The organism is Limnovirga soli (assembly GCF_013106755.1).
Lineage (GTDB): Bacteria > Bacteroidota > Bacteroidia > Chitinophagales > Chitinophagaceae > Limnovirga > Limnovirga soli.
On the sequence record NZ_WHPF01000006.1, the window covers coordinates 346,028 to 395,071 of the forward strand.

At 36.7% G+C, this 49,044-nt stretch carries 40 protein-coding genes (1 of these 40 running past the window's edge); 30 read left to right on the forward strand and 10 right to left on the reverse strand.

Translation table 11 applies throughout. The features are described from left to right. Both GD597_RS10430 and GD597_RS10435 read left to right on the forward strand, forming a co-directional pair. Nucleotides 1–1,467: the 3' portion of a hybrid sensor histidine kinase/response regulator gene (locus GD597_RS10430; protein WP_171607787.1), read on the forward strand. The gene continues 444 nt to the left of window position 1, outside the view; the window shows 1,467 of its 1,911 coding nt (coding positions 445–1,911); the start codon falls outside the window, past its left edge; the stop codon is at nt 1,465–1,467. Nucleotides 1,468–1,558: 91 nt separating this feature from the next. Further along, entirely contained in the window at nt 1,559–3,610 is a 2,052-nt protein-coding gene (locus GD597_RS10435; protein ID WP_171607788.1) for an LTA synthase family protein, read from the forward strand. 240 nt (nt 3,611–3,850) lie between these two features. On the opposite strand, the gene GD597_RS10440 is transcribed toward GD597_RS10435, so the two are convergent. Next, entirely contained in the window at nt 3,851–5,104 is a 1,254-nt protein-coding gene (locus GD597_RS10440) for a YaiO family outer membrane beta-barrel protein (protein ID WP_216368561.1), read from the reverse strand. 570 nt (nt 5,105–5,674) lie between these two features. Here GD597_RS10440 and GD597_RS10445 point away from each other — a divergent pair. The 8 genes from GD597_RS10445 to GD597_RS10480 all read left to right on the forward strand — a co-directional run bounded on the left by GD597_RS10445 (nt 5,675) and on the right by GD597_RS10480 (nt 19,749). Next, nucleotides 5,675–6,046, forward strand: a complete 372-nt coding sequence (locus tag GD597_RS10445) for a response regulator transcription factor (RefSeq protein ID WP_171607789.1) — start codon at nt 5,675–5,677, stop codon at nt 6,044–6,046. A 47-nt stretch (nt 6,047–6,093) separates the two neighbouring features. Continuing rightward, nucleotides 6,094–7,215, forward strand: a complete 1,122-nt coding sequence (locus tag GD597_RS10450; RefSeq protein ID WP_171607790.1) for a hypothetical protein — start codon at nt 6,094–6,096, stop codon at nt 7,213–7,215. Continuing rightward, the gene (locus GD597_RS10455; protein ID WP_171607791.1) at nt 7,196–8,347 is read left to right on the forward strand and encodes a hypothetical protein; all 1,152 of its coding nucleotides are present in this window, start codon (nt 7,196–7,198) and stop codon (nt 8,345–8,347) included. Before GD597_RS10450 ends, GD597_RS10455 begins: the two co-directional genes overlap by 20 nt. A 5-nt stretch (nt 8,348–8,352) precedes the next feature. Next, on the forward strand, nt 8,353–9,480 hold the full coding sequence (locus GD597_RS10460; protein WP_171607792.1) for a HEAT repeat domain-containing protein: 1,128 nt from the start codon (nt 8,353–8,355) through the stop codon (nt 9,478–9,480). Further along, nucleotides 9,480–10,934 (forward strand): glycosyltransferase family 2 protein, encoded by a 1,455-nt coding sequence (locus tag GD597_RS10465; RefSeq protein ID WP_171607793.1) that lies wholly within the window; start codon nt 9,480–9,482, stop codon nt 10,932–10,934. Before GD597_RS10460 ends, GD597_RS10465 begins: the two co-directional genes overlap by 1 nt. 162 nt (nt 10,935–11,096) lie before the next feature. After that, complete coding sequence (locus GD597_RS10470; RefSeq protein ID WP_171607794.1) at nt 11,097–11,678, forward strand: TMEM175 family protein; 582 nt, start codon at nt 11,097–11,099, stop codon at nt 11,676–11,678. 241 nt (nt 11,679–11,919) lie between these two features. Beyond that, on the forward strand, nt 11,920–19,035 hold the full coding sequence (locus tag GD597_RS10475) for an Ig-like domain-containing protein (RefSeq protein WP_171607795.1): 7,116 nt from the start codon (nt 11,920–11,922) through the stop codon (nt 19,033–19,035). 363 nt (nt 19,036–19,398) lie between these two features. Further along, entirely contained in the window at nt 19,399–19,749 is a 351-nt protein-coding gene (locus GD597_RS10480) for a cupin domain-containing protein (RefSeq protein WP_171607796.1), read from the forward strand. Nucleotides 19,750–19,816: 67 nt separating this feature from the next. Here GD597_RS10480 and GD597_RS10485 read toward each other — a convergent pair whose 3' ends face one another. The 3 genes from GD597_RS10485 to GD597_RS10495 all read right to left on the reverse strand — a co-directional run bounded on the left by GD597_RS10485 (nt 19,817) and on the right by GD597_RS10495 (nt 22,502). Then, a complete protein-coding gene (locus tag GD597_RS10485; protein ID WP_171607797.1) occupies nt 19,817–20,401 on the reverse strand; it encodes a YceI family protein in 585 nt (194 codons plus the stop codon). Between the two features lie 124 nt (nt 20,402–20,525). Continuing rightward, nucleotides 20,526–21,881, reverse strand: coding sequence for a hypothetical protein (locus GD597_RS10490; RefSeq protein ID WP_171607798.1), 1,356 nt, complete (start codon nt 21,879–21,881; stop codon nt 20,526–20,528). Between the two features lie 33 nt (nt 21,882–21,914). After that, nucleotides 21,915–22,502 carry a YceI family protein gene (locus GD597_RS10495; protein ID WP_171607799.1) on the reverse strand — a complete coding sequence of 196 codons (588 nt, stop codon included), beginning with the start codon at nt 22,500–22,502 and terminating at the stop codon, nt 21,915–21,917. A 554-nt stretch (nt 22,503–23,056) separates the two neighbouring features. On the opposite strand from GD597_RS10495, the gene GD597_RS10500 reads away from it, so the two are divergent. Together GD597_RS10500 and GD597_RS21975 are read left to right on the forward strand one after the other, a co-directional pair. Next, entirely contained in the window at nt 23,057–24,667 is a 1,611-nt protein-coding gene (locus GD597_RS10500) for a beta-N-acetylhexosaminidase (RefSeq protein ID WP_235954258.1), read from the forward strand. Nucleotides 24,668–24,703: 36 nt separating this feature from the next. Continuing rightward, on the forward strand, nt 24,704–24,985 hold the full coding sequence (locus GD597_RS21975) for a chitobiase/beta-hexosaminidase C-terminal domain-containing protein (RefSeq protein ID WP_235954260.1): 282 nt from the start codon (nt 24,704–24,706) through the stop codon (nt 24,983–24,985). A gap of 372 nt (nt 24,986–25,357) precedes the next feature. Here the strand turns inward: GD597_RS21975 and GD597_RS10505 are convergent, their stop codons facing one another. Beyond that, nucleotides 25,358–27,049, reverse strand: coding sequence for a T9SS type A sorting domain-containing protein (locus tag GD597_RS10505; RefSeq protein ID WP_171607800.1), 1,692 nt, complete (start codon nt 27,047–27,049; stop codon nt 25,358–25,360). A gap of 289 nt (nt 27,050–27,338) precedes the next feature. Between GD597_RS10505 and GD597_RS10510 the strand changes: the two genes are divergently transcribed. Then, a complete protein-coding gene (locus GD597_RS10510; RefSeq protein WP_171607801.1) occupies nt 27,339–30,152 on the forward strand; it encodes a TonB-dependent receptor in 2,814 nt (937 codons plus the stop codon). Nucleotides 30,153–30,276: 124 nt separating this feature from the next. Beyond that, nucleotides 30,277–31,548, forward strand: coding sequence for a T9SS type A sorting domain-containing protein (locus GD597_RS10515; protein WP_171607802.1), 1,272 nt, complete (start codon nt 30,277–30,279; stop codon nt 31,546–31,548). Between the two features lie 161 nt (nt 31,549–31,709). On the opposite strand, the gene GD597_RS10520 is transcribed toward GD597_RS10515, so the two are convergent. Then, complete coding sequence (locus tag GD597_RS10520) at nt 31,710–32,042, reverse strand: hypothetical protein (RefSeq protein WP_171607803.1); 333 nt, start codon at nt 32,040–32,042, stop codon at nt 31,710–31,712. Between the two features lie 100 nt (nt 32,043–32,142). Then, entirely contained in the window at nt 32,143–32,511 is a 369-nt protein-coding gene (locus GD597_RS10525; RefSeq protein ID WP_171607804.1) for a hypothetical protein, read from the reverse strand. 469 nt (nt 32,512–32,980) lie between these two features. Between GD597_RS10525 and GD597_RS10530 the strand changes: the two genes are divergently transcribed. The 4 genes from GD597_RS10530 (at nt 32,981) to GD597_RS10545 (ending at nt 35,968) form a co-directional block, all read left to right on the forward strand. Then, nucleotides 32,981–33,538 (forward strand): RNA polymerase sigma factor, encoded by a 558-nt coding sequence (locus tag GD597_RS10530; protein ID WP_171607805.1) that lies wholly within the window; start codon nt 32,981–32,983, stop codon nt 33,536–33,538. Further along, entirely contained in the window at nt 33,528–34,994 is a 1,467-nt protein-coding gene (locus GD597_RS10535; protein ID WP_171607806.1) for an outer membrane beta-barrel protein, read from the forward strand. Before GD597_RS10530 ends, GD597_RS10535 begins: the two co-directional genes overlap by 11 nt. 274 nt (nt 34,995–35,268) lie before the next feature. After that, nucleotides 35,269–35,793 carry a hypothetical protein gene (locus GD597_RS10540; protein ID WP_171607807.1) on the forward strand — a complete coding sequence of 175 codons (525 nt, stop codon included), beginning with the start codon at nt 35,269–35,271 and terminating at the stop codon, nt 35,791–35,793. A gap of 7 nt (nt 35,794–35,800) precedes the next feature. After that, entirely contained in the window at nt 35,801–35,968 is a 168-nt protein-coding gene (locus GD597_RS10545) for a hypothetical protein (RefSeq protein WP_171607808.1), read from the forward strand. Between the two features lie 323 nt (nt 35,969–36,291). Here GD597_RS10545 and GD597_RS10550 read toward each other — a convergent pair whose 3' ends face one another. From GD597_RS10550 to GD597_RS10560, 3 genes are all read right to left on the reverse strand, one after another. Continuing rightward, nucleotides 36,292–38,055, reverse strand: a complete 1,764-nt coding sequence (locus GD597_RS10550) for an ABC transporter ATP-binding protein (RefSeq protein ID WP_171607809.1) — start codon at nt 38,053–38,055, stop codon at nt 36,292–36,294. Continuing rightward, nucleotides 38,036–39,781 carry an ABC transporter ATP-binding protein gene (locus GD597_RS10555; protein WP_171607810.1) on the reverse strand — a complete coding sequence of 582 codons (1,746 nt, stop codon included), beginning with the start codon at nt 39,779–39,781 and terminating at the stop codon, nt 38,036–38,038. Before GD597_RS10555 ends, GD597_RS10550 begins: the two co-directional genes overlap by 20 nt. Nucleotides 39,782–40,254: 473 nt before the next feature. After that, nucleotides 40,255–40,716 carry a hypothetical protein gene (locus tag GD597_RS10560; RefSeq protein ID WP_171607811.1) on the reverse strand — a complete coding sequence of 154 codons (462 nt, stop codon included), beginning with the start codon at nt 40,714–40,716 and terminating at the stop codon, nt 40,255–40,257. A gap of 171 nt (nt 40,717–40,887) precedes the next feature. On the opposite strand from GD597_RS10560, the gene GD597_RS10565 reads away from it, so the two are divergent. The 12 genes from GD597_RS10565 (at nt 40,888) to GD597_RS10620 (ending at nt 48,885) form a co-directional block, all read left to right on the forward strand. Further along, nucleotides 40,888–41,115: a hypothetical protein gene (locus GD597_RS10565; RefSeq protein ID WP_171607812.1), complete on the forward strand. Its 228-nt coding sequence runs from the start codon at nt 40,888–40,890 to the stop codon at nt 41,113–41,115. Between the two features lie 47 nt (nt 41,116–41,162). Then, the gene (locus GD597_RS10570; protein WP_171607813.1) at nt 41,163–41,357 is read left to right on the forward strand and encodes a hypothetical protein; all 195 of its coding nucleotides are present in this window, start codon (nt 41,163–41,165) and stop codon (nt 41,355–41,357) included. A 12-nt stretch (nt 41,358–41,369) separates the two neighbouring features. Then, nucleotides 41,370–41,567 carry a hypothetical protein gene (locus tag GD597_RS10575; protein WP_171607814.1) on the forward strand — a complete coding sequence of 66 codons (198 nt, stop codon included), beginning with the start codon at nt 41,370–41,372 and terminating at the stop codon, nt 41,565–41,567. A gap of 199 nt (nt 41,568–41,766) precedes the next feature. Next, entirely contained in the window at nt 41,767–42,030 is a 264-nt protein-coding gene (locus GD597_RS10580) for a hypothetical protein (protein ID WP_171607815.1), read from the forward strand. Nucleotides 42,031–42,182: 152 nt separating this feature from the next. Then, the gene (locus GD597_RS10585) at nt 42,183–42,452 is read left to right on the forward strand and encodes a hypothetical protein (protein ID WP_171607816.1); all 270 of its coding nucleotides are present in this window, start codon (nt 42,183–42,185) and stop codon (nt 42,450–42,452) included. A 40-nt stretch (nt 42,453–42,492) separates the two neighbouring features. Further along, a complete protein-coding gene (locus GD597_RS10590) occupies nt 42,493–42,756 on the forward strand; it encodes a hypothetical protein (protein WP_171607817.1) in 264 nt (87 codons plus the stop codon). A 38-nt stretch (nt 42,757–42,794) separates the two neighbouring features. Further along, nucleotides 42,795–45,242 (forward strand): DUF5906 domain-containing protein, encoded by a 2,448-nt coding sequence (locus tag GD597_RS10595; protein ID WP_171607818.1) that lies wholly within the window; start codon nt 42,795–42,797, stop codon nt 45,240–45,242. A gap of 284 nt (nt 45,243–45,526) precedes the next feature. Beyond that, complete coding sequence (locus GD597_RS10600; protein WP_171607819.1) at nt 45,527–45,832, forward strand: hypothetical protein; 306 nt, start codon at nt 45,527–45,529, stop codon at nt 45,830–45,832. Nucleotides 45,833–45,839: 7 nt separating this feature from the next. Continuing rightward, nucleotides 45,840–46,739, forward strand: a complete 900-nt coding sequence (locus tag GD597_RS10605) for a DNA cytosine methyltransferase (RefSeq protein WP_171607820.1) — start codon at nt 45,840–45,842, stop codon at nt 46,737–46,739. 70 nt (nt 46,740–46,809) lie between these two features. Continuing rightward, nucleotides 46,810–47,451, forward strand: coding sequence for a hypothetical protein (locus GD597_RS10610; RefSeq protein WP_171607821.1), 642 nt, complete (start codon nt 46,810–46,812; stop codon nt 47,449–47,451). A gap of 475 nt (nt 47,452–47,926) precedes the next feature. Continuing rightward, on the forward strand, nt 47,927–48,292 hold the full coding sequence (locus GD597_RS10615) for a hypothetical protein (RefSeq protein WP_171607822.1): 366 nt from the start codon (nt 47,927–47,929) through the stop codon (nt 48,290–48,292). A 62-nt stretch (nt 48,293–48,354) separates the two neighbouring features. Then, nucleotides 48,355–48,885 (forward strand): hypothetical protein, encoded by a 531-nt coding sequence (locus GD597_RS10620; RefSeq protein WP_171607823.1) that lies wholly within the window; start codon nt 48,355–48,357, stop codon nt 48,883–48,885. Nucleotides 48,886–49,044: the final 159 nt, after the last annotated feature.

The following is a 49,044-nucleotide window of genomic DNA, read 5'->3' on the forward strand; positions in this document are numbered from 1 at the left end:
GATTTTCTTAATAACATGAGCCACGAAATAAGAACGCCTATGAATGGCATTATGGGGCTTACTGATATTTTAAGCGAAACAAAACTTGACAGTCAACAGCAGGAGCTGGTGCTGCTTATTCAACAACAAAGCGAGCATTTATTACATTTATTGAATGATATTCTTGATTTTTCCAATATACAATCAGGTAAAATAACAGTTGAAAAAAATCCTTTCTTTTTTAGGGAAACCATACAACAGGTTTTGAATGAAATAGCTCCCAAAGCAATAGCCAAGCAACTTGCTTTTAATGTACAAATTGACGAAACCCTGCCGCAGCAATTTGTTGGCGATGCGCGCCGGCTGCAACAAATTATAGCCAACCTGGCAAGCAATGCAGTAAAATTTACTGAAAAAGGAAGTGTAGAAGTTAAGATAAATGCAGTTAGCAGGCAATCTGATTTTTATATTGTTGACATAGTGATTACCGATACAGGAATTGGCATAGAACCCGGTTTAAAAGAAGCCATTTTTGAAAGTTTTAATCAGGGCAACAATGAAAAGAACCGAAAATACACAGGTATTGGTTTAGGGCTTAGTATTACCAGCATTTTGGTAAATTCTATGGCGGGTAAAATTATGGTAGAAACTACACCAGGTAAGGGCGCCATGTTTGTTGTAAGGCTACCCCTATCTGTATACGATGCTGCTGATTTGGCTAACAGGGAAACTAATGACAACAGTAAAACCGGCAAACTATCATCACTACATGTGCTTATTGCCGAGGATAATGAAATAAACCAATTGCAGTTAAAGTACCTAATGAAAAAATGGGATATTACCACCAGTATTGCCAATAACGGGCTGGAAGCGCTTGCCCTTTTAGAAAAGGAACAATTTAACCTGGTGCTTATGGATATTCAAATGCCCGAAATGGATGGTTATACCGCAACAGCAGCTATTCGAAAAACCTATAATAAAAAAAGGCTCCCGGTAATAGCAATGACGGCCAATGCCTTTTTGATAGACGAAAGCAAATGCCTTGAAGCAGGCATGAACGATTATATTCTAAAACCCTTTAAACAAACTGAATTGTATAATAAACTTGCAGAATTTGTAACCATAAATGCCATGGCACCACATGAATCTTCAATTGACATAGATAATATAACTCCTGATTTAAAAATGATCAAGGAAATTGCGGATGGCAATGAAGAATTTGAAAAGGAGATGATCAATATGTTTAAAACTATTGTACCTCCGGAACTGGAAAAGCTGGGGAATGCTATTGAAAAGGCCGATTATACTACTATCCGCTCATTATCACATAAATTAAAATCTTCAATTGGCATGATGGGGCTTGACGTATTGTTAAAACCCTTAAGTATTATGGAAGCAAAGGCCAAAGATCAGATTGACCTTGATATTATTACCCAATATTTTAAAACAATTGAAAGTGCGTGTACGAATGTTATAAATAAATTATAGTATATTTAATAAAAAATCCGTTATCCAAACTTTGTTGCAGGTGAACCTTTTGCTTTAGCAACATATCAATCATCCAAACAATATCCAATCTATGAAAGAAGTTATCACCACAAAACCAACTTTCATTTCCAAATTTAAAAATTCTCTTATTGCTTTTTCGGGTATTTCTATGGTTTGGCTATTACTATTACTGCTACTAAGTATGTACGAAATAGTGCTAAACACCGTTAACAACGATCTTAACAATGAAGCATTTTATGTAATTGTTGCCAGCATATTTAATGCTACACTTTTTTGGCTAAAATGTTATAGTGTTTTATACCTAATATTTGTTTTTGTACATTACTTTTCCAGTCGCCTTGCTTATACCATTATCAGCATCTGCCTCATCCTTTTAACTATCGGGCAAATTTCATTAATCAAATATTTCAACACGGCGTTCGTTCCTTTAGGTGCGGATTTGTTTGGATATTCTGCAGCAGATATACAGCAAACAGTTGGTGCATCTGGTAGTCTAAATTTCACATATATCTTAACCGTTCTTATAGCAATAGCATTAGTTATAATAGGGTTAAAGAAAGCAAAACACAGGTTTTCCTTATCATTTAAACCAGCACTATTCTTACTGCTAATTTCCCTACTATATGTATTTTCCAATATCAGGCCAACTCCATTCCAGTCAATTTTAAAAACCGAATTCACTAAAAATCTTTCCGTAAACAAAGACGATTACTTTCTTTCTACTACCTTCCAACATTTCTTTACCTCTGCCGATGAAGATGCAGCAATTTTTGCGCAAAGCTATACCGGTGGCTACTTCGCATCAGAATCTGAAAATGGAAAATTCTCCTATGTTGATGAAGAAAATTATCCCTTTTTACATAAAGAAACCACCAGCGATGTATTAAGCCCCTTTATAAACAAAGGCGAAACACCACCCAATATCGTTATCATACTGGTAGAAGGTTTAGGCCGGGCATTTGCCAATGATGGTGCCTATCTGGGTAATTTCACGCCATTTTTAGATTCATTATCAAATCAAAGCCTTTACTGGAAAAACTTTGTAAGCCAGGGGGGCAGAACATTTGCAGTACTTCCCTCAATACTTGGCTCATTGCCTTTTGCCAAAAACGGTTTTAATGAATTAGGTAATAATATGCCTAACCATCTATCCCTTATAAGTCTTTTAAAACTTAATGGCTACAATTCCGCATTTTATTATGGTGGCGATGCACACTTTGACAACATGAGCTTATTTCTCCAAAAAAATGGAATTGGGGCTGTGAATGATGAAGCAACTTTTCCTAAAACATATGCAAAAATGCCAGCTTCATCAGAAGGCTTTACCTGGGGCTATGGGGATGAGAATCTGTTCAAACGATATATGGAATTGCACGATAATGCCAACAATACCAAACCCAATCTTGATATTCTTTTAACGGTTTCTATGCATAGCCCGTTTCTTATAAACAACCCCGACACCTATTATAAACTTTTTGAACAAAGGCTAAAACAACAACAATTTTCCGATCAGGAAATGGACAATTACCGTAAATACAAAGCACAGTATGCCAGTATAATGTATACCGATAAGGCATTACAACAATTCTTTAGCGCCTATAAAACCAAAAAAGAATATAACAATACCATCTTTGTCATTACCGGCGACCACCGTATGCCCGAAATTCCTATCAGTTCTAAAATAGATCGTTATCATGTGCCGTTAATTATATATTCGCCACTATTAAAAAGAACAGCCACCTTTTCATCCATTTCTGCACATGTAGATATTACCCCTTCCCTATTGGCTTTTTTACACAGCAATTATAATTTTAAACAACCCACACTTACCTCCTGGCTTGGCACAGGTTTAGATACTTCCAGGCAATTCGCAAACAATCATCAGTATGCATTAATGCAAACCAAAAACGATTTACTTGATTATATAGAAGGTAATTTTCATTTAAACGAAGGCAACCTTTTTAGCCTGTCAGAAAATATGAATGAAAGTGCTTCAACAAATGCAGAAAATCAAAATAAACTTCAAACCGATTTTAGTTTATTCAAAAGCAAAAACAATAAAATCACGAATGGCGCCAAATTAATTCCAGATTCAATTTACAACACCTATTTTCCACACTAGCATTAGTTCAGTTTAATAAGTTTAATAAAATAAAATTATTGCATAAGCAGCAGTGCATATGGCATCGCCGGTTGTGTCACTCACTTCAGAGTTCTTCATATATGGCAGCAAAATTGTTTGCAAAAATTACACAGGCATACCCACAATTAACAGGCATTTCAGGCATAAATGCATTAAATAAAAAGGCATTCATATTATTAATGAATGCCTTAAATAAACTGACTATATCTTTAAATATTCCTAAAATCTTCTTTGAAATCCAACCGCCAGATTGTACTGGTTGCCAAAAGTCTTTGGCAAATATTCCTGATGCGTATAGGCAAAGTTTACAAATAAAATATTCTTCTTTTTTATCGACTTATTATACCCAATTGTTGCGCCTTTGGATTTTAATTTATACACATTATTCAATTGTACATTATTTGTTCTGTCATCGGGCGATAAACCTGTACTAAGTAATAAATGAAAATAATCATCCACCCCTCCAAAATAATAACGGGTGGTAAAGGCGAATGATTGTGAAATATTGGAATTGCCAGGTGTTATATAAGTCCTGAAATTAAACCAATAGCTTTTATAGTATTTACCAATAGAACCTGTGTAAATCCAGGTAGCATTGCTAAAATACAAATACCTGAAACCGGCATCGGCTTCAAAGCTTTTTGGCAGGTTGGCATATAACGAAAAGCCCGCCCTATACTTTGGAAACACACCTGTGCTATCTGAAAACCCTGCATTTACATAGCTATAAAAAGTTTTAGAAATTCTGGGATAAGCATCTACTTCCAATTGTGCAGCACTAGTTTGAAAACGGTAACCATAATTAAACCGCCCAATTATAGATCCTGCTTTACCTCCATGAGAGTATTGTATGGCTGCTATATGCCAGGCATTGGCAAATTGCTTATCAAAGCCTACGTAATCATATCTAAATCCAATTTTATTTACTGATGCCATCTCTGCTATACTTTGGGCCAGGGTTCTTGCTTCACTATCCTTAGGGTCAGCTACTAATAAGTTGGTAGTAATGGTGCTTGCTTCTACATATCTTGTGAGTGCGGCCAATGATTTTGCCTTTTTAAGTTGTAAAATCCTGGAATCGGGATGGTAGTGCAAACCGCTATCACAAATAGCTAATGCCTTTGTAGGGTTATCATTCCAATATTCCAAATCGGCATATGCTGATGAGGCATCTTCATAGTCTGGCTTTTGCTTAAGGGCTTCTTCAAAACAGGTACGGGCACTGTCCAATTTACCAGACCATGTATAAACCCTTCCCAGAAAAATACGAATGTCTACATAGGCAGGGCTAATGGCCAATGCCCTATTACTCAGTTCTATTGCCAAAGGATAATCTTTATTATCAAAAGCTGCTGATCGGGCTTGAACAAAAAGTTCATCGGATGAGGGTGTGTCCTGAGCTAAAACATTATTTAACGCAACCATTAAACATATAAGCAGCAAAACACAGGGCAAGATTTTTTTAAATTTCATTGGATAGCGGATATTATGGGTTATAAGATTAAAGGTAAATATATTTTATATGCTTAAAGGCAAAAACAATAACCTAAAAAGCCTTATATTTATTACCCACCTCAGGGTGTGCTAATAATTAACACTAAAACTTCATCAGAACAGATTTGCTTTATTTGAGTATTGATTGATTTTTACATATATCATTAGAAATGTGTCCTTTATGAGTAAAAATATGTTCATATTGTACTTATATTCCAGAATATTAAAATAAATTTGGGTATTATATTATTAATCCGAAATAATATAAACCGTACTCCAATTCCTATTTGAAAATGAGCCTTGCCCTTATTACTTGCCGGTAATTGCCCATTATATAATTAAGTGTTGAAGAGTGCGACGCAAGCGGTGCTGCATAGCAATAAAACTGGTGGGTTAATACTTAATTTCTCCAGTGTATACATGCATCATTGATTAGCTTTTGTTGTATTTATTTTTTTGAAACAGGCTGTTTAAAATAGGCAGATAAACCCAAAAAATAAATATAACTTTATAGAATATTATTTGTACCCGATTTGCAAACTTTCTACTATGAAACTACTTATTGCCGAGGATGATTTAATGCTGGTAAAAGCCATTGAATTTAAACTAAAAAGAGAAGGTTATGACCTTGTTATAGTAAATGATGGCAGGGAAGCTTTGCTTAAAATAGCATCTGAAAAACCAGACATTATAATCAGTGATATAATGATGCCATTTATAAATGGATTGGAAATCATTAGTACGGTACGCAATGATATGAAACTGGACACGCCCATTATAATGCTCACCTCAGTAGGTTTAGAGAAAACAGTTTTAGAAGCTTTTGAACTGGGCGCCGATGATTTTATGACAAAACCATTTAGTCCAAATGAACTTGTTGTAAGAATAAGAAAGATTATTACCAGCAGAAAACTACAATAGAAAGTGTTATACTTTTTAATTATCCAATAATACTAATACTAAATCCAATGAATAAAATTAATGCAAAAACCATCCTGCTCTTTATCATCATTGCCGGCCTAACCGGATTTGCGTTGGGCACATTAACCTTGTCTTTCCCTATAAGAGCCATTGTGGATTATTGTGTAAGCAACGGCTTAGATAAATCTACACAAGACATGTATGTAAATATTGCTATAATATCTTTTGTGGTAATAACTTTTGTGTTGTCATTTTTTCTAACTAAAAAAGTATTGCAATCTGGCAAAACATTTTCTATAGCATTGTTTTGTATTTTGCTGTTAGCGAATGCCGGAAGTTTATATTACTGGATGAATCCAGCGAAATTTACTAAAGCAACAATGTCGGCTGATTCGGAAAAAACTGGTAATGCCGAGTTCTATTTTGGCTCGATACCCGATGAAGCATTGTTAAAGGATTTAAAAAGCAAGCATTTTATTGGAATAATTTCATTGTTACACCCGGCTGTTGTGCCTTTTGAGCCCAAATTAATAGCAGACGAAAAAGCAATGTGCGCTGCTGTTGGCATTGAATATATATCTGCCCCTATGCTACCCTGGATAAGTGATAACACTTCCTCTTTAAATGTAATCAAGCAAATTGCAGATTCGGGTAAAGGCAAATATTATGTGCATTGCTATTTGGGAGTAGACAGGGCCAATATGGTAAAGAACTTTATTGCAAAAAATACACCGCAGGTAAATATTGTAAACACATTACCTACCAATGCCAGAAAAATAGATGAGATCACTGCTTTTGAAAGAGGTGATATTGTGATGCTGGATAGTAATGTATATTTCACCCCATATCCTACTGACGAAGAATTTCTTACCTATATTTTAGGCTCTAACATAAATACGGTGGTATCCATACTCAATCCAAAAAATATAGAAGATACCGGCTGGATAAACAAAGAGGAAAATTTGATGAAATATTACAAATTCCAGTATGCAAACTTTCCATTTTCAGCTAAACAACCAGATGCAGAAATTGAAAAAATCATTTCAGATATTGCAGCATTACCAAGACCAGTATTGATACACTCTTTTCTAACCAAATCTCCGGATGCGGCCAAATTTATTGATGTATTTCACAAATTAAATTCAGCCAATGTTCCTGCGAAAAATTAGAAACTTCTTTATAGTTGTATTGGTTATACTCCCGCTGGTGATGTGGACACTATGGTATTTTTCTCCAAAGAAAACCATTAGTGCATTTATTATGGATAAAACTGTTCTGATAGATGAAGGTCTTGAACATAAATGTTTTGATTGGGTGCTTAACTATGACCGTTTTGTAAAAAAAGATGGTACTACATATGATAGATCAAAAGACTATTATGGTTTTTTTCCAAAGCCTAAACAAGAATTTGAAATTAAAGATCTTCAATCCATCAGCTTGTATTCTATTGATCAGTTATGTAAACAATATGATCTATGCTTTTTTACAGACACATATGGTATTTATAGAAACGAATGGACATCCCAGGTAAATACCGGCAGCAGATCGGGCTTAATGTATGGTGGGCTTACTGAAAAAGAAATTTACTTTCTGCATAAAATGAAAGAACAAAACAAACTCATTCTTGCAGAATATAATTTTCTGGCTACACCAACAACTTCAACTATAAAATCCAAAGCCGAAAAGGAATTTGGCATGCGCTGGAGTGGATGGACTGGAAGACATTTTCAAAATCTGGACACCTTCAACAATCCAGACCTGCCACGCTGGGTAGTTACCAATTATAAAAGACTTCATAATAATACATGGCCTTTTAAACATGGCGGAATGGTTTTTAACAATGAAGATGAAACAATTGTAATACTGGAAGAAGAGAAAGATTTGGTTATCCCGGTACCAGAAATTAAAACAAGACCAGATATTATTGCTGAATTCGATTTGCCTTCAAAAATGCGCTATCCTTATTGGTTTGATATTAATTATTTTTCTCCTGAAAATGAAGCACTGGCTGTTTATGATATTACCACCACAAAACGTGGTGATTCATTGTTAAATGCCTATAATATCCCTAAAAAATTTCCGGCTGTTGTTCGAAATAAAACAAATAAACTTTTTTACTATTTTTCGGGGGATTTTAGTGACAATCCTATTGCCTATAATCTCTCCTACTTTAAAGGAACACCGGCACTAAAATCGTTCTTTTATACTAATGACATTGACGACAGAAGAAGTTTTTTCTGGAAATATTACCGGCCATTGGTAACTAAAATTGTAAATGATTATTATTTAACCATACAATAGAAAATTTGAATTCTCTACTAACCATATTCAATGATTTTGCCGCGCCTTTTCTGGGGTCTCACTACCGTGAGTTTAAATATTTATTTCTTTTTTATCTTGTAATTTCCTTTTTGGCACTTACTATTACCTTATTTATTATAGTTATTTTCCATAGGGGTTCTAAAACTATTAAAGCCATAAGAGATGAAAAAGTATTTAAACTTTTTCAGTCTGTTATTACAACAGTAATGTTTTATGAACCGGATGATGTGCTTTACGAAAAAGAATTAAATCACTTTCAAACCAACTATCTCAATAAAGACAGGGCTAACAAGGATATGTTGATAGCTGAAATATTAAAACTAAACAGTCAATTATCAGGCGATATTACTATTAAGCTCCATGATTACTATATATCCTCGGGTTTGGTAAATTACTCATATGATTTACTAAACAATAAAAAATGGCATACCCAGGCAAGGGGAATAAGGCAACTATCTGATATGGCGGTATTGGAGGCTTATGATAAAATTGCAGCTAAAATAAGTACCGGAACCAGGTTGCTTAATCACGAAGCCCAATTAGGTATTCTGCGTATAAAAGGTCCGGAAGCCTTGAATGATTTTCTACATATTAAAACCTATTTGTCTGAGTGGCAGCAAATAAATATTCTTTCCATCATTGATAAATTTGAAAAAAACACATTCCCGGATTTTAGGCCATGGTTAAGCTCTCCCAATCATTCACTTATTCAAATGGGAGTGAGATTAATTGTAAAATTTCAACAGGTAGATGCTATTGACAATTTAATATTGTTACTGCACCATGAAGATGAAAGCATCAAAAAAATTACCATTTGGGCTATGGGCGAGCTATTTGTTGACTCAGTAATACCTACACTGATTGAACATTTCGAGGAAAGTAGCGATAGCATTAAAATTGAAATTCTGCAAGCAATTTCAAAAATGGGTAATGATGATTGTTTAGCATTTTTAAAGGAAAAAATCACGAACAGCGATTTTAACATTAAACTGGAAGCAGCCAGAAGCATAAAACTACTATTTGGCATCAGCACTTTAAATGAACTGCAACCAGAAATGGAAGATGAAACAACAAAGCTAATTATTGAACAAGTAAAAACAGAAAATCTATAATGGATAGAATTATCAGTTTTTTGGCAGATTTTTTTAATATTGGTATACTGGTATTTGGTATAACTATTTTCCTTTCCTATATAGTACTTAGTTATATATCAATGCTGGCTTTAAAAAAGCACCTGCAAAAAAACAGTTTTCAAAATACGGTGCCTTTATTATCCTCACCGCATATTCCCGGAATATCATTAATTGCACCGGCATATAATGAAGGTAAATCTATTGTAGAAAATATCCGTTCATTGCTCTCATTGCATTATGCCACCTACGAAGTAATCATTGTAAATGATGGCAGTAAAGATGATAGCCTCCAAAAAATGATCGAAGCCTATCACCTGGAAAAAGTGGTATTTGCTGTTAATGAACAAATATCTTCAAAAAAAATCAGGGGAATTTATAAATCTGTTTTACCTGCATTTAAAAAACTAATTGTAGTTGATAAAGAAAATGGAGGAAAAGCAGATGCGCTAAATGCTGGCATTAATGTGGCTACCTACAATTACCTTACCTGTATAGATGTTGATTGCGTACTGGAACAGGATTCACTTCTAAAAATGATAAAACCATTTTTAAACAATAAAAAAAGAGTAATTGCATCTGGCGGTGTAATCCGAATCGCCAACTCCTGTGTTATCGAAAATGGAAAACTGGTTGAAGTAAAAGTACCATCCAGTTATATTGCGCGAACCCAGGTTATTGAATACATGCGTGCCTTTCTTATCGGCCGTATGGCCTGGAGCCATCTGGACGGTTTATTGCTTATCTCAGGCGCATTTGGTATGTTCGATAAAGAAATTGTTATTAAATGTGGCGGCTATAATACCAAAACCGTAGGAGAAGACATGGAACTTGTTGTTCGCATGAGGCGCTATATGCACGATAATGAACTTATTTACAAGGTATCCTTTATACCGGATCCTTTATGCTGGACAGAAGCCCCCGAATCATTTAAAATTCTGGGACGTCAACGTAACAGGTGGACAAGAGGCACTATGGAAACCCTTTGGATTCACCGAAAAATGATGTTTAACTCAAAATATGGGCTGCTTGGCTTCCTTAGTTTTCCATATTGGTTTTTATACGAATACCTGGCTCCTATTGTAGAATTTGTAGGCGTGTTTTTCTTCTTCATTTTTGCCTTATTAGGTATGGTAAACTGGCCATTTTTCTTTCTTTTATTGGCTTTTGTGTATTCATTTGCCATATTTTTCTCTATGCTTTCTATTTTCTCAGAAGAATTCACCTTTCATCAATACACCAAAAAAACCGATATCCTTAAACTGGTATTAACTGCCTTTCTTGAACCCGTTTTATTTCATCCATTCATTGTCTCCAGCAGCGTACAGGGTAATATCGATTTAATAGACGGCAAAAAAGAATGGGGCGAAATGACCAGAACCGGATTTAGCAAAAAAAAGGTAGTTACCAATGAGCCTGTACCATCGCCTCAATAAAAGCTCTACATTTTGCAGTAAAAAAATCAGGTAAATTATTAGCCCGGCATAAGGTTAATAAGCACCTTTACTTGCGTCGCACTCTTGTACTGCAACAAAAAATGCAACAAAACCAGTTATGCAAATATGTTTTGTAATAGTATATTTATAAAAACAAAACATATGGGCAAAGGAAGACTAGAAGCTTTTAGCGATGGAGTAATTGCCATCATTATAACCATTATGGTATTAGAACTAAAAATACCACATGGAGATACGCTGGAAGCCATACAACCATTATTTCCGGTACTAATCAGCTATATATTAAGCTTTGTAAATATTGGCATTTATTGGAACAACCATCATCACCTGTTTCATGCAGTACATCGTGTAAGTGGTAAAATATTGTGGGCCAATCTTCATTTATTATTCTGGTTATCATTAATGCCTTTTGTAACTGCCTGGATGGGTGAAAATCATTTTACCACACTGCCAGTGGCATTAATGGGTGTAGATTTATTTATGTGTGGGGTTGCCTACTTTATACTCACCAAAAAAATAATTCACCTTCACGGCAAATCCTCTAAAGTGGCGGAGCTTATTGGCATTGATAAAAAAGGGGCATATTCTGTGCTGGCGTATTTTACAGCCATATTTACTGCATATATTCATCCCTATATTAGCCTGGCTATTTATGCATTGGTAGCAGCTATTTGGTTTATTCCCGACAGGCGTATTGAAAATAAAATAGGTGAAATTGAATAAGCCAGCCAATCCAATGTACAAATTCCCTGCTGCTACCTAACCCGAACGATGAACCGAGCGTGGCAAGTAAAGCCCCATCATTGTGGCTTAGCTGGTGTCATACATTAAATTAGGATAAATGGTAATAGATTGTAAGAAAGTAAGCTTATTCTTGCATAGCTATCTAATACTGTTTTTTGAAACCTGTTAGCTTTATCAATCGGCAGTAATAAAAGATGGTGGCTAACAATAGCAGGTATTTATGAGAAAAAAGGCATTCCCGGGTAGGCGAATTTTATGGATTGTAATGTGGGTTTGCCTGCTACAACTACTTGCGCAATACAGTCAGGCGCAAATGAGGTATTTAAACCTTGATACGCTAAAAGATAATAACAGTATTAAGAAATTTTGTTTCTACACTCCCAACGAAGGGTATATTGCGTCGCAATATTGGTTAGGTTACACAACAGATAGCGGACACACTATTACAAAAAAATACATAACCATCAGCAACGTTGATTATAATGGTTACGCTGTAAACCTCACTTTTGGCTTTGGTATAAATGGCATAAAAGCATTTTCTAAAAACAATATTGTAGTCTATGGACATTATGGTTTTGTACCAGCCATTTTAACATCAACAGATGGCGCCAATACATTCAAACTTATTTTTTTATCACTTTATTCAGAACTTGCCTTTAACGATGGGATAAAGGATATGGCATTCCCCGAAAATGCCAATACAGGTTATGCAGTGGATGCAGACAGAATTTTAAAAACTGCGGATAAGGGGAATAGCTGGTTTACAATTAGGATAGAACCGGAAAGTTATTTTGAATGCCTAGAACCGGTTGACAATAATAATGTATACACTTACAACCGGCAATATGGTAGTGTTAAATTGCTAAAAACAAGTAATGCAGGTAGCAGCTGGCAGCAATTAAACATGCCTTTTGGCAACAGAATAAATAGTGTGTCATTTATTACAGCAAACACGGGTTGGGTAAACATTAATGAGAAATTATACAAAACGATAAATGGGGGTGGTAATTGGTCGCTGGTAAACGATTCTGCTATTGCACCATTTTATTGCAATAAAATGAAATTTATTAACGATACCCTGGGCTATGCTATAAATGGGCTATTTGAAGTTGTTAAAACAACAGACGGAGGTAAAATTTGGGAGCGTTTACCCAGAGATAATAGCTACACTTATCTGTATTTCATATTCGAAGACCTGCAATGTTGGGATGCAAACCTATTATGGGCAGGAGGCGGACATGGCTTTATGGAAATATCCAATAATGGGGGTGGTAAGCCAATACCAAAAGCCTATTTTACTATAGACACCGCTAATTTGTATAATACCAATACCGTACACTTAAACAATTACTCCAAAACCGGTTATACCTACGAATGGTATAAAAATGATACACTGATAAGTACTGATTATAATTCCAGTTATCAGCACGACAATCCATACCAGGAAACAGATACCATTCAATTAATTGTAAGCAATAGTTCTGGGAAGGATACTTTAATTCAATACCAGGTTTTTACGCTTCCTCCCCCGCCCCCGCCACCTTATACCGGATGGGTACAAAAGCAAACAAATATTAATGACAATCTACTCGATGTTCGCATTATAGGTACCTATGGAGTGATGATTGGCGAGAAGGGAATTTATACCACCACCACTGGCGCAAATAACCCAAATGGCTGGGCAAAATATACTATTACTGGCAACAACAGTGATAGCTTATTATTGCTGCATACCAGCTTTAAACAATTAAGCTTTAATGATGTGGTTTCTATTTTTTATGCATGTGGCACAGATACTGTAAATAAGAAAGCCATACTGCTAAAAATTGATTTAACCAATGGAAGCTATGCCTTTCTATATAAAGGTGAGCCCGGCACAGCATTTAATGCAATGACCTACACCACTGAATATAGCTTTTACAAAGGCAATTTACTGGTAGTAGGCAATAATGGGTTGTGTGTAAATTACAATCTTGAGAATGACCAGGCTATAACAACTGTTTTGGAAGGAAATGAAAACCTAATTGGAGTGTTTAACAGGTATTTTAATGCACTACCAACAAATATCGGGGTTATTTCAGCCAACAATTTATATGTTGCCAGTAGAGATTTTGCATTGGCATATACCAAAAAACTAAATAAAACCATAAAAAATGCCATTAGTGGCAATAGTTTATATGATTACGAATTAGCTGATAAAAAAGTATTTGTAACTATTTCCGATTATAGCTACTATGGCATTGATAGCATAAACAGAATTAAAGACACCAGCATTATTTATAATACCATTTCAGATGCACAATATGGTAGTCAGAAATTTTTGGCCACCAGCAAAGGCGTTTATAAAATAAATACTATCAATGGCGGCAATTTAAATGGATATGAAACGATTGAATTACAACCTGGAAGTGCCGGCAAATTCATCAATAAAATATGGTTTAAACAAAATCCGGCTTATGATACCGGATATGCCGTTGGTAAAAATGGGGTATTGTTGGCAACTGACAATTATGGTGGGCCAACGGTACCATACGCGGATATATTAACAGGTGGAAATTGCCAGGGAGATTATAGTTATTTGGCAGGTGTACATGGCACAGGCTATATATGTAAGTGGTATATAGATAACAAATTAGTTTCAGAAGATTGCAATATAAACGGGGTGCTTATACCAGATGCTGGATTTCATACTCTTCGCTATGTGGTTAGTAATATATATGCATTGGCTGATACGTCTACTAAACAAATCTTTATAAGCGTGCCCCCAGCAACGGGATTGAAAATTATGGTAACAGATAGTGTGCTTTGTAAATCAGAGCCTGCATTTATAACCATCCAAAATAGTGAAAGTGGATATGAGTATGAACTTATCGAGGAAAGTACCGGAAAATCATTTGGCAAAATAGCAGGAAGTGGTGGTACAATCACTTTAAAAAGTACACCTGTTTCAAACACGGCTATTTTCTATTTGCTTATCACCAGCAGCAATGGAGGATGTGCAATAAAATCCGACAACCGGTTTAAAATAATAGTAGAACATACCCAATCCAGATTTGCCAATGAACAAATTAATATTGTTGAAGGCGAAAAGTTAAATTTTTATCAACGATCTTTAGAAGCCAGCCATTTTGATTGGCAATTTAATGAAGATGCAGGTATTACATCTTTTAATGGGGCAAATCCAAAAGATATCTCCTATCCTTCATCGGGTCAAAAGACATTAACGCTAATTAGTAAAAGTGAAGCAGGATGCACTGACACATTGAATTCAAATGCCGTTTTTGTATATAAAAAACCTATGCCCGACGAAACTTGTTATATACAGAATATAGATGATAGTGATTTTAGTTATTACCCCCAATCTCCTGTTGCATTTCAAAAAATACAATTAAGTACAAATAATAATTATTTCATTACCGGTGCGGGGAACAATCCTTTACTCAAAAGCAGGCATGGAAATACTGTTCAATTTAAACAATCAGGTATATCTTACCTAGCAAAATATTCTACTGATGGTGTGCTTAAATGGTATAATTATATTAAACATGGTAATATCAGCGCCGTAACTGAAGATAAAAATGGCAATATATATATAACAGGCTCTCTGCTCACAAGAGATTATTATTATTTTAATAACGGAGATTCAATGCATATTGCTGCATTACTTGGAACAGATTCTACCATTGATTATTACGATAAATACAATGGCTTTGTGTTAAAAATGGATTCTACAGGTAAGTATTTGTGGCATTCCATATTTAATGATCCCAGCGAAATAAATGATTACGGCTATCCATCAATTAACGGTGGCTCAGTAAATAGTTTAACAATAAAAGATAACAATATAATATTAACAGGAGGATTTGGTTCCCGTTTGGCCTATAGCAGAAACGGAACAAGTAAAACCCTTTATGATTTTGCTGACTCTTCCGGGTATTATACCGGGTATTATTTTGTAATGAAAATAGATACGGACGGTAATTTTATCTGGAGTTCAGCACTCAAACACAATACTGTAAACGCAAGTGAATTAAACAGTGTTGCGATAGACAATAATGGCAATGCTTACTGCAGTGGCTATTATGAAGTAGCATTAACCCTTTACAACGCAGATGGTTCCCAATTTGGATATTTGAGAGGAAATACTGCCTATTTCAGGGGATTTTTGCTGAAGTATGATGTAAACGGAAAAATTAAATGGTATAATGAACTTAAAACAGGATACATATATGGTGATGCAACTTTACGTAATGTAACAGTAGATAATGCCGGCAATGTATATGCAACAGGTTCAGCAAGGGGAAGTTATAACGATGAACAAATTGTGATTACCAGCAATAATGGAACACAGGCATTTGACAGTTTAAATACCTATCTGCTTATAAAATTTGATACAAATGGAAAATACATTTGGAGTGCAGGTTCAAAAGGAGGTTATTATGGTGGCGGCAACTATGTGCTTGTAAAAGACAATCAGGTTATTACACTTGGAGCTATATCTAATAATGGCATCCCCGAAACAACTTATGCAATGACATCCGCAAATCGCACTGCAGATTTTTTAACTATCGGCGAAGCAGAATTTTTTGTGGGCACTTACAGTTTGGATGGTCAACTAAAAAGGATTGTAAAAAGTGGAAATGGGTTCGGAGGTCATGTAAATGCCAATAGCTTCCAAATAGATAATTCCAACAATTATATTATTGGTGGGGTTATTGATAATTATGGTGGTGGAACCAGTAACTACAGCATTTTTGGTAATACATTAAACACCAATGGCATTGACGCATTTTTCACAAAAACCAGCCCTGACTTTTGTGCTTCTGATATACAACCAATTGCAAATGCAGGGGCTGACAAAACTGTTTGTGGGGGTAGCACAGTAACATTGGGTACAGATAGTATTCCCGGAAGTATCTATACCTGGACATCAAAACCAGCAGGCTTTTCTTCGTCCTCACCCACACCCAAAATAACTGCTTTAGATACAACTACATTTTACTTATCAGTAACAAATGCTTCAGGTTATTTTGCAAGAGATTCTGTAACTATTGCCATTGTGGGGTTTGCCATTGCCGATGCAGGTAGAGATACTATTATATGTGCTGGTCAGCCATTAACTATTGGCACCCCGGCTACAGGAGGTGTTTATTCATGGACATCGAATCCTGTTGGATATTCTTCTTCAGAAGCCAGCACTACTATTAAGCCAGACAGCACAACAATATATTACCTTTCTGTAAGCAATGGAAGTTGCAGTGCAACAGATAGTATACAGGTAATCGTAAATCCTTCAGTAGAAATTGTAGCTATAAATACGCTTATATCAACTATTAAATGTGAAAACGACGGAGCGCAATTCCAGGCTACTGTTATCCCGGCAGATGCCAAAATAAAATGGCTGAATAATGGGGTTGAATTTTTTCCAACTACACCAACTGATTATACTTTCTTGAGCACCGAACCATTTAACCTAAATGATGAGGTAAGTTTTATTGCCACACCAAAACCAGGTTCTGGCTGCTATACTTCGGCACAAAAGCAAAGTAATATTATTAAATCAACCGCCACACCTGGCGTGGAAATATCAGTAGCAATAACAGCTTCTGAAAAAACCATATGCCCCGGTACCCCTATTACATTTACAGCTATCCCCAATAATGCGGGTACTGAAATAACTTACGAATGGTTTTTAAATGGATTAACAACAGGATCCACCAGCGACACCTTTACTTCTTCTACACTCAATAATAATGATGAAGTTCTTGTAAGGATTACTTCTAATTTACCTTGTGCAGCACCAAACCCTGCTAACAGCAATACCATCGTTGTTAAAGTAGGCACTATTGATAAACCTACTGCTACAGTGATTGCATCTGATACTGTGCTTTGCGGTAAATCATTAGTAACTTTTTCTGCTTCATGTGATGCATCTGCTTTTACAACACAGTGGTATAAAAATGGCATACCAGTTGCTACTGGCAATACATTTACAACAGATGCCTTAGCAAATAATGATAAAATTTACGCAGTAGTAATTGCTTCCACCGGTTGCTTTAGTGCTTTCTCAGATACCAGTAATACAATTAATATAACCGTTAAAGAGCCCATTACACCGCAAGTTACTATTGGCACCACAACTACTAACGTATGCCAAGGAGCAACTGTGCTATTTACAGCAACTACTTCAGGTGGTGGAAGTACTCCGTCGTTTAACTGGTTAATCAATGGCATAAGTACGGGTATCATAACCAATACTTTCTCTACAACAACACTTAATAATAATGATGAAATTCAAATGCAGCTTACAAGTAGTGAAACATGCACCACTTTATCAACTGTAACCAGTAATACAATCACAATAACTGTTATCAATCCACCACCTGCATTTGCAGGTAATAACCAATTGGTTTGTCCGGGCACTTTGGTGCAATTAGGCGAAGCAGTTAACGGTAATATATATAGCTGGACTTCTTTGCCAGCAGGCTTTACAGCTAATAATGCCAACCCTGCAACCAAACCGCTTGTAACAACAAATTATATATTAACTGTAACAAATAGTAATGGCTGCATATCCAAAGACACTGTACAAATAAGCACCCTAACTGCACCAAACGCAGATGCAGGTATAGATAAAAGTATTTGCGGCACACCTGAACATGTTTTATTGGGTAGTACTGCTGTTGCAGGCAATACCTATAGTTGGTCGCCTGCAACCGGACTTGATAATGCATCGATTTCCCAACCTTCGGCATTACCCGGCGTAACTACTTTATATACAGTTTCCGTCACCAATTCAATTGGTTGCTCCACTACCGACACTGTAAAAGTTTCGGTTAATCCGGCGGAAATAATTATCAATATCGATACTACTAAAAACACTTGCATTGGAGAAGGAATTACTATAGGCATAACTCCGCAGGCAGGCTATACATACAATTGGAACTCAATACCAGCAGGCTTTTCATCAACAATAGCCAACCCTGTAGTTGCACCAGAAACCAATACAACCTATATTTTAAACCAACATAATTTACAAACAGGTTGCAATGCCACTGCCCAGGTGAAAATTATTGCCGACACTTGTAAACCCGGTATAATAACTATTTATCCCAACCCAACTTTTGGCTCTATCACTATTCAGCTAGATGTAAATAATACAGAGATAAAATATTTCGAATTAATAGATGCACACGGTGCCGTGGTATTGTCTAAACAACTTAGCTATACTACTACATTCGATCTCCATTCCTTCTCTGCAGGAATTTATTATTATCATGTAGTAGTAGGTTTTGGTAAAATAGTGCAATCCGGAAAACTTATTCTACAGCACTAATTTTTATTATATAATGGTTTGCCCGGCAGAAAATAAAAAATGAAGCTTTACTTGCGTTGCACACTTGTACTGTAACAAAAATTGCAGCCTTTTACAACCAGCATTAATTCATTTAAGATTTAATTTATTGTAAATAATATATAGTTTCATTTTACAGATTACAGGATATTCTGTTTAATAAAAAGCTCCTTTTACAACCTACAGATGAACGGATTGCGACGCAAGAGGTGATGCCATGTAAACTATTGCTGGTATTGTATTTCAGCTAATTTCACTGAACTAAAATTTATACAATTACTATTGTATTATAGCGCATCTTTACATAACCAGGAAAACTCCCACAAACAAAAGTTTAAAAAAGATATGAACAAAAATGAGCCGTACGAATTGGAAAAAGCGAAATCGCATATAATTGTTGAAATAATAGAATACTTACCAAATTCGGTGGTAAGTAAAACCATTATAAAAAAATCTACCGGAAATATTACTGCCATGTCGTTTGATGTGGGAGAAGAATTATCTGAAAAAACCATACCATTTGATACCTACGTTCAAATAATTCACGGAACAGCATTGTTAACCATTAGCAAAGTAAAACACCAACTTAAATTAGGTGAAGGCATTGTAATACCTGCCCACTCATTACACCATTTTAATGCCAATGAACAATTTAAAATGATTTCAACTGTAATTAAAAGTGGGTATGAGGAATAATTATTTCCAGGTTACTGAAAGTAAATTCTAAAAAAAGCAGCTTTAGAAATGATTTTATAGGAATGGCTTACTGATTAACTTTTATCAGCGTTAAACTAAAATCTACAGTAAAACTATCTTTTACTTTTATAATACCACCCAGCTTTTTAGGTGGCTCCAATTTAAAATCAGAAAAAGTAAAATCCCTGTTGCCATTGAGTTTGAAAGTAGCCTGGGAAATTTTTTCGAAAGTATAGTTTAGTTCAAACCTATGCGTAATTCCACCCAATTGAATATCTACACAGCCCTTTAAAGAATCTTTGCCATTGGCAATATTGGGCTTACGTTCCAGCGATAAAAAGTGGATAATAAGGTAAGGGTAATCGGAAGACTTTAATGTTTTCCGTAAATCGTTTGTAATGATATGATTATGGCAATCAAAATTGTCAATTCCAATCTTCATATTGCCTGATAAAGTAACTGATTTATTTACACTGTTTTCTTCTGAGCAAAAGATGGTATCAGGACTGTAATACTGGGTTATTTCGCAACCAAATTTATTTACATTGGAAGCCCCATTTATACGTAAACTACTTGTTTTTTGTACGGCCCAAATAGTTGCATTTTTTTTGTTAACACCACCAAACAAATATTCATCTGGTTTAAATGCCATTAAACAAGCCAATAACAAAACAAAAAATATAGTACGATATAAATACACAAGCTATTTTTTACAAAGAACGAATGGGTGTTGCAACCCATTCGTTCTTTAATTAAACATTCGCACTGCAAGCAAGTTAAAAACCAACCACTGCTTCTATAACATATCCGTTAAATTTACCACCAGAACGATAATCGCTTGTTGGGAAATCTTTATATTGTTGTACTACATATTCACCTTTCATCAGGATATTTTTGGTTACAAACCAGCCACCGGCAATTGCAAACCTGTTCAATTTTACATCATCAGTAAAGCCAGCCAGTCTTGCAGTAACACCATTGTAGCGTACGCCCATGAACAGGTTTTCAGAAGAACCAAAGCGATAGATCACATCGGCTGCATATTGAGAAGCTTTTCTGTCGGTAGTTTCTGTTTTGGTTCTACCTTTAGCTGTTTCATATGTACCAAATAATTCCAGTCCGCCCGCTTTCAAGAAACCATTAAACATAAGGGCATCAACTTTTTTGCTAAAGCCTGGGTTAAAACGACCGCTAAAGGCAATGGCAGTAGAAGCTGGTAATGCACCACCGGCAGGAGCTTTTTCCATTACATTTTGGTAGTTAGAACCGGTACGGTCGCCACCATATAATGTAAGACCACTGGCTGCAGAACTTGAGTTGTGATAGAAACTTCCTGAGAACCTAACCCTTACATTATCACTAACCATTTTATCAATACCACCTTTTAAATAAATAGATGGGCTTCTTTTTGTATTATCATCCTGATCAGTTTTGTAGGTTGAATCTACATTTCCTTTAATCATACCATTGGTTAAGCCAACCATACCAAACAATCCATTTTTTTGCAGGTATATTTCACCACCAATTTCTGTAGCAAAGGCATCCATGATATAGCTTTCCATAAATGGATTATACAGGGTTTGACCACCATCAGATCTGCGGAAATGCGCATCACCATAGTTTACTTCCATATGGCCAATTTTGATGGTAGCAATTTTCATAAAATCATCCCAGAATTTACCTTTAAATGGCACTTTATCAAATTGGATATAGCCACCTTTTACCCAGGCTTCGTTGTGGTGCCTGGCAGATAAATAAGTAGTTAAACTTAGTCTGATACCATCACCCAATTGTACATCAGTAAACAGGTTAGCCTGTGCTGTCATAAAACCACCGTTCAATGGGTACAATCTGGCAGTAGTAGTATTATTTAATGCAGTTTTATTTTCATGTTTTAAGTGTTGAAACTGTTGGGTAAAACCCGCGCCAAATCTTATTCTTGGGCCTTCAAAAGGAATTACATCAGCTACTTTATTGGTTTCAAAAACATTAATACCTTTTTGATCGTAAGCTCTCCAGTAAGAAGGCCTTAAATAAAACTCTTTTTCAGTTTGAGCCATTGAAACAAAAGGTAACGCACACAGCAGCAATAATGCTATCTGTAAATTGTGGAAAGAGGTTAACTTTTTCATATTATTATTGTTTTGAGTGTATTTAAAAAACGTTTATTTTACTAGTTTGAAATTGTAAGTAATAGTTATGTCATTACCGGTTTTAATGGTACCCATCATAACACTTGGGGGTTTAACCTTATAATCGGTCATTTTAAATGCTTTTGACCCGGTTATTGTAATGCTTTTATCTGCATTTACCTTACCAGTAGCAGTAATATCGGTTTCGTGCATGGTGCCTGCAATGGTTAATTTACCTATGCATTTTATTTGGCAGGTGGTGGCATCTTTTGCTGTAACTGTTGCTGATACAAATTTGAAACTTATATCAGGATATACTTCTGCGTTTAGCGCCTTATAAGTATTGTTATCCATTAAAGTATGCTCGCTTTTAATACTCTTGGAAGGAATAGAAAAATTAAGATCATTTAAAGCAGTTACAGTGGTACCATTTAATACAAAAACAGCATCGCAACTACCTTTATCTGATTTCATATCCCAGTCGTGCAGGGTAGACGTACCCGAAACAATGATGTTTACATTAGCGGCTTTCAGTTTTTCCTGAGCCTGCACCATTTGCACCTGAAGAAGTAGCATAAAAAATAAAAAGCAGTTGAAAATGCGAGTAGTTAAGTGTTTCATAAAGAAAATTTTTAATTCGTAAACAGTGGGTTGCAATCCATTTTCAATACTCAAAATTACCTATACGCATTTCACCAAAAGGTGAGACATATCAAAGAAATACCTGATATTAATCATATTTATAAATTCCCATTTAAATGGCTGATTATTAGCCAAAAGCCTTATTAAGCATTAAGCATTTGTTGCGTCGCACTCTTGTACTTACAGATTATGTAGCAGCAGTAATCTCAGTAAACCAAATATCAGTGAGTGAAGATTTGTAATTGTGAATGGAGTAATATTCGTGAACAATGTTTAGAAATGCAATAACGATATGCTGTACTATCAGCCTTTTACTAATTATATTTTTCTGTCGCTTACTCATTGTTTCCCATTCACTACTCACCACTACCCTATTTTGTTGCCATAAAACCAGAACGTACAAGTGAGTGACACAACCGCAGCTTCATGTACATCCCAGGCTTGGTTCAAAATAATTATACTGCACAATGCTGGCAAGGCTTATTAATTGATTAATTTGGTATTTCTTACCATACAATTAAATCTATTGTCGCATGAAAAATTTGAGTTTTGCTTTTTTGCTATTGCTATTCTGTTATAATGCAGTTGCCCAAACCGCAGGGGCAATAAATATTATTCCTCAACCAGTTAAAACAATCCAGAAAACCGGCAACTTTAGCTTGCCTGCCCATATTGTTATAGAAGCACCACAAACAATAGAAATGCAGCAAACCCTGCAATTTTTATCACAAAAACTTACTACAACTACGGGTGCTACAATTGAAATAAAAGACAAAGCGCCGCAGGCAACAATTAAACTGGTAGTAAATACAGTTGCTAATAAAGAAATTGGCAATGAAGGTTATCAGCTTTCAGTTAACCCATCCACCATTGTGATAAGTGCCAATACTGCCGCCGGATTATTTTATGGTGCACAAAGCCTGATACAATTATGCCCTGCAGCCATTGAAGGCACTGTTTTGGTAAAAAACGTTTCCTGGATGGCACCCTGCGCAGAAATTACAGATTATCCCCGTTTTGAATGGCGTGGGCTTATGTTTGATGTGTCGAGACATTTTTTTACAAAAGCTGAGGTGAAAGACTTTATTGATTTAATGGCAAGGTATAAATTCAATATCCTGCACTGGCATTTAACAGATGACGAAGGCTGGCGTATAGAAATTAAAAGTTTTCCCAAGCTAACGCAGGTAGGTGCCTGGAATGTTAAAAAAGAAGGATATTTTGGCACATTTACCGCACCCAAACCGGATGCTCCCAGAAATTATGGAGGCTTTTACACCCAGGAAGATATAAAAGAGGTGGTAGCTTATGCCAAAGCCCGATTTGTAAATATTGTACCCGAAGTAGATGTGCCCGGGCATAGCCTGGCAGCTATTGCATCATATCCTGAACTATCCTGCACACCGGGTGCAGAAAAATATAAAGTGCGTTCCGGCGAGGAAATTATGGATTGGTCGCACGGTGCACCGCCAATTGCCCTTGTAGATAATACGCTTTGCCCAGCCAATGAAAAAGTGTATGATTTTCTGGATAAGGTAATGACAGAAGTGGCTGCCCTTTTTCCATTTGACTATATACATGTAGGCGGCGATGAATGCCCTAAAAATTTCTGGGAAAAAAGTGAAGCCATTAAAGACCTGATGCAAAAGCAAGGCTTAAAAAATATGCAGGAAGTACAAAGTTATTTTGAAAAAAGGCTGGAAACGATTGTAGAAAGCAAGGGTAAAAAGTTTTTGGGATGGGATGAAATTCTGGAAGGTGGCCTTGCACCAAATGCTGCAGTAATGAGCTGGCGTGGAGAAAAAGGCGGTATTGAAGCCAGTAATTTACACCACGATGTAATTATGACACCATCGCCCTATACCTATGTTGATTTTATGCAAAGTGACCGTGTAACAGAACCACATGTATATGCCACATTAAGACTAAATAAAGCCTACCAGTTTGAACCGGTACCAAAAGGAGCAGATGCAAAATATATAAAGGGCGGACAGGCAAATTTGTGGACTGAACAGATTTACAATACCCGTCATTTGCAATATATGTTGTGGCCAAGGGCTTTTGCTACATCAGAATCTGTATGGTCGCAAAAGGAGAACAAGAACTGGAATAGCTTTATTACGCGTGTAGAAGCCCAATTTTAGCGCTTTGATGAACAAGATATCAAATATGCCCCAAGCATGTACGACCCGATTTTTACGCCCAAAAACGATGGAAAAGGCAATTTAATAATTAGCCTGGCTACTGAAATTGATGATTTGGATATTTATTACAGTTTTGACAACAGTTTCCCAGACCGGTTTTACCCAAAGTACACGAAAACTTTAACGGTACCTGAGGATGCAGTAATGTTAAAAGTAATTACATACAGAGGTAAAGAACCAAAAGGAAGAATGATTTATATGCCTATCAAAGAATTACAAAGAAGAGCTGATGGTAAGGCACCTGGCGAAGAAGAATAAAACAATTGCACCTGTTAAAAATAAAAAGTGCGGCTAAAATTATGGCCGCACTTTTTATTTGAAGGGATAAATGAGCTACCCATACAATGGCGCCACAAGCAAACGGGAATAGGCTTTATAATATATACCAACATTAGTTATAGGGTATAATATCGATATAAATCATTCGTTTGCTACAAATTCACCACCCCAAAAGCACCTTCTGGCTGCTGCCTGATTCTGAAGTACAAGTGTGCGACGCAAGTAAAGCTGCATTACCATAAACTGTTAGGCCAAAGAAATGCCTTATCAAATAAAAAATGAAGCGCCCCGGCTAGAAAGCAAGGGCGCTGGTGTTAAAAAATTAACACATGCTATTTGAATGTTGTACAATTACTGTATAACATTGATTTTTTGTGTAACAGTTTTTGCACCGTTTGAAACAGTAACAAAATATAAACCTGCAGGGGCATTATTAAGAGAAACGCTCAAGACGCTTTTAGCAGTTACTGAAGATTGTTTGTTGTAAACAACAGCACCACTCAGGTTGGTAACTTTTACGTTTACACCACCAGTGAAACCGTTAAGGCTTACTTTAAATACACCACGTGCAGGGTTAGGATATACACTAACTGATTGTACAGGCTCAGCAGCAATTGCTTCTTCTGTGCTATTGGCTACAAAAGCTGAAGAACAAATACACAAAGCTGTATAAACAGTTGCAGTTGGTTTAAAATTAACCCAGGTTGTAGCCCAGTTTGCAGCAGCACCTTTACCCATAGCACCAACATAAGTAGTTGGAGTGAAGAAACCACCCGCTAAAGCAGTTTCGTTAAATTTAGCACCGCTTAATGCCGGAGAACCGGCACCTGGTGAAAATTTAGGGTTATTAAGATTGTAAGGATTGCTTAATAAAATTTGAGCATTACCAGTAAAGAATCTATTATCAGCACCACCACCGGCATTTAATAAATTGATGATAGAAGTTGTACCAGAAGGAGAAGTAGTAACTACATTTTTAGGCGCATATTTTACACCTAGAATGTTATGCTCAACCATAGTATCAGCGGTAACATTGTTTTGGGTAGTAGTACCATCCATGTTAAGACCTGTAGGGTAACCCATTAAGATAGAGTTATACAGGTTCATATGGCTATTTCTACGGATTTGAGCGCCCTGACGATATAAACTGTTAGTAGCAGAATCAGCACCTGCAGAAATAGTAAAGTTTGAGAAAGTAGCTCTTGTTTGAGGTGTGTTTAAAGAACCACTTGCATCATTATCTGATTCAAAACCGTTTGAACCGGAAATATCAGCTACCAATGGATCACGTGCACCAATACCAAACTGTAATTTACCACTATAACCGTTGTCTGTATCAAAATCATCATCCAAACCACGGAAAGCAATAAGGTGTTTAGCATTTACTGTACCACCAAACCACTCGAAAGAGTCATCATTTGAATAACTAACCTGCACATAATCTACCAATGTACCAGCACCAACACCACCAAAAGTAATACCATTGATTTCGTTGTTAAGTGATAAAGCCACACCGGCAAATTCTACACGTACAAAACTTAATTCACCAGAATTGTCATTAACATCAGGTGTTAAACCACCACCATACTCTGACAAAGGACCAGGAGCAATACCTTCAATATTAGCCAAACCACCTGGCTGGTTAATGCTTGACTTACCCAAAAGAATAAGACCACCCCAATCGCCACGAGCCCTTTTATTTGGCGCTTTAGCTGAGGTAAATACAATAGGACATGTAGGTGTACCTACTGCATGAATTTTAGAACCTTTGGTGATGATTAATGAACCTTTGTTTAATGAATCACCCATAATAACAGTACCGGCTTTAATGGTTAATTCAGCACCACTGGTAACATAGATTTTACCATTCAAATAGTAAATGGTATCGCAACTCCATGTGGTATTCTTTGTAATCAAAGAATCAATTCCGGGGCCACCAATTTGCTTAACCGGCTTTTTTGTTTGAGCAAAAGTTGCCGTAACTGCAGATGTTGCTAACATAGCTATCAACAGTACATTTTTCAGTAAAAATTTAACTTGCATAAAATAAAATTTATTTGCGCAAATGTATTGTTGTGTGATAGCCTTTACAGGAATTACAGGTTAAGAAAATCTTACCAAATAGTTAAGAGTATTATCGCCCTAAATACAATACAGTATTGCATTACAGGCCAATACTTGTTAACATTAAAGTAATAATAAAATAATATTGTTTTATGAAATTTAATACCACTAAACAAGTGTTTAGCATTGCACTTTTTAAATAACAATTTGGTAATAATTTGGAAATATGAAGGCCTTGTGTAGCGTTTAGTTTTGCCCAAAAATTAACATGCACCTGAAATCTCTCTACATTCTTTTGGTAGTTCTTTTATTTACAAAAATCACAATAGCGCAGGGTGGTAATTTAACAGGAAAAATTACTGATGAAAATAATAATCAGGCTTTGGCCGGAGCATCTATTTCGATTGTTGAGAACGGAAAGCGTACAGTATCTGAAGCAGACGGCACCTATAATATAAAAGCACTTGCTACGGGTAAGTACACCCTATTAATATCTTTTGTAGGGTATAATTCAAAAAAAATTGCAGAAGTAGAAATAATTAGCGGGCAGTTAACAGAATTAAATATTGTTTTAACAGCTGCTAAAAGCACACTTAAAGTTGTTGTAGTACAATCTACCAGTGCCAAAAGAGAAAGTTTATCTGCTTTACTAACAACCAGAAGAAATGCAGGTGTAGTTTCTGATGGCATAAGCGCTGATTTTATTAGAAAATCTCCGGATAAAAATATTAGTGATGTACTAAAACGCATCAGTGGAACTACTATTCAGGAAAATAAATTTGTAGTTGTTCGTGGCATGAACGACCGGTATAATGAAGCTATGTTAAATGGTGCTTTGTTACCAAGTAGTGAGCCCGACAGAAAAACTTTTGCCTTTAATATTTTCCCGTCTGAAATTGTAGATAATATTACCATTATAAAAAGTGCGGCACCAGATTTACCGGGCAGTTTTTCAGGCGGTCTTGTGCAAATAAATACCAAGGAAACCCCAGATAAAAATTTCATTGCATTAAAAGTTGGATCCAGCTATAACACTATTACCAATGGAAAAAATTATGCGGGTTATGCAGGGGGCAAAACAGATTGGCTTGGTATAGATGATGGAACCAGGGATATACCTGACCAATTTCCCAATACTGATATTTTATCAAATGCCTCTATTGAAGATCAGGCAAAATATGGCAAATTGTTAAACAATAACTGGGCTATTAAAAATTCTACAGCTCCATTAAATGCCAATTTTCAAATAACCGGTGGATTTAGTGCCAAAATGAGCAAAAAAAATACTTACCCTAAATTGGGCGGCATATTTGGTGTTACCTATAATTCTACTTACAGATTCAGCGAATTTTTAACGAATGATTTTCTGGATGATAATACAACTTCTATTTATAATTATAAAGACAGCACTTATTCCCGCAGTATTCTTACAAGTGGTATGGGAAATTTAATATTAAAACTAAATGCCAATAATAAAATATATTGGAACAACCTATATTCCATTAGCTCTAATGATCAGACAGTAATAAGGTCTGGGCCCAACCCTTCCAGTGGTTTGTTTGACATTAAAGCCAATTCTTTCTTTTTTACCAGTAACAGGATATACAATTCCCAACTAGCTGGTGAACATATCTTCCCAAAAACAAAAATTAAATTAAAATGGCAGGGCTATTATACCGACTTATTTAGAAATGAGCCGGATTATAGAAGAAATACTTTTTTTCAGGTGGATGAAGGATCTCCTTATTTTGCATTTGTACAAGGTGCACCCTCACCTACTGCCAATACAGGTGTACGATATTATGCTACCGTAAAAGATGAAACCAAAGGAGCGAATCTTGACCTGAGTATTCCGTTTAAATTATTAAAGCAAACTCAAACTGTAAAAACAGGAGGTGCCTATTATTACAATACCCGTAGCCGTATTGCCCGGTTTTTTGGACCTTATTACAACCCCGATTTTCAGCCTGAATTTAATAGTGGCTTACTTATGTATGGCCAGGATTCCATTTACAGACCTGAAAATTTTGATGTAAACAATGGCTTTTTACTGTATGAATACAATGACCCCAGAAATATATACAATGGCTCCATCACAAATGCTGCGGGCTACCTGATGCTGGACAATAAATTTAATGATAAACTTCGTCTTGTTTGGGGTGTTAGATATGAACAATATGAAAACAAATTGAATGGTATTACAGAAAGTTTTGCGCCCTATGCCATTGATTTAAAAAAGAACAGTTTCTTGCCTTCGGCCAATTTTATTTATGCGGTTCAGGCTAAAAGTAACATAAGAGCCAGCTTTAGTAAAACAGTTAGCAGACCACAATACAGGGAGTTGGCTAATCAATTATTTTACGACTTTCTTACCAATATCACTTTTAGCGGTAATCCCGGTTTAAAAACAACTGATATTTATAATTACGATATAAGATGGGAACAATATTTCAAAGGTTCGCAGTATTATTCTATAAGCGCATTTTACAAAAAGTTTATTGACCCGATTGAAAGTTATATTTCCATTGCTGGTGCTGATTCAAGAACGATTAGTTACAGAAACTCCGGTAAAGCAACCAACTATGGTATTGAGTTGGAAGGAAGAAAAAACTTTGATTTTATTAGCCCTTCGCTGGAGAATTTATCCGTATATGCTAACCTTTCTGTTATTAATTCAAAAACAAACGAATACCTGTCCAGTAAAGATTCGAGTTATAGGCCTTTGATAGGTCAATCGCCTTATATTATGAATGGTTCACTGCAATACAATGACCCCAAAAGCAATCTGGGCATTTCGGTATTATATAATGTAATTGGCCCAAGGCTATTTTTGGTAGGCGGTATTGGCAATGATCCTATCTGGGAAAAACCACATGCAGTACTGGATATAAAACTTACCAAATCATTCCTGAAAAACGGTATTGCAGAACTAACGTTTGCAGATATACTACATCAGAACGATTATCAGTATCGTGATGTAAACAATAGCAATTACCATAGCTATAGTGCAGATGCAGATGCCATTACAAGAAGACAAAACTTTGGCATGACGATTTCCCTGGCAGTGGGTTATCGCTTTTAGTTACCAAAATCCTATTGCTAAATTATTAGAAAGGCCCTGAAGAGTGCGACGCAAGTAAAGCTGCAAATTGACTTTTAGCTGGGTTCAAAATAAAAACATATACACACTCTAAAAAATAAATATTATGAACAAATTTACAGTGGCCATGCTGGTAGTAACAGGACTACTTTTTAACACGGCGAAGGCACAGGTATGCGATACCATTAACCTGCCGCTTAATGGCTCGTGGACGCCAACAGCTTATGTGGAAGAAACATTTTTTCCAGGTGTTATTGCCGGTTATGTTAGTGGCATTAACATTGAGGACATACCACAACAAGCTAATTATTTTGATTTATCCGGAACTTCCAACACGCATATTTTAGGAGTGATTGTTAGCTTTTCAAAAGCTAACTCTAATGTTCCGGGAAACCTGTCAAAAAATATAATTTTCAGGGTATATGCTGATGATGGCACAGGTAAGCCAGGTTCTGAATTAACCAATGGATCAACTATTGCGCAAAAAACCTTAAGCAGTATTAAGAGCGATGTTGATGCAGGAAAATATACCACTGTTAATTTTCCTTCTGCGATAGCGCTACCAGTTTCAAAAAAATTCTATGTATCAGTAGATGTTAGCAATTTTACATGGTCTGTACCAGATAATATTCGTGATTCTATTTGTGTAACTACCACCGCCCAAAAACAAACTGCCAATACTGCCTGGGGTTATGATAATGCACCCGCAAAATGGAAAACCTATTCAAAATTATGGGATGCTCCTCCTGCTTATATAGACCCACTGGAAGTTACTTTATTTGTATTTCCTTATGTTAGTACATCTGCAGGTGGCTGTGGGGTATTACCGGTGCAATTATTATCATTTACTGCCAGCCGAAATACGGGCAATGTAGACCTGAAATGGCAAATTGCCAGCGAATTTAACATGAAAGGCTACGAAGTAGAAAAAGCTGATAATAACAACCTGTTTAAAACAGTAGCTACCATTAATGCAGTAAACAGCATTAAAAACGAAACCTATGCTGCAACTGATAAAAATGCCTTTGGAATCAGCAAAATCGTGCAATATCGGCTTAAACAAATTGATGGTGATGGCAGCATTACCCATTCACGAATTGTTACGGTAAATGGCGACAATGCTAATACCGACCTAGTATTTGCCAATCCTTTTATTGGTGCGCTTTCACTACAATTAAACCTAACCCAAAACACAACTGCCAGTTTCAGGCTGTATGATATACAGGGAAGGGTTGTTGCTTCTCAGCCAGCAGCGCAATATGCTGCGGGGACCAATAATATTCAAATAAAAACCAGCAGCCAATTAAAACCAGGCAGCTATTTGCTGGAAATGATTGCAGGCACCGAAAAGAAAGTATATAAGATTATAAAGCAATAAATGCTTTTACTGTATAAAAAAAGGCTGCATATTTTGCAGCCTTTTTTATTGCTATACTCACAAAAACTAAATTATTATTTTGTAACCTGGCATTAAAGCAACAGGCAACTTTACTTGCGTCGCACACTTGTGCCACATGAAGTATATCAGCAGTAAAAGAATTACTTTTTAGCTGCCTTTTTTGCAACTACTTTTTTAGCTGGTGCAGCCTTTTTAGGCAGCTTTTCTGCTTTTTTTGCTACTTCAGTTGCTACATTTTTTGCAATAGGTTTTGCAACTGCTTTTTTAGCAGCTGCAGCTTTGGTAGCTGTTTTCTTTTTTAAGCCATGAACCAACAATTTGGCGGCTTTTTTTATTCTTTGCTTAAATTTTTTCTCGCCAATGGCTTCTTTAAGTGCCGATAAAGCATTCTCTAACTGCTTCTCAATAAGATCCCTGGTAATTAATGATTCACTGCTTTCTTTTGCAGGTGCCGTAGTTTTAACAGATGCCATATATTAGTGTTTCTTCAAAATTAACAATAAGATAATACACCCAATGTTAAGTTTTGAGTTAAACACACGCTAAAATTAAATGGCACTATTATACTAAGCCCTATTGTTGCACGGTAAAAGGCCATAAATAGTACGCCTGAGGCGTTTCTTCTTCTTCTACACGTTGTGGCTTTGCGACTGCACTTAGTTTCTTTTCCAGTTGATGTAACATTTCAGAGAAAACATATCCATCTTTGGATGTGGTAAAAAAACGTTCCCCGTTCTTTACCTCAAAAGCCCTTTGGCCGGACACCAATTCAAATATCAGGTGCAGCAAGGTTTTTTTCAGGTCAAAATCAATGGATTGTTTTGTGTCTGTATAAGCTAAGCAGCTTAGCTCAATTACAATTCTTTGGGCAGCGTGCTTTTTGCTCTCGGCTAATACGAATGACTTAGCAAGATCATTCGCAATTTCAATTACGGTTGACATGGTTTAGGGGTTTATTGGATTACGCAATAAAATTAGGTTCAATTCTTTCAGCTCAATAGAATAATCCGATAAACGGATATCCCTTTTGGGCTTCATTTTTTGGCAGATAAGCATATGTCAGGTGTTTTAATTTTTAAAAACTGGCTTTTTTAAAATTTTATGGAACAAAAAGGTATATCTGCATCAAATTCAAAATATGTACCAACAATAAATAAGCAAATAATAAATTGATAATCAATAACTTAAAAACAAAAATTGGAAAATCACCATCCACTAAATAGAAAAAAATTCCATTTAACGGAATTATTTTTCGAATGAATAGCGCTTAAAATAATGTACGATAAAATCTTTGGCAGGGTTTAACAACAGAACACCTAAATTGAACAGAAATGATTAGTTAATATAAAGCTGCCACAGCCATGCAACGTTTTATACAACTATATGGTCAACAAAACATACCCGGGTTACTATGGATGAAAAAAAGCTGGTAAAGGAATGTTTAAAAGCCAATCCACAAGCACAGCGGCAATTATATGATTGCTACGCTGAAACCATGCTGGGTATATGTTACCGCTATACCAAAAGTGTAGCCGATGCAGAAGATATTTTACAGGATGGCTTTATAAAAGTATTTAATAATCTGCACCAGTTTAGGGCAGAAGGTGAACTGGGTGGATGGATTAGAAGCATTATGGTGCGTACAGCATTAAACTATTTAAAAAAGAATAAAAGATACAGTGCCGATCTCTCTTACGATGATATTGAACTTCACCCTGTAACCGATGATAATCCGCAGGTTTCTCTGCAAGCCAAAGAGCTGGCAGATATGATCAGACAATTACCAACAGGCTACCAAACCATTTTTAATTTACATGCCATTGAAGGGTATACCCATGTAGAAATTGGCACCATGCTGGGCATAAACGAGGGTACTTCCCGTTCACAATATGCCAGGGGGCGCTCACTGCTGATTAGCTGGATAAAAAATAGAGAATCTTTAGTTAAACAAAAATATTATGCCGGATAAACATTTTGAAAAACAGGTACATCAACTGCTGGAGGGCTTTCCTTTAAAGCCATCTGCCCCTGTTTGGGAAAAAATTGAACCCCATATCCCTCAAAAGGATAAAAACAGGCGGGCAATTATTTATTGGCTGTTGCTGGCTGGTATTGCCATTACAGGCGGACTGCTGCTGTACACAAATGGCCATACCAACCTTACAAATGCAACTGTAGCAAGCAATACTACTACTTTAGCAAAAGAAAATAGCCTGGATAATACGGCCTTAACACTACAAAATCAGGCTGGCCATAAAACAATAATCACCCAGTCAAAACCAACAGGAGCTATAACAAATACCCATATTTTAACCAATAAAAAAGACAATACCAACACCCGGGAAACTACTAGTTCAATTGAAAACGATCCAGCAACAGATGCTAGTGCCGCAAATAGTCAGCCGACAGAAAAGCCTGGTACATATACACAAGAAAACGACAATACCAACACCCAAAATTTGGATAAAGAAAATATAGCCATTACCAGTCAAACAACCAATCCAGAGTATAACAATGCTATTATAACCAATAAAGAACCGCTGGATAGCAGCACCAATGCATCATCAGCAATAAAAAACACTGCTGTAAACAATGCGCCATTGGTAACCGAAACCAAGAATACCAACACGATTGACAACAATACAGTCGCAGCTGCTAAAAAGCCAGCTATCTCCATCAACACGGCTAAAAAATGGCAATGGGGCATTAGCACCATGGTTGGACGTGCCGATGTAGTAGAAAGCATTTTAAGTGCCGGACAAAATGCCGACAAAAGCTTTCTCGATTACTCCAGCATTACTGAGTTACCAGTAAATAGTTCACGATATAGTTTTAATGTCTCCAAACAGGTAAAGGCCAATGCATCCTTCTCCATTGGTTTATCCCTAAAAAAGCCAATAAACAAAAAATTTAGTCTTATAACAGGTATTGAATACGCCTACCATTCCACCCAAATTGAAACCGGTTATCGTATCGATAGCAATGTAACGGTAATGTTCAATAACAGCATGCAAAACAACCTGGATGTAAGCAGTTATTACAAACCCGGCAATATCAACACCTACAATAACAACTACCAATTAATTCAGGTTCCCATTGTAATAGAGCATAGTTTGCTGCAACAAAAAAAATTCAGTGTGGGCTGGAATACCGGAGTGGCCATTGCGCATATTACCAGTACCAATGCGCTGGTATTCGACAATTTCAACCAGGCATTCTATCAAAATAAATCCCTGTTTAATAAAACCCAGTTACAGGTATTGGGTGGTGTGCAGGTAGCTTTCCCGGCGATGCGCAGGTATCAAATCAATATTGGTCCGCAGGTACAATACAATTTTTCCAACCTGCTAAAAAGCAGCGATTATGGCAATCAGCACTTGTTTAACTATGGTATCAGGGCCAGTATTTATCTCAACAAAAAATAGGGCAAACAGTTAAATCCATTATTGTTAACCAGCAGCAGATCATATAGCTCCGTCCCTTATGTCACTCACTTGTACGGTTGGATACCCTGTTGGGCTTTTATCTAAGCAACAATAAAGCGCTGCTATTGGCCAGTCTTCTATCAGCGGAAGAAGAATGCATTTTTTGGAAAGGGTATTTAGATGGTCTATTTTTGAGTTAGCAGTCATGCCAGCGAATACTTTAATAACTACAAACCTATTTGCCAGACAGTTAAATTCTTCGTAAATTAGTAGGGTGAAAAAGCGAAATGAAAAAGGCCTTGAATTTGAAATAGACAAATTAACTAACTCAATTGAAAATGTAAAATCGGGGGACAGTTTTCCAACTGAAATTTCACTATTAACGAAAGCAGAAGTAAAAAGACTTACCAAGAAAAATAATTGGCAATTCAATTGGGTAAATGAACTTAAAATTCCCACTAGAGAAGTTTATAAACTAACTATTTCGAACAATCCGGCCATAATTCAAGGCGTTATAAGTTTGGAGGTAAAAACTGACCACGTTTATATGCATTTAATTGAAAGTGCACCATTCAATATTGGAAAGAACAAGACTTATTTAGGTGTGCCAGGAAATCTTGTAGCCTTTGCTTGTAAACTTTCGTTTCAGCGTGGTGGAGAAGGATATGTTTCATTTCTTTCCAAAACCAAGTTGATTGAACATTATGAAAAAAGTTTAGGTGCGATACATTTTGGCGGACATAATATGGTAATTACAACAGAAGTTGCACTAATATTGACAAACAAATATTTCAAATAACATAACTATGGGACTTATTAAAGAGCCACTTGATGTAGATTTTGTAGTTGATCCACGGCCGTTAACAAAAGCAGAAGAAAAAGCTATTAGTGATTTCATTCGTGCTGATAAAGAAAAACGTAAACTTAAAGAGCTAAGGGCAAAGGCAAAACGTAAAACAAAACAACTCTCATAACAATCAGCACGAACCGCTAACGAGGATTTAGCAAAATTGGGGCAGGTAAATCTCTACGTAAACAATATGTCTCGTCCTGAAATCAATACACTTCAATTGCTACGTTGAATAACCCTTACAACTTTCATAACCCATTCTGTCGCAAGTATACAGCCAAGCCTTTATAGCGTTGGGTACTTGTTCCATCATAAACCACCATTTCGCTACTACTGCCTTCCCCAAAAGCAACTTTCGCTTCAGTAAAGCTCCATTTACAATCCAACCGTACAAGAGTGCGACGCAAGTAAAGCCCAATAGCCAACAAATGCCGGGTTCAAAAATGTTTAGCTTTGCCTTTCGCCATGCAACAACATATTTACTGCATGGTCAAATGAACCGGCACGGATAATTTCGCCGGCATTTACAAAAAATATTTCATCGGCATTTTGTATGGTGTTTAGTCGGTGCGCAATAATTACCCTGGTGGTGGTAGCGGGCAGTTTGTTTAAAATTTCCTGCAATATTTTTTCGGTAATAGTGTCAATATTGGCTGTGGCTTCGTCTAAAATTAGCAGGTCGGGATTGCGCAATACAGCACGCATAAATGCAATCAACTGCTTTTGCCCCAGGCTTATACTTTCACCACCGGAACTTACTTCTGTATCTAGGCCATTTTCAAAAATGGATAACAGGCTTTGCAAACCGGCATCGGTAATGGTTGCCTCCAGCTGTTGTGTAGTATAATTTTCAAGGTTAGTATTGCCATAGATAATATTCTCCCTTACGGTGCCGGTAAATAAAAAGGGTTCCTGCAGTATAAAGCCAATTTTACTGCTGCGCTCGGCAGGCTGGTAACTACGGATGTCTTTTCCATTTAACAATACCTGCCCTTGTAAAGGATCGTATAACCTTGCAATAAGCGAGGCCGTGGTTGTTTTACCACCACCGGTTGGCCCAACAAGCGCATAGGTTTTACCTTGTTGCAGGGTGAAATTAATATGGTGCAGAATTTCCTGTCCTTGCTGATAACCAAAAGAAACATCCCTAAATTCCATTACCGGCGCCGGCTGGTTATTGGTATTGGTGTCGGGTATTATGGGCAGGTTGGTTTCCATGTTTAAAATATAGGAAATCCTGTCCCACCCTGCCATGGCCACCTGAAAGCCTGTCCATAAGGCAGCCAGCTGGCGCAGTGGATTATAAAAGTTAGTGGCATAGGCCAAATAACTTACCAGCAAGCCTATGGAAAATTGCCCATGGGCAATTAGGTAAATACCAAAAGTGAGTACAATTAATTGCGCCATACCGGCAAAAAAGCCATAAACGGGAATAAATATATTATTGGCAATACCCGCTTTTATAGCGGTGGTATAGTTCTGGTTATTGGCGGTTTCAAAGCGGTTGCGAAAATAATCTCTGCGGTTAAAAGCAATAATTACTTTAAAGTTTTGCAGGCTCTCCTGTATTTCGGCACTTAGTCCGCCGGTGCGCTGCATGCTGCGGGCATTTCTTTTCTTGATCCAGGGCGAGCAGAATTTGGTGATGATAAAAATTAACAGACCCGGTAATAAAGTAGCTGCACCCAATTCAACATTTATGGCCAGGAGAAATATACCCGCCCCAGTCATAGTGGCAATGGTACCTATAAATTGCATTAACGACTGCGAGAAAAACTGGTTGATTTTATCGGTATCATTATTTACCCTGGAAATAAGATCGCCGGCTTTATTTTGGTTGAAAAATTCAACGGGCAGCTCCTGTAACTTGTTAAAAATGGTATTGCGCAGTTTAAACAGCATTCTTTGCCCTACCCCGCCCATTAACCTTGTTTGCAGGTAGCTTGCAACGAATGCCACCATATACATGCCCAGCAAAATACCGGCCCATAGCAGCACACCATGATAGTCTTTTTTTACAATGTAGGTATCAATTACATGACCAGTTAAATAAGGGCCTAACAGGTTAAGTCCGGAATTTATAAGTATGGCCACCAATGCCAGCAACAGGTTGCTACGCTCCTCCTGTATTAACAGCAGCAGCTTTTTTAGTGCACTTAACGAAGAAGTTTTTTGCTGTTGATCAGCAATATTATTTAGGTTGTAATTCATAATTGCTTGTACTCTGCTGTGAATTAAAAATCTGGATATATTCCGGGCTTTGCTTTAATAAGTCTTCATGTTTGCCGGTGGCAACAATTTCACCTTCCATCAACACCATAATCTGGTCGTAATGCGTTACGGCTGCAATTTTTTGTGTTACAGAAATAAGGGTAATACCGGGATAATTTTCCTTCAGGTTGTTTAATATTTTTGCTTCGGTATTGGTATCAACCCTGGCGGTAAAATCATCCAGTAATAATATTGTAGGATGAATGGCCAATGCCCTTGCCAGCATAATACGTTGCTTTTGCCCGCCTGAAAGGCTGGTGCCCCTTTCAGAAACTATGGTATCCAGTTTATCGGGCAAGGCATCGATAAAATCTTTTAGTTCGGCAGTGGCAATGGCTTTGGCCAAAGATGCATCTGTTACCGTGTTACTAAAGGCAATATTCTCTCTGATGCTCATATTAAATAATATGCTATCCTGAAAAACAAAACCTACCTGGCTGTAAAAGTTTTCTTTGTTATACATGGCCAGTGGGGTATCATCAAAATTAATACTGCCGCTGCCCGGTTGTATTAAGCCCATAAGCAGGTAAAGTAATTGTGTTTTGCCTGCAGCAGTTGGCCCTATTACCGCCAGGGTAGAACCCCCATTTACCGTGAAGCTTATATGCTGTAAAGCAGGCTTTTCCCCATAAAAAACAGATACATCATTAACGGCAATATTTCCTTTAAGAGTATGCTGCAAAGTACCTTCTGCAGCTGGTTCTGGTACATCCAACACTACTTTTATACGTTGAAAGCTGGCAGTAGCTTGTGCAATAACATTGCTCATAAAACCAATTACCAGAATGGGGAATATCAATAAGGACAAATAACTGCTGAAGGCAGAAAAATCTCCCAGGGTCATGGTATCGCTAATAACAAAATGGCCGCCAATGGTAAGTATTGCCAACCCAGCCATATTAGCGGTAAAAATGATCACAGGAATTAATCCGGCAAATAGTTTAAGTATACTTAATCCCAGGTTTTTGGCTTCTGTATTGGCAGATAAAAATTTATTGTATTCCAGTTGTTGAGAATTAATTACCCTGATGATGGCAGCACCAAGAATGCTTTCATTAATTACTTTGTTTAACTTGTCTACCACCAGCCTGCTTTGTAAAAAAATAACTCTTACTTTTTTTAATACCAGAAAAAAAGCTCCACCAATAATCGGTATAATGGCCACAATAACCAATGCCAGCTTCCAGTTAATAGAAAACAACATAATACAGGCACCAATAATAATAATGATAGAAGAAGCTATTGACACAATTGCCTGCGAAACAAACATTTTAATAGAATCAACATCAGCTGTTAAATTGGTCAGCAGTTTTGATGGGTTTACCTCCTCTACATAGGCGTGGCTTTGCAGGGATACTTTATAAGACAATTGTGTACGTAAATCTCTGGCTACTTTTTCCGAGGTATATACCTGTACCACACCTTGCGCCCAGGTAAAAATAAAAATTACCAATGCAGCCCCAATAAATGTAATAAGTACCTGCTCCAATTCATAATTGTTGGGCCAGGCATCAATGCCATTGGCAATTATTTTTGGCAAAGCCAGGTTAATGCCATTGCTTAATAAGGCAAAAAATATAAGCATAAAAACCATTCCCCTGTAAGGCTTAAGTAAGCTAAATACACCGGGCGATTTTTTATTTGCTACTGCAGCTTTGTTTAACATGTGGTATCTGTAAATAAATAAAGTTGAAAATTACCTAAATAAAGGCGAGTAAATAAAAGCATGGTAAAAAATGGCCTTGCAATAATGAAACATGCTTTATGAGCCCGGCAATTGTATCGCTATCAGCTTTACTTGCGTCGCACACTGCAGCGCTCAATTGCTCCATCAGCTATTTAAACAACAAATAATAAGTTATTGTAATTACAATATCCATTTATACCTGGCTATTACATTTGGCAAACTTGAGAAACCCCAAAGAGACATAGAAGAAAACAAGGCTATCAAAATAACACAACCGGGCAAAAAAAGAAAAGCGGACAATAAGTTTTACCTTAATTATCCGCTTTTGTAGAGCGTACGGGAATCGAACCCGACCCCGTACACCATTACTTTTCACCTTACTCATAATCAATTATTTATAATTGTAAAACCTATATAAATTCCCCTATTTGCCCGACTTTTTGCCCGACTTTTTACTTACCCTTATGTAATTGTTTAATCAAAGCCCGTTGAGTTTCAACGAGTTCCTTCAACCTATCATTTTCATCTTTAACAGACGTAAGTTCCTTCTGCAGTTTAATAAACTCCTTTTCTGTTAAAGTACTATAAGCACTGGCAGTTTCATTAACCAGGATAGGATCCTCCAAAAACATTCTACCGGTGTTGGTAGTTAAAAATTTATGACTAACGCCATACTCATTAACCAATACATCAATAATTTTTTGATTGTGATGTTCGGGTATGTTGCGGGTTCTATTTATATAATGGCTAATATTATTTTGAGGAAGTCCCAATTGTTGAAGCAATTCCTTCTTATGCCTAAACTTTTTAAAGACCTTCCACCGGTCCTTTTCTACCAAATACAAATACACTTTAACGAAAGCCTGCTCAAAGGGGCTCTGTAAAACTTCTACCAAATTTTTTTTCTGTGTCATAAAAAAAAATGTTGAGTAATTTTTGTAGTAATAAATGATTCTCCCTACATTTGTTTTCGAAGTAAAAATGTAGTAATAATATAAGACGCATTTACTGCCCAAAAAGGAAACAACTGGTAAAAGTTAAGCAATAGCCATTAATTATAACCTCAACACATTCAAAATTGTAAAATGGGAAAGAAATCAAAAAAATCCTTACCGCACAATTGGCGTTTACTTGTTCAACAAGAACTTAAATACCAAGGCGTTACAATAGAAACTCAAAAATTAACCGATCTTAAATTAGGACGGGTAACTGATGAGGAGCTAACAAAAAAAATCCTTCCAATCCTAAAAACAATAAAGGCCAGGCACCAAAAAAAGCTAAAACTAAGCCAGCAATTAAAGGCAGCCTGTTAAATAAACCAATCTTTTTTTATTGCATTTTGAGTAATTTTTGTAGTATTATGAAAGCAAACAACACCCAACTAATTAAGCAAAAAGCGCAGGAACTACTTGCGGCAATTAATGCTAGTCCCGGTACCATCACGCTTGGAAACCATGTAATTGAAAAAGATATCAGGTTTAAAAAAGACTTGGCAAAAAACAAGTTACTGCTGCGCCAAATGGTACAAAACCAATGGAACAAAAAATACCATTAACACCACCGCAATATGAACCAGTTAGAAAAATTCAACTACCACCTCACAGTATTCCTGGCCTACAACCAACGGCTTGTAAAACGCGACTGGAAAAACGAGGTGGAAGAAGAAATAGTTCGCTCAACAGAATACTTCCACTGCCAACGGGCAGCCATGTTAATGCCGCCTGAAATGTTCTCACAATTGCTCACACCAAACAACAATAAATAACAATGAAACGCACACTCACATTCCTGCTGCTCCTGGCAATTGCCTTCACGGCATGCCAAACAGCAAAGCAAACCGTAGTATACCAGTACATACCGGTACACATTAGCGGCGATACCTTCTATCGCATCAACCGTTGCATTTTATATACAACAAAAGATACTTCCTATCTCCTCAAAAAATTACCCATAAAATGCCACTAATGCAGCAGCCCATCTATACCATACAGCAACTCATCATAGCAAAATATGGCGAGGAAAAATTTGCCCTCGGTTGCGAGTTCGTAGCCCGTTGGCTCAACACCTGCAAACAAGGCTTCTGGTGCGGTAATGATATACTTACAATGTGTACCACAAACGATTTTCAATTTAAACTCCTACCCATCGAAGCTGAGGAACTGCGCAAGCTATTCGGCCTCAAAAGCATAGAGCAGTTATATAGCAATTATGTACCAAGCTCCGGATAAAGCACTAAACATCCGTTGCATCGCACACTTGTACGTTCACAAGTATAGAAGCAATCAAACCAAAACAAATGCTAATAACATTCACCATCATCCTCGCAGCCCTTGCATTCAAAGCATATATGCAGCTGCAGGATGAAGAAAACTAATAAAAAATGGCAAAGCAAAACAAACAAAAATGCATGGTAATATTCACCATCATAAACGGCAAGAAAAACTATATCGAAAACACAACCAACCGTTTCGACAATAAAAAAATACCCGAATACTCAACAGATGTAAATAACGCCATCCCCTTTCTTACAATGAAAGAAATAGAGATTTTCAGTAACAAGCTGCACAATCCTTACAATCGCAAGTTCGAAATGGACATGGCTAACCTCGTAATAAAAGAAGTTGCCCTTCCAAACCCTGATTTGAATTAAAGCACTTTTTACTATCCACAAATAACCAAATTCTGCATATATGAAAATCAAATCGCTATGCCTCATACTGTTTTTCATCATATCACTAATTACATGGGCTACAGCTTGCAGCATATTAAAATCTTCAACAAATGGAGCTTTTGAATTAGATGGCTTTCTGGTTGGCCTACTGTCCGTTGTAAGCACATTTATTTTCTATCTGTTTGCACTACTCATTACATCAAACCATTTTGAGCGCATTCTGGCAATTCTAAAATTCAATGAAGAAGAATTGAACCACGACCCAAATTCAGACGATCAGTAGAAAGAATTACCAGCAAATAGCTTAAAGCTAATTATACAATGCAAGAACAGAATTATTATACGCAACGTTTAGAAAAGCTGGGCATTACAGATGAAGATAATCAGGTAATGCTCTTACGCTACGATGCTGAGGAACAAAAAAATATTTTAAAGCCAGAGCCTGTATTTCGCAAACATGATAAAGGAATTGAAATACTGGTATATACCATAGATAGGGAATGCATCACCATAGAAAAAGATGGTAGCCGGTGGAAAAAGAACTGGAGCATTGTTCGCCTGGAGAAACCAATCACCAAAGAAAATGGCGATTCTATCAAATACCTCATGCCCAAAGGCAAAGGTAGTTTCCCTTTCTTTCCACCACAATTGGTTGATAAATACGATGCCCGCACACCCATAAAAACCTTGTTTATAACAGAAGGTTTTTTCAAAGCATTTAAAGGCGCCATGCATGGATTAGATATCGTTGGTCTGCCAAGTATAACGCATTTAAAAAACAAGGAAAAGAACGAACTACATGATGATATTAAAAAGTTAATACACATGTGCAGCGTTCAAAGGGTGGTATGGCTAACTGATGGTGACTGTTTTGACCTTAGCAGCAAAGTACAGGATGTTAAAGCTGAAGTTGATTTATACAGCCGCCCACGCAACTTTTACAACAGTATTGCCACCTTTAAAGATTTGCTCGACGATTATGAAGGGGATAAATGGTTTATGCATATTGATTGCGACGCCATAAAAGAAGAATACAAAGAAATAAGCCGTTCCGAAATCAAAGGGCTAGATGATGTACTCTGCAGCTTTCCGGATAAAGTCACAGAAATTGTTGACGACATTCAAAACGTTAGTAAACCCGGCTTCTGGTTTAAAAAATTCAATATAACATTAGGCCCCAGCAAAGTGCTAAAGGAATTTAGGTTCAGTAATATAACGGAGTTCTTTCTATGGCATGTGGAACGTGGAGAAATAAGTAAAGACCGCGAATTTATTTTCAATGGTACCCGCTACCGGTACGATGAGGAAAAATCCGAGTGTAAAATAATGGTGCCGGGCGATGCCAAAGATTATTTTAGGGTAGGTACTCAATACTTCAAGTTTGTAAACATTCCCAATAAGTACAAACAAATAGAAAGGCAGTTCCATGCTTGGGACAAAGGCACCATAAAAGACGATCATGGCCCAAACTTCCAAAAGCATATCCCAAAATACCAGGCATTTTGCAATGTACCAGACCATGTAAACTTTCAACAAGCCATTAATGGCTGCTTTAATGTGTACAATCCACTCGACTTTTACCCACAGGAAGAGCCAGCCACACAAGAAGACTGCCCTTCTATCATCGCATTCATGCACCACATCTTTGGTAGTAATACAATCCATTTCACGCATCCGGAAACCAAACAAAAGCAAGAAATAAGTATGATGGATATGGCATTGGATTACGTGCAGCTGCTTTACCAGCAGCCGGCAGAAAAATTGCCAATTCTATGTTTGGTAAGTAAAGAAAATAATACAGGTAAAAGCACTTTTGGCAAATTCTTAAAACAATTACTGGGTGGCAATTGTGCCGTTGTGGGCAACCAAGATCTTGCAGGTGATTTCAATAAACACTGGAGCACCAAGGCGGTGGTAATATGCGATGAAACAAAAATTGATAAACAAACCGTAATTGAAAAAGTAAAATCCCTGTCTACAGCCGATAAAATTATGATGAACAGTAAAGGCAAAGATCATGTGGAAATTGACTGTTTTATAAAATTCATATTCATTACAAATAACGAAGAAAGCTTCATGTTCATGCATGAAGAAGATATACGTTATTGGGTAATTAAAGTACCAACAATCAAACGAGAAAACCCTGGTTTGCTGGATAATATGATTGAAGAAATACCAGCTTTCTTAAGCTTTTTGAACCAACGCAAACTGATTACCGATAGGCTAAACCGTATGTGGTTCCACCCTAGCCTGCTAAAAACAGATGCACTTAAAAAAGTAATAGCCTACAGCCAGCCTCAGGTACAAAAAGAAATAGTGGCCAACATCCGAGAAATGTTTTACGACTTTGGCGTAGATCAAATATTGCTAACCCGTAAAGACATTCACCAGAATTTCTTTAAAAACAAATACGAAGCCAGCTACATAGAACGCATTTTAAAGGACAATCTTAAAATTGATCAATACCACAAGCTGGATTTTACCCAAAAGGATATGTTCGATAACCCCAAAAAAATCTATGTAAGTACCCGTTATAGTTATCCAGCTTGGATGAGTAAAGCGGAGGGAAAAGATGTAGAACGTGTAGAAATCAATGGCCATGGCCGCCCATATATATTCCTGCGAAGTCAATTTATAAATCCGGAAGAAGAAATACCAAAAACGCCTGAACAGGAAATGCTAAATAGTACAATATCATCAGTTGACGGGGCTTACAAAGACCCACACTATATAGCACCTATTTCAAGTAGCGAAATTCCTTTCAACTAAACAACAAGCTCATGAAAGTTTGCAAAAATCACTATACATATTTTGACACTAGCTAAATCCAAACTAGCAGCTTTACTTGTGTCACTCACTTGTACGTTCAAATCAATAAGCACCAGAAGGCCAAATTTAATCTAAACGTTGCACTAATCTTCGCATATTAAAATTGGAAAAAACAATTACCAAATACACATTAAATAATAGCGGTACTATAGAATAGAATTGGAAATTCTTATTTATCATATTTCCCAATATACAAAAATATTCAACAATAAAACCATCCCACCATGCCACAAAAATTCAATGACAACGACCTGCTCACCTGCTACCAGGCAGTTGAAAAAGGTATAAAACGGGTTCAGCTAATGGAAATGTTCAATATAACCTGGGAACAAACCTTAGAAATGTATCATCAGGCCACATTAAAGCATGGGCCTCGAAGCAAGCAAAAACCATTAAAAAAACCACCGGCCGGCAAACGCCACCAGCCACCACCCAAACAAGAAAAAGTGTATCACCGCCCTTTTGTACGTATCAAAGGTCAATACAGTAACCGCAGCCCATACGGAATAGCCAGTCCGGGTATAAATTAAAACAGTAATGGCACCAACAGCAAAAACATATTTCAGTGGAGCAGGCCTGATGGATATTGGTTTAAAACAGGCTGGAATTAATGTAATACAATCAGTTGATTTAGATAAAAGAGCGGTTTCATGCATGCAAATGAATTCCCACTATTTCAATCATCGCATTATTCTGGAAGATATTAAAGAAATGACAGTGTTAGATCAGCCCAAAACAGATATACATTTTTTCACTTACCCCTGCAAAAAATACAGCACCATCGGCGATATCCACGGCGTAAGAACCGGTGATGACTTATTTCTGCATGCACTAAGGCATATCGCATTAGAGCAGCCGGAAATGTACTGGGTAGAAAATGTACCAGGAATGAAAATGTTTAAGGTAGTAATGGAAGCAATGAGCAAATTACCTGGTTACTATGTAACCATATTTTGCCCCTTGGATGCTTCGCTATGGCTACCCCAGCGCCGGGAACGCTTAATTCTTGTCGCTACAAAAAAGCCTTTCTCCATAACCGCACCTGCAGCAGCTGAAAAAATACCAACTATAAAAAACATATTGGAAAACAATGTTGATATCAGAATAAATGAATCTGTAATAGCCAGAATTAAAGGCCAGTACCGCGATAAACCAATAATTGTTGATCCAGAGAATCAAAATAGCATTGCGCCAACCTGCGTGGCTCACTATAGTAAGGATATGGGTACCAGATTGGTTAAAGACAAAAATTATCAATACGGCGTAAGGCCATTTACAATAAGAGAATATGCCCGTTTGCAAGGCATCCCGGATGATTACAAACTCCCCAACTTGAATTATGCTTATGAGTTAATTGGGAATGGCGTAGCCGTTCCAAAAGCTAGATGGATGGGTGAACAGGCAATCAAATATTTCAATACAAATAAATTAGCATGACATGCCAAAGCAAATACCAATATTATTTAGCCCCCCAATGGTCCAGTCTCAACGGGCCGGTATAAAAACAATGACAAGAAGAATAGTAAAGCCCCAACCAAATGAAGACGGAATATCATTCATGAAAAATCCGCCACTTGACTGGGAACAGATTAATAAACAAGAATGGAAGCCCTGGAAATTAGAAACAGAAGAAGGCGAATCAATTTCTTTAAAATGCCCCTACGGCCAACCAGGCCATATCCTTTGGGTGCGTGAAACATTTTATGCCTATGGATCATGGGCCATCGACAAATTTGGAGCAAAATTTTCTGATAAAACCTTATCATTTGGGGATTACAAATACGCTGATAATCCCCCAGTAAAAGTTGAATTAAAAAGAGGATCATTATTAGGCTGGTACAAAAGGCCATCCCTATTCATGCCCAAAGCTGCCTGCCGAACCTGGTTAGAAATAACCAACATCAAGGTTGAAAGATTACAGGATATTAGTGAAGATGATGCAATTGCTGAAGGAGTAATTGAGTACCAGGATGGCACTTTCAAAAATTATTTTAAAAAGAAAGGTTTAAGAGAACAAGATGGTGTTGAGTGCCTATTAGCTAAAGGTTCATTTCAATCGCTCTGGCACTCAATCAATGGCCAGGAAAACTGGGATAAAAACCCATGGGTTTGGGTTATTTCCTTTAAGGAGGTAACAAATTCGTTTTAAAACATTCTATACAATTATGAGGAAGGTTACATACTTATATCAGAAACCACAATTCTCATACTGTTACAAACTGTTACATCCTTATTGCCACTGCATTTCAGCTGGGTAATCCAATGTGGCAGAAGAAGTAGAAGTTCACTCGGCGGCCAAAATTCAGGCATGGGGAGGGCTAACCAAGTTAAATATGCAATTTTGGCAGCTTTTATTTGTACTGTTACAACTGTTACAAACCATTATAAAAATCTGTGCCAATTCAGTAGTGGCAAATGTTACAGCATTGTAACAGTATTTTAGAAACCTCAGATAAATACCGTTTACTGTTACAAACTGTTACAAAACTGATACAAGCTGTTACAAACTGTTACAATAATAGTGTTACAATTATAATTAGTTAATAATCAATAAAATAAAGAGTGCATTAATAATTTGTAACAGCAAAACCCTCATTTTCAAACGCCATAAAATTCACTTTACAATGCAAACAACTGTAGCTCCCAGTCCTGTTACACTAAAAAACATTACATGGGAAACCAATTACAACAACAAAATGGGTTGTTTATCTATGCTCCACATAGATATTAAGCCGTCCCGTATGCCACAGCAATCAGTAATAGAAAACACAATTATTGAAATTGCCACTGCAGATAATAGTTACCCGCCAACACGCTATAAATTACACTGGCTGCAACCCATGTTATTAAACAATGTGCCGGAGCTGGTAACCTACCCAAGCCATGCCATGAGCTATGTGGAATTTTATAAATTCCTACGCCAAAAATATGGGCCCAATATATGTGGCGCTACTGAAATGTGTGTGTATTATTATTTGCGTTGCGTTTGAGTAATTTTTGTAGTAATTACTGCATTTTTAATTAATTTGCTGCCACAACAACCACACTGGCCTTGGATAAATACTATAGCATAACAATACCGGTAAAACCATATATCCAAAAATATATTCAAAGTTTATATGGCACACCAGTAAAATTTACAACAGAGAACTTCTTTGGCATGACGGTCTTGGGCTTCCTCGACCGCAAATTTTATTTTCGTCAAAACAAGGAAGTAGTACATCGCAGTTTCGATAAATTCAGCAGCCAAATGCAAATGTATTTTCCCCGCTGGTGGATGCTGCAGGCGCACTTTGGATTAGATCTTCCACCCCAAAACATCATACTACTAAACAAATTGTTCGAGGAACGTTTTGAGGAAGACCTTGCAAAGCATTGCCGCCTGCAGGAAATATGCGGCGTACAAATAAAACACAGCATGGAGGAGTTTTGCAACCTGCACAATATTGTGGTAGATGAAGATATTAGCGAGGATGCCCTAAAGAAAAAAGAGTACCGCACCCGGCAACAATTCTCAAAAGACTTTATTGCAAATGTGTCCTCCGCAAAAACCCACTTTATGCAAACAAATCTCTTTAATTGATCAACTTCTTTATTGCAAATCTGTCCTTCAATAAAATAGTAAATATTATATTATTAATCTGGTTTGCATAGGCACCATATAAAAAAAGAGGGGCGTGTAAAAACATGCCCCTGTAAATCCTTTTTTACCTTAAGAAATTTCAGATACTAATTTACAACA

Coding starts and splice junctions, on each gene's coding strand:
- GD597_RS10435 (WP_171607788.1), top strand. CDS start 1,559: ATGAAAGAAGTTATCACCACAAAACCAACTTTCATTTCCAAATTTAAA.
- GD597_RS10440 (WP_216368561.1), bottom strand. CDS start 5,104: ATGAAATTTAAAAAAATCTTGCCCTGTGTTTTGCTGCTTATATGTTTA.
- GD597_RS10445 (WP_171607789.1), top strand. CDS start 5,675: ATGAAACTACTTATTGCCGAGGATGATTTAATGCTGGTAAAAGCCATT.
- GD597_RS10450 (WP_171607790.1), top strand. CDS start 6,094: ATGAATAAAATTAATGCAAAAACCATCCTGCTCTTTATCATCATTGCC.
- GD597_RS10455 (WP_171607791.1), top strand. CDS start 7,196: ATGTTCCTGCGAAAAATTAGAAACTTCTTTATAGTTGTATTGGTTATA.
- GD597_RS10465 (WP_171607793.1), top strand. CDS start 9,480: ATGGATAGAATTATCAGTTTTTTGGCAGATTTTTTTAATATTGGTATA.
- GD597_RS10470 (WP_171607794.1), top strand. CDS start 11,097: ATGGGCAAAGGAAGACTAGAAGCTTTTAGCGATGGAGTAATTGCCATC.
- GD597_RS10475 (WP_171607795.1), top strand. CDS start 11,920: ATGAGAAAAAAGGCATTCCCGGGTAGGCGAATTTTATGGATTGTAATG.
- GD597_RS10480 (WP_171607796.1), top strand. CDS start 19,399: ATGAACAAAAATGAGCCGTACGAATTGGAAAAAGCGAAATCGCATATA.
- GD597_RS10485 (WP_171607797.1), bottom strand. CDS start 20,401: ATGGCATTTAAACCAGATGAATATTTGTTTGGTGGTGTTAACAAAAAA.
- GD597_RS10490 (WP_171607798.1), bottom strand. CDS start 21,881: ATGAAAAAGTTAACCTCTTTCCACAATTTACAGATAGCATTATTGCTG.
- GD597_RS10495 (WP_171607799.1), bottom strand. CDS start 22,502: ATGAAACACTTAACTACTCGCATTTTCAACTGCTTTTTATTTTTTATG.
- GD597_RS10500 (WP_235954258.1), top strand. CDS start 23,057: ATGAAAAATTTGAGTTTTGCTTTTTTGCTATTGCTATTCTGTTATAAT.
- GD597_RS21975 (WP_235954260.1), top strand. CDS start 24,704: ATGTACGACCCGATTTTTACGCCCAAAAACGATGGAAAAGGCAATTTA.
- GD597_RS10505 (WP_171607800.1), bottom strand. CDS start 27,049: ATGCAAGTTAAATTTTTACTGAAAAATGTACTGTTGATAGCTATGTTA.
- GD597_RS10510 (WP_171607801.1), top strand. CDS start 27,339: ATGCACCTGAAATCTCTCTACATTCTTTTGGTAGTTCTTTTATTTACA.
- GD597_RS10515 (WP_171607802.1), top strand. CDS start 30,277: ATGAACAAATTTACAGTGGCCATGCTGGTAGTAACAGGACTACTTTTT.
- GD597_RS10520 (WP_171607803.1), bottom strand. CDS start 32,042: ATGGCATCTGTTAAAACTACGGCACCTGCAAAAGAAAGCAGTGAATCA.
- GD597_RS10525 (WP_171607804.1), bottom strand. CDS start 32,511: ATGTCAACCGTAATTGAAATTGCGAATGATCTTGCTAAGTCATTCGTA.
- GD597_RS10530 (WP_171607805.1), top strand. CDS start 32,981: ATGGATGAAAAAAAGCTGGTAAAGGAATGTTTAAAAGCCAATCCACAA.
- GD597_RS10535 (WP_171607806.1), top strand. CDS start 33,528: ATGCCGGATAAACATTTTGAAAAACAGGTACATCAACTGCTGGAGGGC.
- GD597_RS10545 (WP_171607808.1), top strand. CDS start 35,801: ATGGGACTTATTAAAGAGCCACTTGATGTAGATTTTGTAGTTGATCCA.
- GD597_RS10550 (WP_171607809.1), bottom strand. CDS start 38,055: ATGAATTACAACCTAAATAATATTGCTGATCAACAGCAAAAAACTTCT.
- GD597_RS10555 (WP_171607810.1), bottom strand. CDS start 39,781: ATGTTAAACAAAGCTGCAGTAGCAAATAAAAAATCGCCCGGTGTATTT.
- GD597_RS10560 (WP_171607811.1), bottom strand. CDS start 40,716: ATGACACAGAAAAAAAATTTGGTAGAAGTTTTACAGAGCCCCTTTGAG.
- GD597_RS10565 (WP_171607812.1), top strand. CDS start 40,888: ATGGGAAAGAAATCAAAAAAATCCTTACCGCACAATTGGCGTTTACTT.
- GD597_RS10570 (WP_171607813.1), top strand. CDS start 41,163: ATGAAAGCAAACAACACCCAACTAATTAAGCAAAAAGCGCAGGAACTA.
- GD597_RS10575 (WP_171607814.1), top strand. CDS start 41,370: ATGAACCAGTTAGAAAAATTCAACTACCACCTCACAGTATTCCTGGCC.
- GD597_RS10580 (WP_171607815.1), top strand. CDS start 41,767: ATGCAGCAGCCCATCTATACCATACAGCAACTCATCATAGCAAAATAT.
- GD597_RS10585 (WP_171607816.1), top strand. CDS start 42,183: ATGGCAAAGCAAAACAAACAAAAATGCATGGTAATATTCACCATCATA.
- GD597_RS10590 (WP_171607817.1), top strand. CDS start 42,493: ATGAAAATCAAATCGCTATGCCTCATACTGTTTTTCATCATATCACTA.
- GD597_RS10595 (WP_171607818.1), top strand. CDS start 42,795: ATGCAAGAACAGAATTATTATACGCAACGTTTAGAAAAGCTGGGCATT.
- GD597_RS10600 (WP_171607819.1), top strand. CDS start 45,527: ATGCCACAAAAATTCAATGACAACGACCTGCTCACCTGCTACCAGGCA.
- GD597_RS10605 (WP_171607820.1), top strand. CDS start 45,840: ATGGCACCAACAGCAAAAACATATTTCAGTGGAGCAGGCCTGATGGAT.
- GD597_RS10610 (WP_171607821.1), top strand. CDS start 46,810: ATGACAAGAAGAATAGTAAAGCCCCAACCAAATGAAGACGGAATATCA.
- GD597_RS10615 (WP_171607822.1), top strand. CDS start 47,927: ATGCAAACAACTGTAGCTCCCAGTCCTGTTACACTAAAAAACATTACA.